Raw genomic sequence first — 57,671 nt, 5'->3', positions numbered from 1 at the left:
GTCCTTATCCGCGAACAGACCGAGGGCCTGTTCTACGCCCGAGGCCGCGGTGAGATCCGGGACGACCAGGAAGCTTACGACACGATGCAGATCACCCGCGCGGGTACCGAGCGGGTCACCGAATTCGCCTTCCAGCTCGCCGCGCAGCGCAAGCGCCGTGGGAGGCCCGGTGTCGTTACCTGCGTGGACAAGGCCAACGTCTTCAGCTCGATGGCCTTCTTCAGGAAGATTTTCGACGAAGTGGCAGAGAAGCATCCGGACGTCCAGAGGGACTACGCCTACGTCGATGCGCTTGCGCTCAACATGGTGAAGAAGCCCTGGGCCCTCGACGTCCTTGTGACTGAGAATATGTTCGGTGACATTCTGTCCGACCTCGCAGCCGGACTGATCGGCGGCATGGGAATGGCCGCCTCCGCCGACATCGGCGAGCACTACGGACTGTTCCAGCCCGCTCACGGAACGGCGCCGGACATCGCCGGGAAAGGCGTCGCCAACCCCAGCGCCATGATCCTGTCGGGAGCAATGATGCTCGACTGGTTGGCGGTGAAGCATTGCGAGCCGAAACTTGCTGATGCCGCGCGTCTTATCGAGGCTGCGGTCGAGCACACCCTCTCCACGAAGACCGCGGTTCCGATGGAATACGGCGGCGGAGCCAACTGCGCGGACATGACCCGCAGCGTCATCGGCGCGCTCGGCGCTGTCCGGAAGGAAGTCGCATGAGCGCGGCCGCTTGCCCCGGATACGTCGTCGTCGTTGAATTCATCGTCCGGAGCGAGTTCGCAGAGCGCTTCTACGCGGCGATAATCGAGAACGCCGCCAAATCGCTCCGTGACGAACAGAATTGCGAAGTGTTCGACGTCTGCCGCGATCCAAAGCGACCGGAGCGCATCTACCTCTATGAAGTTTACGGCTCACAGGCTGATTTCGACTTCCACCTGAAGACGCCGCACTTTCTCAGCTTCGATGAGACCGTTCGCGACTGGCTCGCCGAAAAGCACGTCGAGACGTTCGAACGGGTGTCGTCAGGAAAGAAGGAATAATTGTGATGTCCGTTATCAAGGCGATTGTCTTTGACACTTTCGGCACGGTCGTCGACTGGCGCGGTTCAATCATTCGCGATCTTACGGCATGGGGAAACGCCCAGGATATGAGCGTCGATTGGGCCGATCTCGTCGACCGCTGGCGTGACCGCTACAATCCGCAGAAGGCGCGCGTGCGAAGCGGCGAGCTGCCGTGGACAAACCTCGACGAACTGCATTTCGATGCACTTAATGCGGTTTTCGACGAGATGGCACTCCCCGAGTTTGATCAAGACCGGATGATGCATATCAACAGGGTCTGGCATCGTCTGGAAGGCTGGCCGGACGCCTCGCGCGGCCTGCACAGGCTGAAGACGAAGTTCATTATTGGCCCCCTGTCGAACGCCAATGTCGCCATCCTGGTCAACATGGCGAAGCACGCAGACCTCCCTTGGGACAACGTGTTCTCCTGCGAGTTATTCCAACACTACAAGCCCGATCCCGAGACCTATCTCGGTGTCTGCAAGCTCCTCTATCTGGAGCCGGACGCTGTCATGATGTGCGCCGCGCACAACTACGACCTGGCCGCCGCGCGCAGCCTGGGTCTCCGAACCGCATTCATCGCAAGACCCACCGAATACGGCGAGGGTCAGACAACCGACCTGACGGCCGAGCAGGACTGGGACTACGTCGCCGACGATCTCGAAGACCTTGCTCGACAGCTCGGATGCTAGAAGAGAGAAAGACAATGCAGACATACAAGATGTTCATCGACGGCCGCTGGGAGGACGCTGCCAGCGGCGAGACCTTCGAGACGAAGAACCCCTTCAACGGCAAGGTCTGGGCAGCGATCCCGAAGGGCGGCAAGGAAGACGCCGAACGCGCGATCGAGGCTGCGTACCGGGCCTTCACCAGCGGCCCATGGCCGAAGCTCACCGCCAGCGCACGCGGTCATCTTCTTCGACGCCTTGGTGACCTCATTGCAGAGAACGCCGAGCATCTCGCTCGGATCGAGGTCACTGATAACGGCAAGCTCATCAACGAGATGCTGTTCCAACTCAAGTACATTCCTCAGTGGTACTACTATTTCGGGGGTCTCGCCGACAAGATCGAAGGCGCGGTCATCCCAATCGACAAGCCGGAGACTTTCAATTTCACCCGGAATGAACCGCTCGGCGTGTGCGTGGGCATCACGCCGTGGAACTCCCCCCTTCTGCTGCTTGCTTACAAGCTGGCGCCCGCGCTCGCTGCCGGGAATACTTTTGTCGCAAAGCCGTCCGAGTTCACCTCCGCCTCCACATTGGAATTCGCCAAGCTTGTGGAACAGGCAGGCTTTCCAGCGGGCGTCTTCAACGTCCTCACTGGCTTCGGTGCGGATGTCGGCGAGACGCTGACCACGCACAAACACGTCGCCAAGATCGCCTTCACGGGCAGCGAAGGCACCGGACGCAAGATCGGCGAACTCGCAGCTCGCAACTTCAAGAAGGTCACGCTCGAGCTCGGCGGCAAGAGTCCCCACATCGTCTTTGATGACGCTGAGATCGACAACGCGGTGAACGGCGTCATCTCAGGCATCTTTGCAGCGACTGGCCAGACCTGCATCGCGGGTTCGCGCCTTCTCGTCCAGCGCAGCATCCACGACCAGTTCCTGGAGAAGATCGTCAATCTCGCCAAGACGGCGCGCATGGGCGACCCGCTGTTGACGAACACGCAGGTCGGCCCTGTGACGACACCGCCGCAGCTCGAAAAGATCCTCGGATACATCGATATCGCTAAGAACGAAGGCGCGGAATGCGTTCTCGGTGGCGGCAGACCAAGCAATCCCGAACTTTCCAACGGATGGTTCGTCGAGCCAACCATCTTCTCGGGCGTCCGCAACGACATGCGGATCGCTCAAGAAGAAGTCTTCGGTCCCGTGCTTTCGGTAATCCCTTTCGACACCGATGAGGAAGCGGTGCATATCGCCAACGACACGAACTACGGCCTTGCCGCCGGGTTCTGGACGCAGGACATGCGCCGCATCCTCAAGGTCTCGGCAGCCATCCAGGCGGGCACCGTCTGGGTGAACACCTACCGCGTCATCAGCTACATGTCGCCGCTCGGCGGTTACAAGCACTCCGGCATCGGACGCGAGAACGGCATGGCCTCGATCCAGCAGTACATGCAGACGAAGAGCGTGATGATCTCGACGGCCGAGGACGTTGCCAACCCCTTCATCATGAGGTGATCCATGGCAATCTCCGGAAAGGTGCTCGTCGGCTGCGTCGCAGACGACTTCACGGGAGCGACGGACGTCGCCAATATCTTCGCACGTGGCGGGCTGAAAGCCACAGTCGTCATCGGCATTCCCGCTGACGACCGAGAGATCGACGCCGACGCCATCGTCGTCGCGCTGAAGACGAGGACGATCGCCAAAAAAGCGGCGGTCGAGGAGTCGTTGAGCGCTCTCCGTTGGCTTCGCGAACGGGGTGCGGAGAAATTCTTCTTCAAGTACTGCTCGACCTTCGACTCTACCGCCGAAGGTAATATCGGTCCGGTAACGGACGCCTTGCTGGCAGAGCTGGGCGAGAACTTCACGATCGCATGCCCCGCGTTTCCAGCAAACGCACGCACGATCTACAAGGGCAACCTGTTCGTCGGCGACGTTCCGCTGAACGAGTCCGGGATGCGGAACCATCCGCTCACGCCGATGACCGATGCGAACCTCCTGCGGGTGCTTGCGCCGCAGACGAATGCAGAGGTTTCGGGCTGCTACTACGATACCGTGAAGCTTGGCGCAGCAGCCATCGGAAAATGGCGTGAGGGAGCAAACAAGGGCGCGCCTCAGATAGCGGTGGTTGATGCGATAAGCGACGGCGACCTCGTCGCGATCGCATCCGGGTTTGGGGGGCTGAAGCTCTTCACCGGAGCATCCGGTCTCGCCTACGGGCTGACACATTTCCTCGGTCAGGGCCAGGATCGCCGCGAGGAGCCGCTTGCCCTCGGCAGGGAAGGGCATCGCGCGGTCATCTCCGGGAGCTGCTCCGTCGCAACCAACGGCCAGGTCGCCGTGATGCTCGTCGACCACGAGGGCTTCCGCGTCGATGTCTCAAGCCTTGCAGAAGGCCACGACGTCGTCGGCGAGGCTCTCGACTGGTCGTTCAAGCGGCTCGGCCGGAAACCGCTCCTGTTCTACGCCACCGCTAAGCCAGACGAGGTGAAGGCGAACCAGAGCAGGATGGGTGTCTCGGAGTCCGGCGACCTCGTCGAGAAAGCCCTGTCGGAAATCGCACGCAAGCTTGTCGAGAACGGAGTGAACGAGCTGATCGTCGCCGGCGGCGAAACCTCGGGCGCAGTCGTGAAGTCGCTTGGCGTCGACCAACTTGCTATTGGAAACGAGATCGCTCCCGGCGTTCCTTGGGTCGGCGCGACCAGCAATGGACGGCAACTTTCCCTAGCACTCAAGTCCGGCAACTTCGGTGGCCCGCGTTTCTTCATCGATGCATGGGATCGTCTCTGATGACCGCGACGATATCCGAGGAAACGAAGGTTCGAGACGAGATCGCCGACGTTGGCAAATCTCTCTTTGACCGTGGTCTGACAGCTGGGTCGACCGGCAACATCAGCGTCCGACTCTCAGATGGTCGCATGCTCATGACACCAACCAACGCGTCGCTTGGCGGCCTCGACCCCGCAAGACTCTCCCTGTTCTCCGCGGACGGCATTCACGAGAGCGGGGACAGGCCGACGAAGGAGGCGTTCCTTCACCAGTGCATGTACTGCGGCAAGGACGGGCGACGCGCTGTCGTGCACTTGCATTCAACCTATTCGGTGGCCGCCAGCGTTCTCAAAAGGGTCGATCACCAAGACGTCCTGCCCCCATTGACCGCGTACTACGTGATGCGCGTCGGCGCCCTGCCGCTCGTGCCGTACTTTCCTCCCGGAGACCAAGCCCTGGCGGCGGCGGTGGGAGCCGCCGCCGCGGATCATCATGCAGTGCTGATGGCAAACCATGGCCCGGTCGTCGCAGGGAAGACACTCACCGAGGCCCAATACGCAACGGAGGAGCTTGAGGAAACCGCCAAGCTCTTCTTGCTGCTGCACAACCACGAAATCCGACCGCTTACGGAGGAGCAGAGGAGTGCCCTAATCGATCCGTCGAAGTGACCGGCTGGAGGGGCGGCACTAAAACCGAAACACCAAGAGGAGGACGCATGATGGAACGGGCAGACAACCCGCCGATATCCGGCATTGTAAAAGTAGGCGAGGACGCCGAGGATAGCTTGTATAAGAAGGTGACGCTGAGGCTGCTGCCAATTCTGCTCGCCTGCTACACGATCTCATATCTCGACCGCATCAACATCAGTTTCGCGAAGATCCCGATGAATGCCGAGCTGAATTTCAGCGAAGCGGTCTACGGCTTGGGCGCCGGACTGTTCTTTATTGGCTACGCTCTTGCGGAAGTCCCAAGCAACCTCATGCTTCATCGCTTCGGAGCAAGACGGTGGCTCGCGCGAATCCTGTTCACCTGGGGCTGCATCTCGATGGCGATGCTCTTCGCGTACTCGGAAGCGTCTTTCTACGTTCTACGAATCCTGCTCGGCGTCGGCGAAGCTGGCCTCTTTCCGGGCGTGATTTTCTATCTACTAAATTGGTATCCCGCCCATCGCCGGGCGCGCATCACGTCGCTTCTGTATCTCGCCGCTCCATTCGCAGGCGTCCTGGGTGCTCCAGTTTCCGCCTTCATCATCGCGGGAACGCATGGAGCTTGGGGCATGTCGGGATGGCAGTGGATGTTCCTTTTGGAAGGCCTTCCTGCGGTGCTGATGGCAATCGTGGTCTTTAAATGGCTGACCAACAGCATCGAAGAGGCTTCCTGGCTCTCGACGTCCGAAAAGAAGACGCTACGCGGCAATCTCGACGCCGAAAACACGCGCAAGCACGATATCAACTTTAAGGCAATCTTCTCCGACAAGGGCGTGCTGCTCTTGGCTGGGATATTGTTTGGCATCGTTCTGTCGCAGACGGGCGTCTTCTTCTACATGCCCTCTCTCATCCGTAACGCTGGCGTGACCGATACCATCCAGCTCGGCATCCTATCGGCAGTACCTTATGGCGCCGCGGTGGTTGTGATGTTGATCGTCAACCGCCATTCGGACCACGTTGGTGAACGGCGCTGGCACCTGTTCGGTAGCTGCGTGCTCGGCATCGCTGGCTTCATCGTCAGCACGATCTTCAAGGCGAATATCGTCATGGTCGTCCTTGGCATGAGCATGGCGATCAGCGGTGTGATGGCATCCCTGCCCGTCTTCTGGACGCTTCCGACCGCGATCCTCAAGGGCAAGGCCGCCGCGACAGGTATCGCGTTCGTGAACAGCATCGGCCTTACCGCTGGGTTCGTCGCGCCCTTCATCATCGGCTACCTGACAACCCTGACCGGAAGTCCGGATGCAGGCATCTACCTCGTAGCCGCCGTCTGGGCGGCCACCGCGCTGATCGCGCTGATGTTCGTGAAACCCAAGACTGTCTGAAATGAATGGCCGGACGGAAGCGTCCGGCCACACACAAGGAGATTTTGAGATGCCAGATTTCAAGGACGTAAAGCTTCTCGGTTTCGACGTGTTCGGCACCGTCGTCGACTGGCGAGGCAGTGTGGCCCGTCACGTCGACAAGGTCTTTTCCTCCCAAGGTATCGCACTCGATCCGTACAAGTTCGCGAGCGATTGGCGCTCTCTGTACCAGCCGGCGATGGAACGAGTGCGCACGGGTGAGCGCTCCTGGGTGCCCCTTGACGTCTTGAATCTGGAGAATCTGAAGGTGACTCTGGCCTACAGCGGCGTCGATGCGACACGGTTTACGGCGCAGTGCCTCAATGATCTCAACAAGGTCTGGGAAAGACTCGACCCCTGGCCGGACTCGGTCGCGGCGATCGACCGCCTCAAGCGGAAATTCGCCGTCGGTACAATCTCGAACGGACACGTAGCGGGTATGCTGTGGCTCTCTAAATTTGCCGAACTGCATTGGGATGTCATTCTGGGCGCGGAGACGGCGAAGAACTACAAGCCACGGCCGGAGGTCTATTTCAGGTCGGCGGAGAGTGCCGGCCTATCAATCGAGGAGACCGCCATGGTCGCCGCGCATAACGACGACCTTGAAGCTGCGCGAGGGTGCGGAATGAAGACCGTTTTTGTCCGCAGGCCCACCGAACATGGGCCGGATCAGACGACTGATCTAGTGGCCGACGACGAGTGCGACATAGCTGTCAAGGATCTGGCGGAGCTCGCCGATGTCCTCGAATGCTGACATGACAGGGCTTGATTCGCGACGCTTCGCCTTGGCGTCCTACCGTTGAGCCAGACACGATAGGAGATTGTCTCATGAAAATTCTCGTAACTGGAAGCAGTGGAAGAGTCGGACGGGCAGCGATTGAGCGCCTCCTTGAAGAGGGGCATCAGGTTATCGGGATTGATGAGGTACCATCGCCGGACACCAGATGGCCATTCGCTCGCGTTGAAATGCGGGATTACGGCCAGGTTTTGGACGCGGTCGTTGATCTCGAACCGAAGATTGATGCGATTGTTCATCTTGCTGCGATTGTGGGCGCGAGCGTCGCTCCGAGCACACACATATTTCACACAAATACCGCCATCAGTTACAATGTTTTCCAAGCGGCAAAGATCGCAGGCGTCAAAAACATTGTTTTTGCAAGCAGCGAGACCCTGCTTGGCATCCCTTTTGCCGAGCCACCACCCTACTTCCCGGTCGACGATAGCGTCACTTCAAAGCCGGAAAGTAGTTACGCTCTGTCCAAACTTGTGGACGAAGCCGTCGCAGCCGAGTTCTGCCGTTGGGATCCTTCTCTCAAGATGATTGGTCTGCGGTTCTCCTGGGTGAAAGAACCCCACCAATACAATGAGTTCAAGGCTACCGAACAGGATCCAGAACTTCAGAAATGGAACTTGTGGTCTTACGTTGACAGCCGAGACTGTGCCCAGGCTATTTCGCTTGCATTGAACTCAGACCTCAGCGGGTTCCATCATTTCGTGATCGCAGCAGATGATACCGTAATGGCTCGGCCAACACGTGCCCTTGTCGCCACTTACTATCCCGATGTTCCGATCCAAGGACAAATTGGCGAGCATGGCAGCCTTGTTTCAAGCCAGTTGGCCCAAGACGTTCTTGGATATCGTCCTAGATACAGCTGGCGCGACGGTCGAACGGAAGTTCCTTAGAGGCTGGACGTTCAGCGGCTCTTCGAGCACGCCGGGGTGGTGGACTCTTTGCACCAGCGGGGTTTTCAAGTTGATTCCGTCCGGTTCATATAGGTTCGCCGTTTCGTGTATTGATGGGGATGGGGAAACAGACGTGACTTTAAATTGCGCAGAAGAAGCAGTTTCGGCGGCGACGTCCGCTTCCACACAAGATGTTTGCAGCTCAGCTACTTTTAAACCGGAGACAGCCAACTTCAACTCCGAGCTTCACGCTCGGCCATCGATATATTTCATCGGTCCGGCGATCGTCGAGCACGTTGCATTCATGCCTTTGAATGGGGCGATCGAGGAGTTCCACGATACCCTTGAAGTCGATGGTGAGATTTCAGTCAGGGTCGAACGGCATACTGAATTCGTAACGGTCACACGCCTACGGAAGTTGGACTCAGACCCCGAGCGTTGGCCCGAATCCGATCTCACGGAAAGTGATCTTGCGCGGCTCGCAGGATTGAACTCTCCTCGGCTTGTTTGCCACGTAAGTATCCTTGCCCTCGGGAACTCTCCTGACGAGCTGGGACCGGTTTTGAAAACCTTCGGTTTCGGCGATACGGCTGCGTCCTCGATCGGAGGTGGATCGGCACAAGTCTGCTCCGATTTTCGCGTTAGACCGGACAATTCAAGCAGGATCATCCTGTTCAACAAGGACCTGAACGCACATCGCCTGGGGCGCATGGTGCGTCGTATCTTTGAGATCGAAACCTACAGATCAATGGCACTGCTCGGACTGCCGGAGGCGCGACGGCTTGCCCCGCTTCTCGGTGCATATGATGCGGAGCTCGTTCAGCTGACCAATCGCAACTTGAGCACGCCTGCACAGCAGCACAAGCGGCTGCTTGACGAGATCACGGTTCTTTCGTCGCATATCATTTCAGCCACTGCTGAAACCAGAAACAGGTTCGGAGCAACCGCTGCCTACGCCAAAATCGTGGAAGAACGGATTGCCCTCCTACGGGAAACCCATGTCCCCGGCTTCCAACGTTTCGGTACCTTCGTCGAGCGGCGCTTCAAGCCCGCGGTTCGTACATGCGAAGCGACCGCGTTGAGGCTCGAGCATCTATCAAGGGCTACGATGCACCTGCTCGACCTGCTGCAAACCCGAATTCAGGTCGAGATTGAATTCCAGAATGCTACACAGATCCAGGCAATGGCTGAGCGAGCTGCGACGCAGGTCAAGATCCAACGTGCGGTCGAAGGCTTTTCGATCATCGCCATCAGCTACTATTTGCTGAGCTTGCTGAAGTTTTTATATGAGACAGCTGACCACGCAGGGTTCCACATCGATCCGGTGATCATGCTTGTCGCTGTTCCAGTGGTTGTGGGAGCTGTTGCAATCACCATCCTCCGCGTCAAACATGCTTTGAAAGCAGAGAACTAGAGCTGGAGGCGGTGCTCTGAGAGCTCCAAACTAGAGCAGTACGACCCGTCATGCCGGCAGTGCCGTCCGCCAGAACGCGCGTGACCAAACGCCCCCCGTCGAAGTGACACGCTATGTCCAGCCGCTCGTATGTGAACAGCACCAACAACAGCGCCTCAGTAGCTATCGACGCAGTAGTGTATCAAACACTCATTTTTGTGAGTGGGTCCTTCCACAATCGAAGCGCTCCGCGAAAGCTGTGATGGCTAATCAGTGCTGACAAGGGCGCCCATTCCACGGGACTCCACGAGTATGCGTGAATAGCGGCTCTGCGTTGAGCTTAAAAAATCAGAGTTGACAGTCCGCATGGGGCGTCGCTTCCGCCATCGCGACCACATCACATTGCCTCTCTGAGTGATTGACTAATCACAACGCTAGGCAATAAGGTATAACGTCATATCATGCAATGAGGGGGAGTTCATGACTTCGGTTGCGCTGTTCGGTGCTGGTGGAAAAATGGGATGCCGCCTGACGAAAAATCTCAAGGGCTCTCGGTTCGACGTTCGCCACGTCGAAGTGAGCGCCAGCGGCAAGGCTCGCCTTGAGAAAGAACTTGGCATCGGCACGGTTGATGTCGATCAGGCGCTTGACGGCGTCGACGTGATCATATTGGCCGTCCCGGACACTGCAATAGGCAAAGTGGCCTCGAGCATTGAGGCGAAGCTCCGACCGGGCACGATGGTGATTGCGCTCGACGCCGCGGCTCCGGCGGCCGGACACCTGCCGGATCGTCCGGACCTCACGTACTTCGTGACCCATCCATGCCATCCTCCGATCTTCAACGACGAGACGGACCCGCACGCGAAGCGCGATTTCTTCGGAGGAATGGCGGCCAAACAGCACATAGTCTCCGCGCTGATGCAAGGCCCTGAAGAACACTATGCTCTTGGGGAAGAGGTGGCCAAAGTGATCTGGGCACCTGTCATGCGATCGCACCGGGTCACGGTTGAACAAATCGCCTTGCTCGAACCCGGCCTGTCGGAAACGGTCTGCGCTTCGCTCCTTGTCGTCATGCGCCAGGCCATGGACGAATGCGTCGCGCGCGGAGTCCCGAAGGAAGCGGCTCGGGATTTCCTGCTCGGCCACCTGAACGTCCTAGGCGCGGTGATTTTCGAGGAAACGCCTGGTGTCTTCTCAGACGCGTGCAACAAGGCGATCGAATTTGGCATTCCCGCTCTGATGAGGGACGACTGGAAGAAAGTATTCGAGCCCAAGGAGATCGCGGACAGCATCCGGCGCATCACATGACGACTCCTGTTTTGCTCGAAGTCGGCGCCGCAGGATCTATGAGCGGACCATGGACCGCAAGTGACCACCCAAGATGCCAGTCGCCGCGGATGAAATCGTCTCGGACGCAAACGCGCCTGACCTTGCCTCGAAAACACAGCGCCGGAAAACAGCCTGCAGCAGCGGACTTGTGCTTAATTTCAACAGCCTTCTTCACCAGGAATGTGGCTGCTCGATCAACGGTCGAACGAATTGGAGATGGCAGCTCGCACCAAGCCTCGAGATGGGGCTGCGGACAGCCCCTGTGACGACAACTCATTGAGCCGATCCACGACCTTGGATAAGCCTACGGCCTGTCCATAGTGCATGAGGCCACCTCTCCAACGCGGGAAGCCGTATCCATAGATTTCCACGATGTCGATATCGGCGGCGCGAAGAGCTACCTTCTCCTCCAAGATGGACGCTCCCTCGCTGATCATGGGGAAGATGATCGCTTCAGCGATGGTTTTATCGTTCCATTTATCTGCCGGACGGTCACCAGACACCTCGGCTATTATGCCTGCAACCACGTCCGAGGGAACTGGCTTGCGCTCACCAGAAGCATAATCATACCAACCGCCAGAAGTTTTCTGACCGTATCGTCCCATCTCGCACAGCCTGTCGGCGATAGGAGCGAACACCTCATCACCGCGATCCCGGGCCGCCTTTCTCTGAAACGCAGAGATATCAAGTCCGCCAAGGTCCTGAGCTTCAAACGGTCCCATCGGCATCCCGAACTGCCTCATGGCAGCGTCGGCAGCAGACGGCGTTGCACCTGATAGGAGAAGTCGTTCGGCCTGCGCCCTGGTAACCTTCAATATCCGATTGCCGATGAAGCCATCGCAGACACCTGCGCGCACTGGAATTTTCCCGAGCAAGCGTGCCAAGGCGAAACCGGTCGCTACCGCTTCCGGACTTGTCGCAGAGGCGGGTACAATTTCCAGGAGCTTCATGACGTTGGCTGGGCTGAAGAAGTGCAGGCCTAAGAAACGCGTCGGGTTATGCATGTCCGCGCCAATCTGGTTGGGATCGAGGTAAGAGGTATTGGTCGCTAGTACGGCGTCCGCCCTGCAAGCTTCAGAGAGCTTCGCAAAGACGGCTTGTTTGATGGCCAAGTCCTCAAATACCGCTTCAATCACCAGATCGACATCCTTGAGCGTGCCGTAGTCCGTGCTCGTCTGTACACCCGCAAGGCGATCTGCGGCGAGTTCAGCCGTTAACCGGCTACGCTTCACCAAGCCGTCGAAAATGGCGCGAACATTGGACAGACCCCGTTCTGCAGCCTCTTCATCCCTCTCGATCAGGATAACAGGAAGCCCGGCGTTTCTCAGAGCAGCAACGATGCCCGCCCCCATCGTGCCGCCACCGACGACTGCAGCCGAACGAATTTCCAGCGCAGGTACGCCATTCAGTTCTGGAGGACGCGGGGCAGCGCGTTCCGCAAAAAACACATGTTGCAACGCCGCAGCCTGTTCGGACGCCCGAAGGTCCAGGAATGTGCTTCTCTCGAAAGACATTGCGGCCTGGAAATCGACCTTGGTCGCGTTACGGACGGACGCCAATGCTTTAAGGGGCGCTATCTCACCCTTTGACTTGGATCTGACAGTAGACTCGGCTTGGCCCCAGAAGTCGCCATCCTTTTGTGGCGCACTACGCAGGGAGAGTGGTGGCGGCTTCGGCAGACCGATAATCGATTGCGCATAGGCGACTGCGCCCTCGCGAAGATCAGCTTCCACGACGGCGTCTATCAGACCGACAACCCTCGCCGTATCGGTACCGATCACCGCTCCGGACGTCGCGAGGTCAATAGCAGCCTCGACACCGATCAGTCGCGGCAGACGGACTGTACCGCCTGCGCCAGGAATAATCCCAAGTTTCACTTCCGGGAGGCCGAAGTTCGTCTTGGGCGCGGCGATTCGATAACTGCAGCCCAGAGCTATCTCCAAACCACCACCGAGCGCGTTGCCGTGTATCGCAGCCACCCAAGGTTTCTTGGCATGCTCTATAGATGCGACAACATCCGGCAGATGCGGTGCCTCAGGTGGCTTACCGAATTCATTCACATCAGCACCGGCGATAAACGTGCGACCCTCGCATGCCAGCACAACCGCCTCGACAGCAGGCTCGGCATCTAGGCGGATAACAGCACCTAACAGGTCCTGCCGCAGCTGTTTGGACAAGGCGTTAACGGGCGGATTATCGATTGAAACAACAGCAATCTGGCCCTGGTATGAAGTGGTCACGGTCATATGGACATCTCATATGGTCGATGAGCGAAAGAAAGAAGATTCGGTTGCACGGGCGACCTATTCAGCAGCTTCCTGGAAGGGTTTTCTCCACATCGCTACACGGAACCGGTTCGCCACGAATGCAGCGTCGGTTAGAGTTGCATTGCCCGCCGGATTAGCCCCAGTGACATGAAAATCACTGAACGCGGCGCTCTGATTGACGAAAATGCCGCCGGTAAGATTGACCGAGAGATTAACCCCGGCTCGGGCGAATTGGTCCGCCGCGAAATCAATGACGTCGTTGTCCGTACTGTACAGCGCTGCGGTTATCGCGCCCTTCTTCGACGCCAGCGCCGCGGCGCTATTGATGCCTTCTCGCACATCGTCGACCGGTATAATGAACGAAATTGGGCCGAACCGTTCTTCGCCATAAGTGTCGCCGGCGTCGGATTCGACTGCGACGATCAGTGGTGTGGCTGTTCTGGCGTCGCCCTGCCCCTCCACTGTGGAGGAATCCCGGACCAGACGACCGAGCGTTCTACTAGTGGCTACGCGGTCGAGTGTGGCAGGGTTCGCAATCGCTCCGCAGACGCCTGCGGCTCTCGCTGGGTCAGCGAGGAGCCCGTTAACGGCGGACGCGATTCCATTGGCCACTTCGTCGAACGTCTTTGATCCTTCGTTCGTCTTGATCCCTGTCCTCTGAATAAAGATGTTCTGCGGTGATGTGCACATCTGCCCACTGTATAGGCACAGCGAGAACGCCAGATTATCGCACATTCCGAAGAAGTCGTCGGTTGACCCAATAACGATTGAGTTAATCCCGGCTTCTTCTGTGTAAACATCGGCTTGAGCGTTGTTTCTAACCCATTCGCCGAACGAGTTTGAACCGGTGTAGTCGATGATAGCGACGGCGGGGTGCTTCAGAAGGTCCTGTGTGATTTCGGAACCAGCCACATCCGGAGCAAGAAGAATCGCATCCTCTGACAGACCCTGCTCAGCAAGAACCTGGCGGATGGTATGGACGGTGATCGCCAAGGGAAGGATTGCGGAGGGGTGAGGCTTTACAATTACGGTGTTGCCGCATGCAAGGCTCGCAAAAAGCCCGGGATAGCTATTCCACGTTGGGAAAGTGTTGCATCCGATAACGACGGAGACGCCCTTCGGAACGATGCGCCAATGCTTTTCGAGAACGATGGGCTCACCTTTGCCCTGGGGCTTCGACCACACGGCTGTGGAAGGCACCTTTTTCATTTCCGAGTAGGCATAGGCCACGGCCTCAAGCCCGCGCTCCTGAGCGTGCGGTCCGCCAGCCTGGAAAGCCATAGCGAACGCCTGCCCAGTAGTATGCATCACCGCATTTGCGATTTCGAAGCTCAGATTGTTCAGGCGAACTAAGGCCTCTAGGCAAACCCCGACACGAACCTCCGTCTCGGCTGCCGCCCAAGCGCCCGCAGCTGCCTGTGAGGCGTTGATCAACGTGTTGATAGAAGCGGCCGGATAGGTGATCCCAAGGCGACGTCCATAAGGTGAAACCTCGTTTCCGACCGGCGCTTCCGCTGGATGATTGGCCAGGTTGAACGGCTTTCCAAGCCTTGTCTCGAACGCGGCTGCTCCGTCGGCCTTTGCAGTCTCTCCGTAAATTTTGCCGCTGGGAACTTCCGAAAATGCGGACCAATAGGTACGCTCCTGGATCGCCTGCACGGCACGCTCCAACAGACTCCGATGCATTCCAAACAACTCGCTCAAAGAACCCTCCCTCATTCGTTCAAAATACAATTGACCGACCGGTCGGTTTATGCAAGTCTTTTTTTATCGCCGTGTTGCGGCCGAGGAGGAAACATGCCTGAGATCGATACCGTCCTTGAAGACTTCAGCCATGGCGTATTGCGCCTGACGCTCAACCGACCCGAAAAGCTGAACTCGTTCAATGAGGATATGCATCTCGCTCTTCGAGGGGGCTTTGAACGTGCGCGCGATGACGCAGAGGTTCGCGCGGTCCTTCTGACGGGCTCGGGTCGGGGTTTCTGCGCTGGCCAAGACCTGGGAGACCGCGATCCCCGCAAAGGTACGCCTGATCTCGGGCACACTATCGAGACCTATTACAATCCCCTGCTCCGCCTTATCAGGACGCTCGAAAAGCCGGTCGTCTGCGCCGTCAATGGGGTCGCCGCTGGTGCAGGCGCAAACATCGCTTTTGCCTGCGACATCACGTTGGCTGCCCGCTCATCTCGCTTCATTCAAGCGTTCGCAAAGATAGGTCTCGTCCCGGACTCTGGCGGAACCTGGAGCCTGCCCCGGCTTATCGGGGAAGCACGTGCAAAAGCCCTGGCGCTGACCGCCGAGCCTTTGAGTGCGGAGAAGGCAGCTGACTGGGGCTTGATCTGGAGGGTTGTTGACGACGAACAACTCCTGAACGAAGCCACGAAGCTGGCACAGCGGCTTGGAAGCGGTCCGACGAAGGGCCTGGGACTTACAAAGCGAGCAATCCAGGCTGCGGCAACCAATTCTCTCGATGAACAGCTTGACCTCGAACGGGACCTTCAGCGTGAGGCAGGCCACAGCGCGGATTATGCCGAGGGCGTCTCTGCCTTCCTCGAAAAGCGGAAGCCGGAGTTCAAGGGACAATGAGCGTTGCTAAACAGCTCTCACCGCAAGGGCTTGCTGAGGCATGCGCCAACGCCATGTGGGCAAATGACCACGCGTCCCAGTTCTTGAACATGAAGCTGATCGAGGTGGCGCCTGGCAAAGCTTCGATCCAGATGACAGTCACGCGATGCATGCTGAATGGTCATCAATCCTGTCACGGTGGGTATATTTTCACGGTGGCGGATTCGGCCCTCGCCTTCGCGTGCAACGGCTACAACCAGTGGACGGTCGCCCAACATTGTTCTGTGACGTTCATCGCTCCGGCTTTCGAAGGCGATGTCCTGACAGCCCGCGCAAAGGAAGTCTTCCGACGGGGTCGCGGAGGTATCTATGACGTGACCGTCGTCAACCAACAGGGTGAACAGATCGCCGAATTCCGGGGTCATTCCCGGACGGTTAAGGGCACGCACCTTCCTGAAGACCGGTAACCGGCCGACACATTATTCCTTGGAGGAGGACAATATGGAAAATCTTGAACCGCGCCCTGACGACCTTGAGGCGATTGAGACTGCATCTCGCGACGAGATCGGCGGCCTTCAGCTGGAGCGAATGAAGTGGTCCATGACCCACGCCTATGAAAACTCACCTTTCTACCGTCAACGGTTCGACGAATCAGGTGTGCACCCGTCCGATCTGAATACTCTTTCGGACCTAGCCAAATTTCCGTTTACAACGAAGAAGGACCTTCGCGACACTTACCCTTTCGGCATGTTCGCAGTGCCGCGTGAAAAGCTTGCCCGTATCCATGCTTCGTCAGGAACGACCGGTAAGCCCACCGTTGTTGGCTACACGCAGAAGGATATCGACACGTGGGCGACCGTCGTTGCCCGCTCGATCCGGGCCTCGGGTGGTAGAGCGGGGGACATTGTCCATGTCGCCTACGGATACGGTCTCTTCACGGGCGGGCTTGGGGCACATTATGGCGCAGAAAAGCTTGGCTGTACCGTGGTCCCGATCTCCGGCGGAATGACAGAGCGCCAGGTCACGCTGATGCAGGACTTCAAGCCGCGCATCATTATGGTGACGCCGTCCTATATGCTTTCTATTCTCGACGAGTTCCGTCGTCAGGGCGTTGATCCCAGAGAAAGCTCCCTTGCTGTCGGAATTTTTGGTGCCGAACCATGGACGAACGCCATGCGCGAAGAAATCGAACAGGCTTTCGACATGCACGCCGTTGACATCTATGGCCTGTCCGAGGTGATGGGACCTGGGGTTGCCAACGAGTGCGTTGAGACAAAGGACGGTCTCCACATCTGGGAGGATCACTTCTACCCGGAGATCATTGATCCCGAGACGGGAGCAGTTCTGCCCGACGGTAAACTCGGCGAGCTGGTATTCACGACGTTGACGAAGGAAGGCCTGCCGATCATTCGCTACAGGACCCGCGATCTGACACGTCTCCTTCCGGGCACAGCCCGTACCATGCGCCGTATGGAGAAGGTTACCGGGCGTTCCGACGATATGATGATCCTACGTGGCGTGAATGTTTTCCCGACACAGATCGAGGAGCAGATTCTGAAATGCCGTGGCCTGGCCCCGCATTTCCAGATCGAGCTGACACGTGCTGGTCGTATGGACAACATGATCGTCCATGTCGAATGCACCGATGATGCAGCCGACGACGGTGCTCGGGCCGGTTCAGCCAGGGAATTGGCGCATCACATCAAGAGCATCGTAGGCATCTCAACAAAGATCGAGGTCCACACACCTGGTGGTGTTGCCCGCTCTGAAGGTAAGGCAAAACGGGTTGTGGATAAACGAAAGGAATGACCGGGCGGTCGGGATAGCCCGACTCCCAAAACTCAGTTTATAGAAGGATTGGCTTTTTAGGACTGCGCGAACGAGAGAAGCAGGGTTGCATGGCACGAACACGAGCGGTTGACTTTGAAGAAAAGCGTCGAGGAATCCTCGCGAACGCTGCGGCTGTATTTGCCAAGGAAGGCATGGAGAAAGCGTCCATGTCTATGATTGCGTCTCAAGGAGGCGTGTCAAAGGCCCTGCTCTATCATTACTATCAGAGCAAGGACGCGCTGATCTTCGACATCGTGCGCATTCACCTGACGGAACTCGATGCAGCAATCGAGGCCGCGGACAAGCCGGACGTGGCTCCGCATGTTCGGCTTCGGTTGTTGGTGAAAGCGGTCTTGAGAAACTATGAAGGTCGCGACAACGAGCACCAGGTTCAGCTGATGGGTACCACCGCTCTCTCGGAAAGTCAGTTGGCCGAGCTGCAACAGATCGAACGGCAGATTGTGAAGCGGTTCTCGTCAGTCATTCGAGAAATCAATCCTAATTTAAACAAGGACCGACCGCTGCTGATGCCAGTTACGATGTCACTCTTCGGAATGATGAACTGGGTTTACATGTGGTTCCGCCCTAATGGCCCGATCAGCAGAGACGAGTACGCTGATATCGCGACAACGTTGATCTTAGAAGGCCTTAAGGCTGTTCGTTGAACTTAAGTCTCTCCAGAATTAAAGGATCATACTCCGGTGCGCTTATACGCCGCCTATCGGGCTCAACCTCTGTCAACGCTGTCGTGGTTACCAGTTTATCCCTAGCTTCGAGGGCCAACCGCTGATAGACGCCGGTGCCTTGTCGCTTCCATTCGATTTCCTCGTCACTTAACTCACGCATTACTTTAGCGGGCGAACCGACGACGAGGCTGTTCGACGGAATGGCAAACCCGGCTTTCACGAAACTCATTGCTCCGACAATCGAGTTCTCGCCGACGACAGCTTCGTCCATCACGACCGCATTCATCCCGACCATGGCGTTCCGACCTATCTTGCATCCATGTAGTACGGCTCCGTGACCGATGTGACCGGACTCTCCGACAATGACGTCCAAGTTGGGGAAACTGTGAACGACGCAAGTCTCCTGGACGTTGGAGCCCGTCTCCAGCAAAATCCGCCCGAAATCGCCTCGCAGGACCGCGCCTGGCCCGACGTAACAACCAGGCCCGACGATAACATCGCCGATTAGAACGGCGGCTGGATGAACGAACGCAGCCGGGTCGATGACTGGGATGATGCCGTCGTACGCGTAGATTTGAGACACGGTTCACTCCAACGGTGTCGGCGGCCGGGAAGAACAGCCCCCCTACAGGATACAGGAACTCACGCAGACGGCCAGCTTTTGGCGACCATGGTTAGGACGTCATACTGAGCAACGGGCTCCGCATTCTGGTTCGTGACCAGGCAGTCCCAGCGCACCTCACCATGCTCGGCACTTGCGCGCGGATTGACCTCCTTGCACGTAAGTTGAACCTGGAGGGTGTCGCCCGGATTGACCGGCTTCATGAAGCGAAGGTGGTCGACGCCGTAGTTCGCAAGAACTGGACCCGGCGCTGGATCGACAAACAAGCCCGCAGCAAACGACACGATCAGATACCCGTGTGCGACGCGACCGTCGAAGAACGGATTCGCTTTTGCTGCTTCTTCGTCCATGTGGGCGTAGAAGGTGTCACCGGTGAAGTTTGCGAAGTGCTCGATGTCATCCAGCGTGACGGTCCGGCTTGCAGTGATGAGCTGGTCGCCGACCTTCAATTCCGCAAGCGATTTCCGAAACGGGTGGGGTCCGTCACTGTTTGCCGCTGCTCCGGGCAACCATTTCCCGGTAACTGCGGCTAGCATCGAGGGAGCGCCTTGAATTGCTGTGCGCTGCATGTAGTGTTTGACGCCCCGCATGCCGCCCAGCTCTTCCCCACCACCGGCCCTACCTGGCCCCCCGTGCACCAATCCCGGCAACGGCGAGCCATGGCCCGTGGACGACTTCGCGCTGACGCGGTTACCGATCATGACACGGCCGTGATAGGGCGCGAGGCCCAGAACCACCTCTTGTACGAAATCGGCGTCGTTGGTGAAGACGGACGAGACAAGGCTCCCCTTGCCTCGACGCGCGAGATAGACGGCCTCTTCGGCTGTTTCGTAAGGCATGACTGTGCTGACCGGGCCGAACGCTTCCACGCCGTGAACGGCCCCGGCAGTTGCAGGCTTGTCGCAATACAAAAGAACGGGATTGAGGAATGCTCCAACAGCGGCATCGCCACTCTCAATCGCCGGGTTGTCCGGATCGCCAGAAACGATTTCGGCATCTACCATCAGATCACGAATACGGGCACGGACTTCGTCTCGCTGATCCAAGCTCGCCAACGGGCCCATGCGAACTCCTTCATCGACCGGATTGCCGACCGACGTCTTCATCAGCCGGCCCCGAAGGCTGGCGACCAGAGCTTCGGTATAGGAGCTAGGAGCAATGACGCGGCGGATGGCTGTGCACTTTTGGCCAGCTTTGACGGTCATCTCTCGCGCCACTTCCTTGACGAAGAGTTCGAATTCTTCGGTACCAGGCGCTGCATCAAGGCCAAGCACCGCAGCATTAAGACTGTCAGCCTCCATGGTAAAGCGAACAGAATTGGCCACTATCGCTTTGCCTGTCTTCAGGTGCTGGCCGGTTGTGGCCGATCCCGTGAAGGTTACGATGTCCTGACTATCAACATGATCGAGCAGATCGCCTGTTGAACCGCAGATCAGCTGGAGGGAACCTTGAGGAAGAATGCTTGTCTCGATGATCCTGCGGACCATGAGTTCGGTCAGATAGGCTGTCTGGCTTGCGGGCTTAATAATGGCCGGAACGCCGGCGAGGATCGTCGGGGCCAGTTTCTCCAGCATTCCCCAGCAAGGGAAATTATACGCGTTAATGTGAACCGCCACCCCAAGCAGCGGGGTTAGGATGTGCTGCGCCGAGAATGAATCGTCCTTTGACAACCCTTCGACGTCTCCATCGAGTAGGACGCGGGTATTTGGAAGCTCGCGTCGACCTTTCGACGCATAGGACAGCAACGTGCCGATACCGCCCTCAATATCGATCCAGCTATCGGCCTTGGTCGCCCCGGTTGCGATAGAGAGAGCGTAAAACTCGTCCTTTCTCTCCAGCAGCGCCATGCCAAGTGCTTTGAGCATCAAGGCGCGCTCATGGAAAGACAACCGTCGGAGGGCGGCCCCACCCTTTTCTCTACCGTAAGCCAGCACGTCTGTGAAATCGATACCGGTAGAATCTATGAAGGCAACCGGCGTCCCGGTCGAAGCGTCGAGAAGAGCATTCCCCTCCTTCGAACCTGCTACCCAACCGCCACAGACATAACTTTCAAGGCGGCGCGGCTGCCTGACACTGATGTTCATTCTTGTTTCCCTTTCAATTCAGGCCAAGCGAGCCAAGCTGCTGCTCCGTCACAGCAACCCATTCGGCTAGCAATGCTTCGTTCGGCTTGTGACGCAGACCAAAGCGCGATTGCGTCTCGAACCTTTTGGAATCTGAGTGCCCAAAGCTCGCAGCTATGCGAGGACGCCAGTATTCGACTGAGCTTTTCGCTAGATCGCGCTGCTCGTTGGAAGCAACGATGCGCTTGAGGCCTTGCATCCCCAATTCTTGATGGCGCAGTTCGCGCATTCGGATCGCCCGGAAAGTCTCCGCTAACGGCTGGTATGAAACGTGGGAAAGTTCGTCGAGCTGGATGACCGTCGCCAAACCCATCAGGACATTCATGACGACAGCGTCCGTCCAACCTTTCAGGGGATAATGGAAAACCGACAGGCGCATGTCATCGCCCTGACGAGAAGCTCCGATCTCCGCGTCTCTTTCCATTCGTTTCGACCACGGATGATGTACTGCATAGCGAGCCCCATTTGCGCCAAAGGTCTCCATGACCTTCAGCACCTGTCCGGCATGGTCGGTCTTTTCTAATACGATGCGGGCAGCTGATATCCGTTCCTGGATACCAGGGGCATCATTGATAGCGTCTGCGAAACCTGCTGAACCCGCCAGCTCGCTGTCGACGAAGCTGGCCATCAGCCGTAACAGCTCACCGCGATATCGTGGCGTGACGTTGTCTGGCGACGATAGAACGCCACCTTGGGCGACATATTCCTCGATGGGCATCGTATCGGACATCACTGACCTCCCAATTCGCTTGAGCCTGGCCTACTGGTCGTAGCTAACGACCAGATTGTCGGTGAGCGGGAAGCACTGGCACGTGAGAACGTAACCTTGACGGACCTCGTAATCCTCCAGGGCATGATTGACTTCCATCTCGACCTCACCTTCGAGGACCTTTGCTCGGCAAGTCGAACAGACCCCGGCTTTGCAGGCGTAGGGGGCGTCCAATTTGTTTTCGAGCGCAGCGTCAAGCAGATTCTGACCATGCTTCGGGAAGTTGAATGTTCGCGTTGCACCGTCCAGGGTGATCGTGGCCCGACACGTCGCTGCATGGTCGGCACCGGTTGCAGAGACGGCCTTTTGCCGCGCCCGGCCGGGCTGCGAGGATGCGAAAAGCTCGAACTTGATCTGATCGTCACGAAGGCCGCGCTCTTTCAGTGATCCCGCGATGGCCAACATCATGGGCTCCGGGCCACAGATGAAAGCCGTCGTGACCGATGTAATGTCAATCCATCCCTTGAACAGCGCTGCACACTTCTGCGCATCCACACGACCAGTGAACAGGTCGATGTCTTGCGCTTCGCTTTCCAGGACGTGCAGAACTGAAAGTCTGCCAAGGTAGATGTTTTTCAGGTCTTCCAGCTCTTCACGGAACATGATCGAGCTGATTTGTCGGTTCGCGTAGACCAGAGTGAACCGGGCCTTCGGCTCCCGAGACAGAACGGTTTTGATGATCGAGAGAACCGGAGTGATGCCGCTTCCTCCCGCAAAGCCGAGGTAATGGCGCGGTTCATCGGGGTCGAGAGCAGTGAAAAACGTTCCCATCGGAGGCATGGCTTCAAGGATGTCGCCAGCCTTCAAATTCTCATTCACCCAGGTGGAGAAGGCGCCGCCATCAACGCGCTTGATGCCTACCTTAAGGACACCCTCGTCCTTGCCAGCACAAATCGAATAAGACCGGCGAAGTTCTTCTTCCTCGAACTTTCGGCGAAATGTCAGATATTGCCCCTGGGTGAAGTCGAAGATGGAGCGATCTTCGTCGGAGGGCTTGAGTGTCACGACGACGGCATCTCGCGTCTCGCGGCGGACGTCGGTTACAGTAAGCGAATGAAATCTTGCCATATGCCAGGCCTCGGGTCAGATGCACTTGAAGTAGTCAAAGGGTTCGAGACAATCGCTACAGCGGTAGCTCGCCTTGCAAGGCGTGGAACCGAATTGGCTGACCTTCTCGGTGTTGGTCGATCCGCAACGCGGACAAGCAATTGTCAGGTTCGAGCGGCCTGAAATCCGATCAATCCGTTTCATCAGCACGCCATCGGCAGCCGTGCCATCAATTGGCGGCGCGATCCCATACGTCCGGAGTTTTTCGCGGCCTTCGGTCGTGATCCAGTCCGTGGTCCACGCAGGAGAAAGCCTGCGCTCAAGTCGAACCTTATCAAGCCCCTTCTCAGTCAGAGCACGCTCGATGTCGACGTTGATGATCGACATTGCGGGACACCCCGAGTAGGTTGGAGTTACCGTGACGACCAGTTCATCTTCCCGCCATTCGACATCGCGAACGATGCCGAGTTCGGTCAGCGAAATGATTGGAATCTCCGGGTCAGGCACGCCCGAAAGCCAGCGCCAAACCTCTTCAACTGAAGGACGAACTGCCGTGGCCAAGAGCGCCTCCTACCAGACCGCGCCCGGATAGGCCCGCTGAAGAAACTGCATTTCCGTGAGAATGAAGCCGAGATGCTCGGTATGGACGCCACGGCGGCCGCCCTTGTGCATATACCCATCGTCCGGCTTCTTGAGTCTCGCCTCGGAAAGCGTCTCAGAGACGATCTCATCCCACCCCAACTTCAAGCTTTGCGGATGTGGGATGACACCAGCGGCCGACAGGCTCTGCTCGACGTCATCGCTTGCAAACATCTCGCCTGTGTAGGGCCAGAGGTCGTTGAGAGCCTCCTGCATTCGTCGATGGCTCTCGTCGGTCCCGTCACCTAAACGAATGACTACGTCTCGGCTGCGTTCAAGGTGATACGCAACTTCCTTGAATGTCTTCTCCGCGATTTCCGCGATCCTTCGTTCGCTGGAATTCTGAAGGGCTTTCATGAGCAGGCAGTGCGCGGAATCGAAGAGGAACTGACGCATCAGCGTCTTCCCAAAGTCGCCATTTGGTCGTTCGACAAGCAGGATGTTCCGGAACTCGTAGCCGTCACGCAGGTACGCCAAGTCATCAGCGGACCTGCCCTTCCCTTCGATTTGACCCGCCAGACCAAGCCAAAGCTGTGTCTGCCCAATGAGGTCGAGGGCCGTGTTCGACAGCGCGATGTCCTCCTCCAATGCCGGAGAATGCCCGCACCACTCCGATACCCGATGACCGAGAATCAAAGCGTTGTCGCCTAGACGGACAAGGAACTCGAAAAGAGCGGCCTGGTCGACCGCTGGTTTGAGGTCGCATTCCATCACATGTGCCCCACTTCGTCCGGAATTTCGAAGAACGTCGGGTGACGGTAGACCTTAGAGTTCGACGGATCGAACAATGGACCCTTTTCGGAAGGTGCACTGGCCGTGATGTCGCTGGACTTTACGACCCAGATACTGATGCCCTCATTGCGACGCGTATAAACATCGCGGGCGTTGTGTACGGCCATTTCCGCATCGGGAGCGTGCAAGCTTCCGACATGGCGGTGATTTAGACCGTGTTGACCACGGATGAAGACTTCCCAAAGAGGCCATTCGTTGGACATGTTCCTATCTCCCATTTGTGCCCACAGGCCTCACTCAGCTGCGATCTTTGAAGCGGTTCGATGGTCTGCCATCTTGTTGGCATGAGCGGTCAATCCATCTCGGAACCATGCTCCGTCATCCCACGCCTTCTTCCTCGCGTTGAGGCGCTCTGCATTGCAGGGACCGTTGCCCGCGATGACGTTGAAGAATTCTTCCCAGTCGGGTTCGCCGAAATCGTAGCCGCCCTTTTCCTCGTTCCACTTGAGGTCCGGATCAGGAACAGTGAGACCGAGGTATTTGGCTTGCGGCACTGTCTGATCGACGAATTTCTGGCGAAGCTCATCGTTCGAGTTCTGCTTGATCTTCCATGCCATGGACTGAGCCGAATGGACGGAGGCGTCATCGGAGGGGCCGAACATCATAAGCGACGGCCACCACCAGCGATTCAATGCATCCTGAACCATCGCCTTTTGCGCCGGCGTGCCCTTCACCATGCGCATGAGCGCGTCATAACCCTGCCGCTGGTGAAAGCTCTCCTCTTTGCAGATGCGGATCATGGCCCGCGAATACGGACCATAGGAACAGCGCTGCAAGGGAACCTGGTTCATGATGGCCGCGCCATCGACCAGCCACCCGATGGTTCCAATGTCAGCCCACGTCAGCGTCGGATAGTTGAAGATCGACGAGTATTTTGCCTTCCCCGAATGGAGCTGCTCGTACATCTCGTCGCGGGAAACCCCGAGAGTTTCAGCCGCACAGTAGAGGTATAGACCATGGCCAGCCTCGTCCTGAACTTTCGCCAGAAGAATGGCTTTACGTTCGAGGGTCGGAGCACGAGTGATCCAGTTTCCCTCAGGCAGCTGCCCGACAATTTCAGAATGAGCATGCTGGCTGATTTGACGAACCAATGTCTTACGGTATCCCTCCGGCATCCATTCCTTCGGTTCGATCTTCTGGCCTGCGTCGACGCGCTCCTGGAAGCCACGCTCAACAGGATCCATCTCGTCGAGAGACCTGACCCGAGCCACGTCGGTCTTTACCATCTGTGCATACATGGTCTTTCCTCCTGGTTCGCGCGTCAGACGCGCTCGATGATCATCGCAATGCCCTGACCGACGCCAATGCACATCATGCAGAGAGCGTAACGACCGCCTTGACGGTGGAGCTGGTACGCTGCCGTGGTCACAAGGCGTGCACCGCTCATTCCCAATGGGTGCCCCATAGCAATCGCACCTCCATTCGGATTGACGTGCGAGGCGTCATCCGGAAGGCGAAGGTCGCGGAGAACAGCAAGCGCTTGGGAAGCAAAGGCTTCATTCAGCTCAATGACATCCATTTGATCGAGGGTGAGCCCAGCTTTTTCGAGAACGCGACGAGCTGCCGGGGCCGGGCCAACACCCATGATACGGGGTTCGACGCCTGCTGCGGCCATCGCTACTACGCGGGCTTGAGGCGTCAAACCCTGAGCCTTTGCCATCGCTTCACTCGCAATCAGCAGAGCGCCCGCGCCATCGTTGACGCCAGAAGCGTTTCCTGCTGTCACCGTAAGATCATGACCATTGACGCCCCTCAACTTGGCCAGCTGGTCAGGTGTTGTGCCCGGCCTCGGATGTTCATCGCGGTCAACGATGATCGGGTCGCCCTTCCTCTGCGCGACAGATACAGGGATGATCTCGTCAGCGAATATTCCTGCCTCTTGGGCGGCCGACCAGCGCGCCTGGCTCCTGGCCGCGAAGGCGTCCTGATCTTCCCGGCTCACATGAAAATCGGCAGCGACGTTGTCGGCCGTCTCAGGCATTGAATCGACGCCGAAAGCCTTCTTCATCTTGGGGTTCACGAAGCGCCATCCGATTGTCGTATCGTAAACAGCGTTGGAACGAGAAAACGCCGATTCCGCTTTCGGCATGACGAACGGCGCACGGCTCATGCTTTCTACGCCACCAGCAATGACAAACTCACAGTCGCCGGACCTGATCGCACGCGCCGCCATGCCCACAGCATCCATTCCCGAGCCGCAAAGGCGGTTAATCGTCGTTCCGGGAACGGTAACCGGCATGCCAGAGAGAAGCACGGCCATACGCCCGACATTGCGGTTGTCTTCGCCCGCCTGATTGGCGCACCCGAAGATGAGATCGTCGACCTTAGCCCAATCGACCTGAGGGTTGCGGGCCATCAAAGCGGCCAAGGGGATCGCGGCCAAATCATCGGCACGTACCGACGACAGTAGACCGGCATAACGAGCAATCGGCGTTCGTATGGCGTCACAAATGTATGCTTGGCTCACGCCTTCCTCCTCGATGCGACAATGTCGGCAAATTTAACCGACCGTTCGGTCGCCTTATTAGCACCCGATATGTCACATTACAAATCAATTTTTTGGATTTCGTGTGACATTTGAAAGTCACAGCAGCGTAAACCTCAGCCGTAGATAGAAGACCGCCATGATGGAGGTAACTGGCTCTGAGAAAAGCCCGTGGATGGCGCCGCCGTCGAACACCGGGGGATCCAATAGACGAGCGGCCGTCACGCCGTTCCGGGAAAGGCGGGCAACCTCGGGCATCAGTCGTATTTCGATATGACTGCAACGCCGACAAGACGGTTTCGGTGCTTTTGAAGCAATTGTAAAAGCGCGCGGTCATCGGTGCCATAAACGCTAACCTGGACCAGGACGCCAAAATCGGCTCCTGCAACATCCAAAGCGTTGAGAAACTCGTTGTCGGTCATCGCCACGGGGGTGTAGGCCCGATCCTCGATGAAGGGGAAGACGTTCGGATCGCCGACGACATGCGCATGACAATCCCAAGTCGCCTTCGGCACGATATTGACTTTACGAGCAGATGGCGGGTGCGGTTTAAGCGCTATTTCATCTTGACCAACGTTGAGCATTGAAGACTGTCGCATTTTCGAACGCGAGAGTAATTGCAGATGGCGACCCGTCAATCATGCGGAAAATAATTTCACCACAGGAAACATGATGGCGAGATAGTCTAGGTCGAGTATGCCTGGAGTTGGTTTTCACGTGTCGTAGTGGCGTGCGTTTGCTGGAGCAACCGCCCGCCTTCGTTTACGAACATTAGACCAATTTGTCGATCAGCAGCTGCCGACCAATCCAGGTACCGCTTGGAAAACAGCCTCCGAGCCTGGATGCCGGGCCAATCGTCGGGCAACGCGGCAACGGGCAGGTTCGGATCGCGCAGCACGATAGATCGAAAATCATGTACCAGCAGGAGGCGCAGCGACAGCGCGTCTGGACCTGTCACTTGTCCGGTAGCCAACTTCGAGTATCGATCAATAAAGGTGCGGTAGGACTCTGCCAGCGGTGCTAAGGCAAAACGGTCCCCCGCGAACCTGCAAAGAAAAGCCTCGCCTTCGCTTATACTTGCATCGAATACGATCGCATTCGCATTCATCGTGGGTGGAAGGGGTCTCAGACCGACCAGCATGTCCCCGGTGAGGCGAGCATATCCATGCCGTTCAAGATCGCGAACTTCATCTTCGATGGCCACGCCGGTGAGGCAAATGAATCGCCACCGGTCATGATCGCCAGGAGAAAAGAGCTGTTGGGCGGCAAGCGAAAACTCAACCCGAGCCGAGGGGGTCAATCTGTAAAAGCTGCGTTTGCCCGACCGTTCGCCAACAAGCTGGCCGCCGCGAACGAGCCTCGAAACGGCTGTCCGAACCAAGGTCTCACTAATGCCCACTGCGCCGCAAACCTCGATCAAATTCCCGATCCAGACGACGCCGCCGCGAGGTTCCACAGCGTCGCCATAGACCGTCACGATAAAGCTGGCAGCTTTGATAGGCTTATCGTCTAAGAGGGCAGATACAGCCCTTTCCGCTGACGAATGTCTCTTGCTATTCTCTTCGGCCAATCGGCGGCGCTCCACGCGAGGATAAGCCATCCTCATAACGCCACGGCCATAGGAAATTCAAGATAAAGCGTCTTTCGCTAATACCGGCGAGGATATGATCCTCGCACATCGACCTGTGGATTGTCCTGCAAGAACAAGCGTAAGGGAGCGTCGTCCTGATGCCCCTGCGCCTCAACGAGATAGAAATGGCGGTCCAATGTGGATTTGGCCGGACGTTCGTAAACGGTCAGGACGTTGATATTTGCCCGAAACATGGAGGTCATGAATGGCGTAAAATCGCTGTCGTCCAACTCGACAACCATCGACGTTTTGTCGTTTCCCGTAGGTGCAGGCCCTATGCGGCCAAGCACCCACCATCGGGTGACATTATGCGGGCCTTCTTCGATATCATCGACGAGCGTAGCCAGTTTATAAATGTCTGCCCCAGTTCTGGGCCCGAATGATCCCTTATCGGCTATAGTGCTCTCCGCGACCAAGCTCGCCGCCCGCCCGCCCGTTGATACTTCGATGCGCCTTACATTCGGTAGCTCACGGTCAAGCCAAGGACGCACTTCTTCGAACGCGACCGGATGAGCATATACCTCTGCAAGGTCTTCGAGTTTCGTCCCAGGCTTCACTATAAGGCTGTAGCCGAGCATCTTTGGATACTCTGCAACGACGCGCATACCTTTCATCGAAAGCGCCAGGTCCATATAGGGCGTAATACCGACTATGGATGTGGTTACGGGAAGGCAGATGAGGTCTACCCTGCCCTCGTCGCATGCGCTTACCATCTCATCACGAGATAACGGCACCTTCTCGGCAAGGGGGAAAAGGTCGATACAAGCCTGATGCGTCCACGATCCAGCGGGTCCGAGGTAAGCGACCTTGCCGTGGAAGACCTTGAAATCTGCTGACATTGTGAGCCCGACACATCGATTGCGGAGATTGCGGTCCATAAAAGGTGGCGTCTCCGCCCCTCTTGTCTGGCCACCTACCGTAGGATTTGTGCCAGAAAGTCCTGCGCACGGGGCGTTCTTGGATTGCCAAAGAACTCTTCCGGCGAGGCTTCTTCGACAATCGATCCGCGGTCCATGAAGATGACGCGGTCGGCAACCTCACGAGCAAAGCCCATTTCATGAGTGACGCACACCATGGTCATACCGCCCTGCGCAAGACCGACCATCGTATCGAGAACTTCCTTGACCATCTCCGGGTCGAGCGCCGATGTCGGCTCGTCAAGAAGGAGGATTTTCGGCTTCATGCACATCGCGCGTGCAATCGCAACGCGCTGCTGCTGGCCGCCCGAAAGCTGTGAAGGGTACTTCAATGCCTGTTCTGCGATTCGCACCCTGCTAAGGAAATGCATCGCAACTTCCTTGGCATCCTGGCGGCTCATACCCTTTACTGACATCGGAGCGAGTAGACAGTTTTCCAACACGCTCATGTGCGGGAAGAGATTAAAGCTTTGGAACACCATTCCAACTTCACGCCGAATTTGGTCTCTGTTCGCTTTCACCTTGTCGAGGGGAATGCCGTTGACCACGATAGTACCAGCATCGTGGCTTTCGATCCCGTTCATGCAGCGGATTAGCGTGGACTTTCCAGAACCGGACGGCCCGCAGATTACGAGTTTTTCCCCCGAAGCGATCTCAAGATTAACATCACTCAAGGCCTGGAAGGGCCCGAAACGTTTGCCAACCCCTACGACCTTAATTTGGCCGGATTGTCCATTTTCGCCCGCCGTTTGTTCCTTAGCCAATGCACTGTTGGTCATATTCGGTTCCTTTCTCGTACCACCAAGCTCAAGCGTGAACAGCTTCAGTTTGCTGCAGGGGCGTGGGGTTGAGGGTTTTCATGTTTTCGAGCGAAAGGCGCTGCTCCAGCCGTCTCAACAACCATGAAAGGGTGGTCGTTATGCAGAAGTAGATTGCACCAGCTGTCAGGAAGATTTCGTACGGTGCATACGTGTTGGAGACTTCGAGGCGAGCAACCCCGGTGAGGTCCATGAGCGTGACAGTGCTGGCAAGCGACGTAGCCTTGACCGTCAAAATGATCTCGTTCTCGTAGGCTGGAAGGGCCGCGCGAATGGCGAGCGGGATCGTCACTTTCCTCTGCGTCTGGCACCAGGAAAGGCCTAGGGCGTAAGCTGCCTCCACGGGTCCCTTTGCGATCAGTCGGAGTGCACCCGAGATAATTTCGGCTGTATAAGCCGCCGAGTTCAAGCCCAGAGCGATGATCACACACCAAAATGGATCACGAAGAATCGGCCAAAGAGCAGAATTCCGAACGAAGCCGAGCTGTCCCATGCCGTAATAGACCAGGAACACCTGCAAGAGTGACGGGATGCCCCGGATAAGCAGGATGTACGTGTTGGCCGCTCCGTGGAGCCATACGCTCTGAGCGTTGCGAGCGTATGCAATCGGGATCGCCAGGATCATGCCCAGCAAAAGGATAAGGATGGCAAGTTTGCCGGTCAGCCCAACGCCTTCGATGAGCTTTGGGAAGGCATCAGACATCAATTGAAAGTCAAGCATCTCTGGCCTCCTTATGCAAAGCCGCGATCAGCTCGCTTACGAGCGTATCGGAGGCCCAAAGTCGCCACACCCGTCAAAATCAAGTAGATGACGGCAGCCGCGGAGTAGACGTAGAATGGCAGGCGTGTCGCTCCCGATACGACGGAGGAAGCACGCAGAAGCTCTTCCAAGCCAATAACCGAGATCAGCGATGTCTGTTTAAGAAGAATGATGGACAGATTGCCGAAGCCCGGGAGCGCAAGCCGCCAGGCCTGGGGCATCACAATCTTGATGAAACAGACCTTGCTGCTCAACCCGAGAGCCATTGCCGCTTCGGTTTGTCCACGTGGGACCTGGCGGATGGCACCGCGAATGATGTCACTCGCATAGGCGCCAAAAATGAAGGCCAACGCGCAGACACCCGCTGTGAACCCGTTCACGTCGACGTAGTCGCCGGTCAGTTTCGTGAGGGCAACCGTGCTTCCGAAATAGATCAGGTAGATGATGATCAGGTCGGGAACGCCCCGAACAATCGCCGTGTAAGCCTCCACGGCATATCGAAAGGGACGGCTCGCATAGGTTTTAACCGCGCCAAGGAACACCCCCAGCACCGTGCCCACAATCAGCGCCGCTATGGTCACGGCGACACTGACCATCGCTCCGTTGAGAAGCTGAATGCCGTATCCTGAAAAAACAGTCATACCGCCTCCCTTTCCGCGCTAAAGCGAGCGCCTTTTTCAGTGAGGAGACGGCGGATCGGCGCGTTCTTAAACGCCTGCAAGTTCCCATCCGACGTGCGCTCGCGGGCGTATACGATCCAGACGTCGTCCGGTGAGCCAATGATCTCGTCGACCCGCACGCGGTCGGGAAATTGCTCAGCATATTCCAGATAAACGAGCGCCGAGTCATACGCGCCGTTCAATAGGTTGTCGAAGATGATCGGGAGCGAGACGCCAGGGATAAGGGTCTCCCACTTGTCGTGATCTATGTAGCTCTCGGTCGCAGGAGACAACAGTCCGATGGTCTTGGGATTTTCAATGTCTTTGCGGGTCAGAACAGCAAGTTCTTTGCTGCGAGAGATGAAGGAATCGACAGCAAACATCTTATTGAAATGGGCTCCCATGGTCTCCGGAGTTTCCGGATGGACGGCGCATTGCACCACAAAATCAAAATCACCATTCAGAAGACCTTTGGTTGCCACGTCAAAGTTCGGAACCAGTTCGATCCGTGCGTTTTCAATCCCATGAAAACGAATATATTCGTTGGTCACGCGTTCGTGGTTCGTCCCTTTCGGGCCGAAGGTAGCGAAAGTGATCATTTGGGCACCTATCAAAAAAACAGATGAAGCGGCGATCTGATCGCCGCTTCGCTGGACGTCGTTTGCCTTACATCAGCTTGAACTTGAAATACTTGGAGGTGATCTGGTCGTATTTGCCGTTGGCGAAGATCGCATCGAGCGCCGCGTTCACCTGTTTCAGAAGCTCGGTGTCATCCTTGCGCAACGCAATGGCATTGCCCTCACCCAGAACGCCGCCAGAGTATTCCTGGCCTACGAGACCAAAATTCGCAGCTTCAGGAGTTGCAAGGAAGCCGACCATCGACGTAACGCGGTTTGCCATCATCAGGTCGACGCGACCAGCGATGAGGTCCATCTCAGGATCGGTCGTCTTGTCGTAGCGTACGATTTCCGAGTCCTTGTAGTTGTCGGTCAGGAAAGTGTCCTGGCTGCTGCCGCGCTGAACACCAATACGCTTGCCCGCCAGAGCGGCGGGGGAGGTGTCGGGATAGGTGCCCTTGGCGGCAACAAACTGGCTGGTCGTGTTTTTGTACTTCTTCGAGAACGCAACCTGCTGCTTGCGCTTCTCGGTTACCGTCATGCTCGCGACGATCATGTCGTACTTCTTCGCATTCAGGCCTGGGATGATACCGTCCCATTCCTGAGCGACGATTTCACACTTGACCTTCATTTCTTCGCAAAGCGCGTTGGCGATATCGACGTCCCAGCCAGTCAATTTTCCCTGTTCGTCGACGAAGCTCCAAGGCGCGTAGGTGCCCTCGGTGGCGATGCGGAGATCACGGGCCATGACGGTGGTCGAGAGAGCGCCAAGCGCTACGACCGACATTGCCAAGACGGACTTGAGTTTTCGGAATTCCATCATTTTCGTTCCCTCTTTTTTTGGCTCGTCATTGAGCTGTCATGAATTGTTTGCCGTTCACCCCGTCCGGTCAATCTGACCACAAATATTTTCATCACAGGAAATCGAACGACAGCTATTGGAGGGTTAGAGGGCGGTGTTAATTATGCTGCTCCTAAGGCTTATATGGCTAATTTAAAGTAGAATATCATCAAGAGTTCACGACGTGAAAATCCAGCTTCGCTGCTTAGAACCGTCGTTCGTCATAGCAAGGCAGAGCGAAAAAAGTGATGAAGTCCGGTAGTTAGACCGGCAGAGCTGTGGTGTATTTTACCGCTTTCAGCGCGAAGTGGGAGGATGAGGTTAGGACAGCATCGTGGGTCAGGATGCCCTTCATGAGTAGTGTTTCATACTCACGGACATCGCCGACGACTGCCCGTATCAGATAGTCCCACTCACCCGACATCGAGTAACATTCCAGCACTTCCCGATGGCTGTCTATGAACCGTTCGAAGTCACGTCGTGCGCCAGGATCATGTGATTTCATCCGCACCTGGCAAAACACGTTGAGGCCTTTGTCGATAGCATCAGCATCCACCAGTCGCACTGTCTTGGTCAGCACCCCCGCCTCTTCGAGCTTTGTAATCCGTCTCCAGCAAGACGCGGCGGAGGCCCCTACTTTTTGTGCGAGCTGTGCCTGACTGATATCGCCCTGCTCCTGCACAGCTCTGAGGATTGCTCTATCGACCGAGTCTAGCGTGATCTTTTCCATTCACGTTTCCCCGCATCTGTGAACGATCTATTTCATTTCCTACACCAAACCGGCCAACATTGAAAGGAATCCCGCGCCCGATTTTAATATCCTGTTCCGAACGAATTTCGGAAGGACGACATGGATCACGTCGCTATCAAATCGCACGAGCGAAACTCACCAGATGAGCAAATCGACTGGCGCAAAGCCGCATACTACCTTCAGCTCTCTCGGGCTCTCGATGAAATGGAAGAGACGCGCCTCGTCCCGGAGAAGAAGGTCCTTTATCAATTTTCCGCTCGCGGACATGACATGGCTCAAATTCTTTTGGGCATGCAGCTGACCGGATCGCACGATGCTACTTGCGGATATTACCGCTCCCGGCCCCTTCTCCTGTCTCTTGGCGTCGATCCTGTTGATGCGCTTGGCTCCGCGATGGGCCGCGCGGGCGGATACTCAGACGGCCGCGACATCGGTGTAGTATTCAATTATCCCAACCTCTCGGGTGCATCCGCGCTCCCGATGTGCGGTGGCGTTGGAGCGCAATACACGCCCACTGCAGGCTGGGCCCAGGCGATGAACTACTATGCCAAGACGCTTGGAAAAGCCGAATATGCGAAGGACATCGGGGTGGTGCTCGGTGGCGACGGGTCGGTTGCCTCGAACGGCTTTTGGGCGGCGATCACCGCCGCCACAACTCAATCGCTCCCGATGTTGTTCTACATCGAGGACAACGGCTTCGGCATCTCCGTTCCTTCAACCGTCCAGACGCCGGGCGGGAATATCGCTGCCAACCTGGCGAGCTGGAAAAATCTTAAAATCTTCGACGGTGATGGCTGCGACCCGGCAGCCGCCGCTCGCCTTACTCAAGAAGCTGTTGCGTTTGTGCGCGATCAGCGCAAGCCAGCCATGCTGCGACTGACCGTTCCACGCCTGCAAGGACATAGTTTCCAGGATACTCAGACCTACAAGAGCGAAGACACGGTAAAACAGGAGTGGGATCGTGATCCCTTCCCCCGTTTGAAAGAATATCTTGTCCCGGCTGTCATGACAGCTGACGAGTGGGACGAAACAGAAAGCAGTGCACGACAGGCTGCCGAAATGGCTCGGGAAGCCGCTGAAGCCCGACCTGTAGCCGACCCTTCGACCCTTACGAATAATGTTTTCTTTAGTGGCGAAATGCAGGTCATGGGTGGTCAGCACCGTGACGGTTATGTCGCGCCGCAGAGCACCGAGACGCCTGAGCCATCCGGCGCGCGGATGAACATGGTCACCGCGATCCGAAAGACACTTGATCATGAGATGTCAATCAACGAACGCGTCGTGATCTTCGGTGAGGATATCGGCCCCAAGGGCGGCGTTCATGCCGTTACGCTTGGTCTTCAGGAGAAATTCGGCATCGAGCGCGTGTTCGACACCTCCCTGTCAGAAGAAGGCATCATCGGTCGCGCCGTCGGCATGGCTCTTGCTGGCCTTGTACCCGTGCCCGAAATTCAGTTCCGCAAGTACGCTGAACCGGCGACGGAACAGTTGAATGACTGTGGTACCATCCGCTGGCGCACAAATAACCGCTTCGCCGCACCCATCGTCGTGCGCATGCCTGGTGGTTTCTTCAAGTGCGGCGACCCTTGGCACAGTCAGACGAACGAGGTCGCTTTTGTGCACCAGCCCGGCTGGAAAGTCGCGGTCCCCTCGAACGCAGAGGATGCGGTAGGGCTGCTTCGCACATCGCTGCGGGGCAATGATCCCGTTATCTTCTTCGAACATCGCGCCATGCTTGACCACGCTTGGGCTCGACGCCCCTACCCTGGCGACAACTTCACACTGCCGTTCGGGAAAGCGAAATTCACCCGCACCGGCAACGACATCACCATCGTAACATGGGGTGCTATGGTCCAACGTTGTGAGGAGGCGGCAGAAGGTATCTCAGCTGATGTGATCGACCTTCGCACGCTGATGCCTTGGGATCAGGACGCTGTCCTGACCTCGGTGAGGAAGACGCGGCGTTGCCTCATTGTTCACGAGGATCTGGGATCGGCTGGTTTCGGCGCTGAAATCTCTGCCGTTGTCGCCGACAGAGCTTTCATGGACTTAGATGCCCCCGTTTCCCGCCTCACCATGCCGGATATCCCCAGCCCGCATAACCCTATCCTTCTAGACTGGGCGGTTCCTTCGGTCGAACGAATCTCCAAACGTATCAACGAGCTTCTGGAGTTCTAAGTATGGCCGACGTAATTGATATCCTTGCTCCTATTGAGCAGGAAGGGACCAAGGCCGTTGTTCGGAACTGGCTGAAGCAGATTGGTGACAACGTCGTTGAAGGCGATGCGCTGGTTGAGCTGGAAACCGACAAGGTAACGCAAGAGGTACCTGCCCCTTGCGACGGCATTCTGACCGAGATCACTATGACCAATGGCGTTGACGCGACGCCAGGCTCGATCCTTGGCCGCCTCACATGCGGTAGCGCTTCGGTGATGCCGACGGCAGCAGCAACCAGCCCAGTGGTTGTAGTCGCGGAAGTAACACCGAACGAGCACTACTCACCAGCAGTGAGACGGGCTGCATCGGAATATGGCATTGATCCGTCAACGGTTAGCGGCACCGGCAAGGGCGGACGCGTGACCAGAGCCGATATGGACCTAGCCAACGAAGGGAAGCCCAAAAAGGCTGTGGCACCGGTCGCAGCACCTCTTGCTACGGTCGCTCCTGTGCAAGCAGGCGCCACTTCACCAACTCCCGCCCAGGTCATGGGCTTGGAGACCGGCTCCTCTCGTAAGGTGCCGCACTCATCAATGCGCCTGGCCATCGCCAAGCATATGTCGCACTCCCTTTCGACAGCGCCTCAGGTCACTGCGGTGTTCGAAGCGGACTTCACAGCGATTGCGCGCCATCGCGACGCAAACAAGTCTCATATGAAGGCTGAGGGCGTCAATCTATCGTACACTGCGTACATCGTGGCTGCGTGCGTCGCCGCCGTGAAGGTAGTGCCCGAGATCAACAGCCAGTGGCACGACGAAAGTCTTGAGGTTTTCGGAGACGTCAACATTGGCGTCGGCACCGCGCTGGGAGACAAGGGCTTGGTAGTCCCTGTGATCCGGCAGGCCCAGCACCTGTCCCTGCAGGGTATAGCAGCTCGTCTGCAGGACATGACAAATAAGGCGCGGTCCAACACGTTGAAAGGCGATGACCTCAAGGGTGGGACGTTCACCATCTCCAACCACGGCGTTTCAGGTTCCCTGCTGGCAGCTCCAATTATCATCAATCAGCCCCAATCGGCGATTCTCGGAGTGGGCAAGCTGGAAAAACGGGTCGTCGTCCGCGAAGTCGATGGTGTCGATACCATCCAGATTCGCCCGATGGCTTATGTATCTCTGACGATTGACCATCGCTCCCTTGACGGTCACCAGACCAATACGTGGCTAACGGAATTCGTGCGGACGCTGGAGACATGGTCCTGATGAGCGCCAAGTATGATTTCGACGTCATCGTTATCGGTGGCGGACCAGGCGGCTACGCCTGCGCGATCCGGGCCGCTCAGTTTGGTTTGAAGACCGCATGCGTAGAGGGCCGAGAGACATTGGGTGGCACCTGCCTGAACGTGGGTTGCATACCGTCGAAGGCATTGCTCAACGCTTCGCACTTTTATCACGCGGCAGCCCATGGCACCTGGTCCAGCTTCGGAATAAAAGCCGAAAGCGTCTCACTCGATCTGCCGACGATGATGTTGCAGAAGGACGAGACGGTCCGCAGCCTTACCAACGGTATCGAGTTCCTGTTCAAGAAGAATAAAGTGGAGCTGCTACATGGCTGGGCGCGGTTCGAAGACGCTCATGCAATTTCAGTCTCAGGAAAACGTCACACTGCGAAATCCATAATTATCGCGACAGGGTCAGACCCCTCACCCTTCCGTTCGGTTGAGATCAACAACGACGGCGGCGTCGTGGTCGACTCTACGGGAGCGCTTACTCTAAAATCCGTTCCAAAACGTCTCATAGTTGTAGGTGGCGGAGTGATTGGTCTCGAACTCGGCTCCGTTTGGAGCAGGCTTGGTGCGGAGGTGACAGTCCTGGAATACCTGGACGAGATTTTACCTGGAATGGACAGCGACGTTCGCAAGACGATGAGGCAACTGCTGCAGAAGCAAGGCTTCAAGATCAGAACATCGGTTGAAGTCCAGACCATCGACCGGGCTGACTTCTCTGCGAAAGTCTCTTTTAAAGAAAAAGGGAAGCTCGAAGAGATCGAGGCCGATACCGTTCTTATCGCCACCGGACGGCGTCCCAACACTTCTGAGCTCGGGCTTGAGATCGTCGGCATAACGATCGACGAGCGCGGCTTTATCCCCGTTGACCACGTGGCGAGAACCGCAATCGAGGGCGTTTACGCCATCGGCGATGTCACCTCTGGCCCGATGCTGGCGCACCGTGCCGAGGACGACGGCATCGCGCTGGCTGAACGTCTGGCGGGCATACCACGCGACGTTAATCACGACGTCATTCCTGCTGTGGTTTATACAGACCCAGAGGTCGCCAGTGTTGGTCTAACGGAGGACGCTCTCAAGTTGTCGGGTCGATCCTACAAAGTTTCAAAATTTCCGATGGTCGCCAACAGCCGAGCAAAGGCGAATCGGGAGACCGATGGTTTTGTCAAACTGATCGCGGACGAAATGACTGATGTCGTTTTGGGGGCGCACATCATCTCTTCGGTCGCTGGGACGATGATTGGCCAGATAGCCCAAGCCATGGAGTTTGGCGCAACAGCCGAGGACGTGGCATACACTTGTCATGCCCATCCGACGCACAGCGAAGCGATTAAGGAAGCCGCGCTCGGCATCGGCGGAAGTCCTATCCATGCTTGACGCGTTCGACGCCCCGCCAGCTCTTACTATGGACGCTAAAACACTCTACAGTGCATGGAAAATGGAGTAGGAAAGCCGTGCATGATGGAAAGAAGAAAGTCGTAGAGGGCAAACGCGTAAAGCGCGGTGCTCTTTCCATGATGATCCGTCCGAACACGCAGGATGAGGTCGACAAAAAGGCGACTCCATCCGCAAGCTCCTCCTCGTCCGTCAAAGCTCCCTCCGGTGAGGCTCTGGCCGTTGCTGTTGGCAAGGAGATCAAAAGTCTCCGGCTGAGCTTGGGCATGGCAGCCAATCAGTTGGCTGAAGCGGCAGGACTTTCCAACGGCATGCTATCGAAGATCGAACGCGGAACGACAACACCCTCCTTTGGAACATTGGTCGCCATTTCGGCTGCTCTTAAGGTCCCGGTCGCCCGCCTTTTTGCGAGCCACGAGCAACGTGCTGACTACTCCCTGGTTAGGGCCGGAAAAGGCATTTCGGTCCAGCGGCGGGGCTCGAAGGTCGGGCTAGACTATGAACTTCTCGGGCACCTGCTGTCAGGGGAGAAGTATGTTGAGCCATACCTTGTCACTCTGAGCAGCGACTCCAGTGTTAGCCCAGGGTTTCAGCACACCGGGATCGAGTTCATGTACGTCCTCGAAGGTTCGATGGTCTACCGGTATGCGGATGCCTTGGTTGAGTTGCGTCCCGGCGATACGATGGTGTTCGACGCAAATTCAATCCATGGCCATGAAAAGCTTATCAACGCGCCAGTAAAGTACCTGTCAGTGGTCTTTAATCTCCGCGCCTAGAACGACAGGCAGCTCATGTGGGAAAGCCGGAACGAACGCTCGCTCCGCTGCCTCTTTCATTTCGCCGAGGTGGTACAACAGCCTTCCAGTGAGTGCCACCGCGACCACAACAACGCCAATCAATAGGCCAATGTAAACGCCCGTTCCACCGTATCCTGCAGGACCTGATAGTATAAGGGACACCGGAAAGCCGAAAACCCAGTATCCGGTCAGGACCAGAAGCAGGGGTACAAAGGTATCGGACATGCCGCGTAGGACATTCGAAACGATACCTTGGACTGCGTCCACGAGCTGCATGGTCGCCACTATATACAAAAATAGCGTGGCTATCCTCACAACAGCATCGTTTTCGGCAACGGTGACGTCGATAAAGATGGAGATAAAAAGGCTCGGAAACATGGCGTACATGAGCCCAACACACAATCCCGTCCCGACGCCCAAACCTATTGCTACAAAGCACGCCCTTTGCATCGCGATCCAACTTCGCGCGCCGTAGGCCCAGCCAACGCGCACCATCGCCGCAACGCCGATCCCTGTCGGGATCGCAAATGCGAGACCGTTGAGCTGTCCCGACATAGCATAGGCAGCCAGCACAGCGTCGCCTTGATAACCCATCAGGAGAGAACTTGCGCTGAAGAATGCCACTTCGAGAAGGGTGGCTGCCCCAATAGGTGTCCCGACGATGGAGACTGCCTTGAGCGAAAGAAGGTCCATCCGGTGAAGACCGCGGTAGGGAGCAACAACGTTGGTGCGTGGATTCGATGAAATGTAGAACAGAAGCGCCACCGCGATGGCAAGATTGGCCAATGCCGTAGACAGGCCGATCCCAAACAGGCCGTATTGCCCTAAGCCCCAGACGTTCTCAACGATCAGGTAGCAGATGGCAAAGTTCAATGCGGCGCCGGCCACCAGGATCACCAAAGCCACAACAGTCTGGCCGTGTGCGGCAAGAAAATTTCTTGCCACAAGCATCACCATATAAGGTGGAAGCATGAAGCAAAGTGCTTTCGCAAACTCTCCTGCCTGCAGTGACAGCTCAGGAGACTGCCCCAGGAATTCAAGCGCCGTTCCCGTATTATAGAGCAGCGGAACCGCGAGACACGACAGGATTACGCTGAGCCACATACCCTGTTGGAAGAAGGCGCGACCGCCCGATTTATCCCCTGCCCCAATTGCCTGGGCCGTGAGCGGAGCCACAGCTGCCAAGATGCCGCCTGTGCACAGCAGTATCGGGTTAAGCATGGCCATTGCCAGCGTACCAGAGGCCAGTTCCTTCGCACCTAGATGGCCCATCATGACAACGTTGATGATGAGCATCAGACGCTGAGCGATTTGACCAAGGATGAGTGGCCAAGACAGCTTCGTCGTAGACCGGATTTCTTCAGGCCAAGTTTGTAGGCGGGCTACGGATCGAGCAGTCATGTCATGCATCACAAAAAAGCGAGACGCCTGCTGGCAGGGACGTCTCGCAAGGTGCGGGAGGAGATTTAGTTGCTGGCTACCCAGCTATTCCATTTGGACGTGAGATCTTCCTGACGATCCTGCCAGAAAAGCGTCGCCGTCTTTGTGAGTTCCCTTGTTCAGTTCCCATTGTTTTTTTCGATGCAGCCTTTTGGCCGATTTTTAGAGAGGTTACGGGAACCCGCCACGAGGTCAATTGTCTGGAAAATATTTTCCCGTCATGAAACTCACGGGCGGACCTCTGAGCATTTCATCACAGGAAAATATTTTCCTAACGATTGCCAGCGTCCGCTCTGATGCGTTTAACGTAGCGTGGACCAGGCGCTTCAGGAGGCAGCCTGAGCGTCCTTGCCGGCGTTGAGCGAAGGTGACCGGTTTCTTTATAGAATAGGAGGAAAAGCGTGACTAAGCAGTACCTTTTGGCAGGATTGCCTGACCGGAAACCAGACCCCCTGCTTGCCCTTATCAAGAAATTCGCGAGCAATGAGCGTCTCGATAAGATCGATCTCGGCGTAGGTGTATACCGGGACGGAACCGGTAGGACTCCTGTCATGGCAGCGGTCAAGTCCGCAGAGCATCATCTGTGGGAAACTCAGGACACAAAGTCCTACATCGGTCCCGAGGGTGATCCGTCATTCGTATCGCTTTTGACACACGAGGTGTTCGGCGAAGGAACGGTGACCGAAAAACTGGCTGGGGTGCAGACGCCGGGTGGAACTGCTGCCTTGCGTCTTAGCGCTGAAATCCTCGCCCATGACAAGGACCGGACCATTTGGATTGGAACACCGACCTGGGCAAACCATAATGCGATCTTCGGGACGGTTGGCTTGGGCATTAAGACATATCGCTTCTTCGATCCCCGGAGCCAGGCCGTCCATGTCGATGAGATGCTTTCTGCCTTTGAGAGCGCACAATCAGGCGACGCAATCCTACTGCATGCAAGCTGCCACAATCCGACCGGAGCAGCTATTTCGAAAGAGGCTTGGTCGGCGATTGCTGAGGTAGTCGCGCGGAAAGGCCTCATCCCGGTATTCGATAACGCCTATCAAGGTTTGGGACGCGGCTTTGTACAGGATGCCGAAGGCATGCTGACCGTGTTGAATGCAGCGGATGAGGCCATCGTGGCCATATCATGCTCCAAGTCCTTCTCGCTTTATCGTGAGCGAACCGGCGCGGCATTCGTGTTGGGCAACTCGGCAACAGACCTGAACAAAGGCGTCGCTAATTTCGCGTACCATGCGCGCGCCAGCTATTCGATGCCACCTGCTCACGGTGCGGCCATTGTGGCGGCTGTGCTTGGCGATCCGGGCCGTCGAAAGCTGTGGATCGACGAACTTGCCTCGATGCGAAGCCGGGTCTCTGAAATCAGAACAGCGCTGGCAGACCGGCTTTCCATCTACGCCCCTCGACTTTCCGCTGTCGCAGGCCAGGAAGGAATGTTTTCACTTCTCCCGGTCACGCCCGAGAACGTCACGCACCTCCGAGAGGTTCATGGCATCTACATGCCTGACTCTGGTCGCGTAAATCTCGCAGGCCTGCGTATCGAACAGGTTGATCTGGCGTCCCAGGCAATCGGTGAACTGCTGTGATGCCAACCGCCACGAGCCAGTTGCTTCACGCGTGGGCTCGTGGCGCAGGGCTCACGCACGAGTTGGCGTAAGCCTATTGATAAGCGACTGCACTCGTCACCGTTCGGCTCCTGTGACGTCGCGAAACACCGGCACAGCGAGGGTCGCACCCGCGTGTGCCAGCGTCGAGAACGGTGAAGTAGCCCACACGAAACGTTCGGAAATTCGCGTCAACACATAGGGTGGGGATGCTTCCTTCACAAACTCCCTCGCAGCATTCGCTTCTTTCGCATAATATTGCTTTGTCTAATCGACAATTCTGCTGATCCCGAGGTGAACCGCCCTACTGACCAGAATGTCGTCGATAGAAACTGTGTGGAGCCATGCCTCCTCACCGTGACAGATGAAGTCCCCGGATATCAGCACATTGGAATACAGGCGACTTACATACTGGAAGATCAAATGTCGTTCCGCTATGCCGATGAGGTCGTCGAACTGAAGCCATCCGATACCTTGGTTATTCGACGGCAGCGGCATCCATGGACGTGAAAGCCTGCGTCAGGCACCAGCCGAGTATTCGTCGTAGCCTGCGAAACTGACCTAATTTTCATGACATTAAAATATTTTCAAACGAATTGAACCGCCCGAGATGCCCCGTTATCCATTTAGCGAACGATGGAAGCACCCGCAGTATGAGCTGCGCAACCGGGACAGGGAATGAACAAGCTAATTCGGCAGCCGCCGATCATTGATGCATCCGATATCAAAAAAGTCGGCTTCATTGGACCCGAGGGGACCTGGACACATCAAGCGACACTTGAGCTCTTCAGCAACGGCCCTGGACTGGTACCCTTTAAGGATGGCCTCTTCGAGGCGTACGCATCGGGAATGGTTGACGCTATCTGTGCACCGGTTACGACCTCTCTAGTCGGGACCACTCCATATCTCGATCAAATTCTTGCTCTCCCCTCGGTTACGGTTATTGCGGAATATCCCCGTATGTTAAGCTACAGCCTGATCGCGAGCAAAGACGCCACTTTCTCGTCGATAACAAAGGTGCTCGGTCATCCCGTGGCTCTGGAAGAGGTCAGGGCTTGGATCGACGAGAACATGCCGGGAGTGGAGCGTGAGAGCCGCCTGGGCACTGTCGCTTATGTCGCCGAGGAGAATTCACCAAAGCTTGCAGCTTTCGGGCCGGGCCTGGGCGCAAAACTTTACGACCTCCAGGAACTCCGCACCGGTATCGAAGAGGGTCTCCACAACGTTACGCGTTGGTGGGTTCTTGGCAAAGATATCGCCCGGCCGACCGGCTTCGACAGAACGACGATTGTGCTTCGTAGCGACGAAGCGTCGATCAGCTCGCAGCTTGCGACCTTTTTGAATTCCGGGCTGTCCATCCTCAATATCTACGAGCGCCCTACGCGCGAACGGTTGGACATCCATCAATACGTGATTGATTTCGCCGGACACGTTGAGGCTGAACCACAGCTTGCGCAGTTAGTATCGAGGGATGATATCCGCATGTTGGGGTCCTATCCCCGAAAATACTAGCTGCCCTCCGGTAGCTACTACAAAATGCGTTGGTGGCGGCATGAAATGTCGAAGAATATTGAAAATGAGAAATTTGTGTTCATGAACGATCAATCGCGTGGACCATGGAAGAGCTTTGAAACGGTGGAATTCGCCACCATGGAATGGCCGACTGGTTCAACCACCGACGACTTCTGAAGTCCATCGCGAATACACCGCCAGCCGAAGCTGAAGAGCGGTACTACGTTGGACGAAGCAGCCGTGGCCGCATAGCTTAGGCAAAATGGCCTCCGCCAAACACGCTGCGGTTCAGTACGCAGATCAGGCCGCGCATGATTCATCATGAATGCGATCGCTTCTGAAGTGACCAGTTCCGATGCGATGACGAGGTCGCCCTCGTTCTCTCTGTGGCGTGGCCGGCGACGAGGATGATCTCACCACGACCGATAGCGGCGATTGCATCTTCAATTAGGGAAAATGCCATTTCTCTGCCTTTAAAGGGTTGGCCCCAAACCGCGCCGTACATGGATCATGACGAGCCACCACTTAGCCTTGGGCGAACAAGCATTCGAACGCTGTAGCTGCGCAGCGCCTTTGTGCGTGCTCTCTTCCATCCGGATTATACCATCGTCTCCGGCATTTTATCGGATCTGCTAACCTCCCCGGCTGCTGCCGGAAGCGCTCGCGGGTTCCGGATCTTCCCGATACCGCCGGCGGGGAATCGCTTCCCGCCCTGAGAACGATATCAGCAAAGGAGACAAATGGCGGAGTTCTCAAGCGCCCGTTCTCCCAATTGCGAATGAAGCGAGACAGACTGTCAACAGCAGCGGCCGCTGCGTGAGGAAATGTGGACTAGGAAACGCAGAAGGCATCCGCGATTGCCAGGAAGCTGGCCGCCTTCAAGCTCGCACCTCCGACAAGAGCACCACTTACATTCTCGCAGGTAATGATTTCGCGGGCGTTCTCCGCCTTGACGGATCCGCCGTAAAGCAGCCGCGTCTTCGGGCCGTGGTCGGCAAACCGTGCATCCAACCAATTCCGTATAAATTGGTGCACGCCGGCAATTTCGTCGACTGTCGGAGTCTTGCCACTCCCTATTGCCCACACTGGCTCATACGCCACGACGAAGTCGCCCTGCCCCGCCTCCGAAGGCAGAGAAGCTGTCAACTGTTCCGAGAGAACTTGGAGCGTACGCCCCTCGCGCATTTCACTTTCGGTCTCTCCGATACAAACGATCGGAGTGACCCCCGCTGACAGTGCCTGGCGGACCTTCCGGCACACAACGGCGCTGGTTTCTGATCTCAGTGTCCGTCGCTCGGAGTGACCAATGATAACCCACTTTGCCCCGCAATTGGCGAGCATGGCCGCGGAGACGTCTCCCGTGAATGCGCCTGTCTGTTCGTCGCTGCAGTCCTGTGCGCCGATTTCGAGCAGCGACGTGGCGACGCCCTCTACAGCGGAGCGAACCAAGGTCAGAGGCGGGCAGATGACCATGTCGACGAAAAGAGACAAATCCACACTTCTCGATGCCGTCTGAGCGAGTTCGTCCAGCGACGAGATCATTCCGTTCATCTTCCAATTGCCGACGAGCAGCGGCCGGACACGGTGTTCCATCTAACTAACCTCATCAATATTGTCGGAAGAGGACACGCGGAAGCACTCGGCGGTAGCCAGGTTATCTTCGAGGGTGCCCGTTTCGAGAATGAAGAATGTTGGCTGGCGAACAAGCCTCGCCAGTCCATTGGGCCGAATCCTTGAATCAGTCCTTCAAGCGTCCCACGAAGTCGCGGACAACCTTCCACGAGCGTGCCACCGACGGATGGCTCACGCGCTCCTTCGTCGAGTGCAGGTGCTGCAGTTCGGTTCCAATGCCCACAGTATCCAGTCCAGGGATGCGGTTGACGAAAAAGCCGAGCTCGAGGCTGCAGGAGGATACAAGAACTTCTGGTTCGCGACCGTGGACAGTCTTGAAAGCCGCTACGGCTGCCGGAACAGATTTCGAGTTCGGGGTCGGCGGAAACTCCGGGGCGTCCAGTCCGAACTGCTTGAACTCCGTTCTGCCGCCGGCCATCTCGGCCAGCTCACGCATGCGTTCAAAGATGTCGTGCTTTCGCGAGGACACACCCGCCGTAATCGTGCAGGTGAAAGTCAATCCGTCGTCGGTCGCACGCACGGTCCCGAGGTTGCTTGAACTCTCCACGAGTCCGTCGATGGACCTGCTCATGCTGATGACGCCATTGGGCAGAAGAGCCGCAATGCGGCCGACACGGCGGGTTGCTATCTGGGAATAGACCCGGGATGAAAGTTCTGCGTCAGTTACGCTTACCTTCAGACCCGGGTCGGCGACCAAGAACTCGCTCTTGAGCGTCGCCTCAAGCTCCTTGATAGCATCCAGAATTGCGGCTTTATCGGCTTTCTGAACGATGAGCACAAGTTCGCCATGTGCTGGGATGACGTTGTTCTGGGCCCCACCCTCAAAGCGGGCAATCCGGACGTCGTACGTCTTCGCCAGTGAGTTGAGGATGCGCGCCAGAACCACAATGCCGTTGGCTCGCTCGAGGTGGATGTCAAATTCGCAATGTCCTCCGAGCAGCCCGCCGATGCTGAGCGAGAGTGCCTGCGCGTTCGGGGGAGTGGTCACCCATTCAGCATTGACATCGATGGTGCAGGAAATGTCGCCCGCGCAACCCGCAAGGATCTGCTCGTCGGTCACCCAATTGAAGTCGACCATCCGAGTGCCCTCGAGCTGCGAGACGTCGAACTCGGATGCGCCGACCTTGCCCATCTCCTCCATGACGGTCATTACGGCTTCCAATGGAGGATGGGGAATATCCTTGGAGTCCAGTAACGCTAGGATGAAGGAGCAACCAATGCCGTTGTCAGCGCCGAGCGACGTCCGGTCCGCACGGATATAGTCGCCGTCGACAATCAGCTTGATGCCGTCCTTCGTGAAGTCGTGCTCCACGCCCGGGTCCTTCTCGCACACCATGTCCATGTGGCCGTGAAGAATGAGTGCAGGCGCGTTATCATAGCCGGGAGTGCCAGGTTTCTTGACAAGTACGTTGTACATCTTGTCCTGATACGCTTCGAGAGACCGCTCTTTAGCGAAATTCATGATGTAGTCGCTGACCTGCTTCTCGTTTTGCGAACCGCGCGGGATCGCAGAAAGAGCGGCGAAATGATTGAACACTTCCTTGGGTTCGAGCTCTTCGAAAGTAGTCATGGAAACCTCCCGTCTAGGCTTGCTATTTCACGAATTTGAGTTTGGTGCGGTCGATCGTCAGAATCACTGCAAGGATGACGACCAGGCCGTATACGATCTGCTGGTAACGCGGATCGATGCCGACCACAGAGCTGCCTACCGGGATGAGAGCGATGATCATTGATCCCACGATGACGTTGAGCGCGCTGCCGACGCCACCAGTCAGGGCCACGCCGCCACAGATCGTCGCCGCAATGGACGGCAGGAGCAGACCTACACCGAGCCCGGACGCGGAAGCGGTTCCCTGCTGCGCAGTCAGGACGATGCCAGCGAGGGCCGCGAACGCGCCGGAGATCGTGAACACCGCCACTGTCACGGCGGCGGTCGGAACTCCGGACATGATCGAGGCCCGCTCATTGAGGCCCATTGCCTTCACAAAGGTGCCGAAACGGGTCCAGCGCATCACAGCCCATGCCACGACGGCAAGCGAGAGGCCGATGAAGACGGCAGCGGAGTATCCGCCAATCTGGAAGCTGTCGAGCCAGTCGATGAATTCGCCATTTGCGGAGACGTACACAGTAGTCTCTTTTGCGATCACAAGCGAAAGCGATTGCCAGACACCGATAGCACCAAGCGTGACGGCGAACGATGGTACCTGGAAGTAGCTGATGACCACCCCATTCGCAAACCCGGCTGCCGCGCCGATGAGGATAGTGACGACGGGGGCGAATGCGCCGAGCGGCCCAAGAAGCTGGGCGACCGATACGGATGCGAGTACCGCGACCGTCGCGCTGGATAGATCGATCCGACCCAGCTGGATCACGCCGAACTGACCAAGGCCGAGCAGCAGGATCGGGATCGCCTGATAGGCCAGGATTTCGAGGCCGACCCCTCCGACGAAACTTGGCTGGAAGATCGAGATTATACTAAGCAGGATCAGCAACACGGCGAGTGGAGCGAACGCATGGAAATTTGCCGAGCCTAGCCTGGGGGTCGGCGTGTCCGTGGCTGTCTTCACGTGAGTAGCCTCCATAGTCATATCATTTTCCCCACAAGTTCGGCATGGGTCGGGATCGAACCTGAGTTGAGGTCGAACGTCGCGGTAATCTCGCCATCGCGCATCACGGTGATCGTGTCAGCCAGGGAAATCGCTTCTTCAAGGGTGTCTGCTATCAGGAGAACTGCCGCACCTTTCTCGCAAGCGGCGAAGACCTGCGTACTGACGTCCTCACGGGCACCCGGATCGATGCCTCGGGTCGGATGGTCGAGAATGAGGAGACAAAGTTGCGGATCCTCGAGCCACTTCGCAAGCACCACCTTCTGCTGGTTGCCACCGCTAAGTGATGCGATGTCGGCATCGGGAACGGGGGGACGGATATTGAGCTTCGATATCCATTCCATCGCTTTGTCCCGCCGCGCTGCCGGGTTCACGAACATGGCGGATGCGCGTTCGCCACGGTGCGTGAGTTGAAGGTTCTCGGCCACGGTCATGCCCGCAACCATGCTTTCAAGCTTCCGCTCCGAAGGAAGATATGCGATGCCGGTATTGGCGCTTCCTCGCAGGCTTGGTCGCGAAACGAACTTTCCTTTGTAACGGACGGTACCCGCGTCGAACTCTTCGGCACCGAAGACGGCGCGACAGACTTCCTCGCGGCCGGAATGGTTGGTGCCAACGAGCGCATGAATTTCACCGCTTCGCACCTTCAGCGAGATGTCAGAGAATTTACCCTTTGCGCCAAGGCCCTCGAGGTCAAGGATTACGGCGCTGTCGCCGAAGGACTTCCTGCGCTCTCGCGAGGTTGTCTCGGCGTGCCGTCCGGTCATGATGCGGAAGAGCTCGTCTTCATCCACCTCGCTGGTCAGACGCTCGCCGACGACTTCGCCGTTGCGCATGACGCAGATCCGGTCGCAGAACTTCATCACCTCGTCGAGGCGGTGCGACACAAATATGACGGACCCGATTTCCTTCAGCCTCCGAACCTCGTGCTCGAGCTGCTGGATGTCATTGTCTTCCAGAACCGAAGTCGGCTCGTCTAACACGATGATCGGCTGTACGCCGGGCTGCCTGGTAATCTGCAGGGCCTTGGCGATTTCGACCATCTGACGATCGGCGAAGGAAAGATCCTCCACTTTCGATCTCGGATCGATGTTGGAACCGATGCGCCTGAGGATGTCCGTCGCATCATCATTAATCTTGCGCCAGTTGTAGATCCCGAAACGGACCTGGCCGCCCTTGTTGCCGGACTTGGTCGCTCGCGTCGACATCAGGATGTTCTCGGCCACCGACAGGTTGACGACCAGGGATTGCTCTTGGTGGACGACCCCAATCCCAGCGGCTGCAGCTGCAGTCGGATTGCTGAAGGTCCGTTTTTGACCGGCGACGAGGATGTCTCCGGTATCGGGCTGATAGCTTCCCGAGAGGACCTTGAGAAGGCTGGATTTGCCCGCGCCGTTTTCGCCGATAAGTCCAAGCACCTCATGCGCGCGAACAATGAGGCTGACGTTGTTGAGCGCCCTCACCGGGCCGAAGCTCTTCGACACGTTGCGAAGAGAGAATGGAACTGTCCCCTGCATGGCCGATCTCCTACTTGACGATCCGCAGACGCGAACGCTGGTTGAACGCGGTGGCGACCACGGCGACCACGATGACGAGGCCCGAAACCGCACGCTGGAAGACAGGGCTCACGCCCATGAGGATGAGGCCATTGTTGATCACCACAACGAGCAGCACCCCGCAGATAGAGTTGATGACACCACCCCTGCCTCCGGAAAGCAAAGTCCCGCCGATGACGACAGCTGCGATCGTCTGGAAGAGCTGGCCACTGCCGAGGTCGACAACGCCAACGCCCAATCGGCTGCATCCGATGACGCCTGCCAGCGCACTGCAGAAGCCTGCCAGAGCAAAGACGTAGACCTTGTAGCGGTTTACCGAGACGGCGTTGAGCGACGCAATGTTCTCGTCGGCGCCGATTGCGTACGCGAACCTGCCCATCGACGTGTTGTCACTGATGAACTTCGCGACGATCATGAACACGACGGCGACGACGAAGGCGTTCGAAACGCCGAGCGGCGAGGCACTGGCCCAGGAGCGCGTCAGGTCGCCGGAAAGCTGCGGGACGGAATCCCCGAACAGAACGGTTGCGATACCAAGCCCGATGAACCAGGTGCCCAGCGACACCATGAAGGATGGAACTCGGAAGACAGTGTGGATGACCCCAGTCAACAGTCCCATCAAAGTGCCCGCTAGCAGCGCGATCAGTGGCGCCCCTATTCCAAGGTTCACATTGTTCACGCTGTTGGCTGAGAGAAGAACGAAGACCAGTGCAGCGGTCGCCATCACTCCCTCGATCGAGAGGTCGATGCATCCCATCAGAATGACGAATGACGCTCCCATCGCGAGAATGAGCGGGATCGAAGCCTGATCGGTAATGGCCCGGAAGTTCTCCCAGGTAAGGAAGGTGGATGGCCTTAGAACCGATAGGATGACGATTACAACAGCGAGAGCGACGAGAGGGCCAAGCCATTCCTTCCTCGCTTTCCTCAAGCTGTGCTTGGATCCGGCGAACACCAGAGCACCGTGGCCATTGGATATGAGATTATCGGAGTGTGACATGACTCTCTCGCCCTTCTTCAATCCGCGTTGAGGATTACTTCAGCTCAGGTCCGACGAAGCGGGCGAATAGGCCCTTGTTGATCTCTGCCATGATCTCCTCTGCAGTCGGTGCCTTGAGCTGCTGCTTGACATTCGTCTTGTCGACTCCGAACTGCGAGTAGTTGCCCGCACGTTGGTCATTGGTCAGCTTGGACACATCCAGCTTGCCGATCGCAGCTTCGTAGGCCATCGCAAGGCCCAGAGCGCCGTTGTAGTAGCCGTCGGAGGAATAGGTATCGACAAAGTTCGGGCCGCTGTCGATCAGCTTTAGAGCTTCCTCAGTGTTGTCATTGCCCGAGAACTTCACATCCCCGAGTCGGCCTGCGTCCTGGAAAGCAGCGTAGGCGCCGAGAGTCATGGAGTCGCTGGCGGCCCAGACGCCCTTGATCTCATCACCGTACTTGGTCAGCAAGGTTTTGGTGATGTCATAGGCCTTCTGGCGATCCCAACCAGCCGCCTGCGTGTCGAGGATCTTGACGTCCGGGAAATCCTTAAGCGCTTCATTCATGCCGTCGTAACGCTGCTTGGAAGGCGGGCTGTCAAGGACACCCTTGAAGGCGATGATGCCACCCTTGCCGCCCATCGCCGTGAAGAGTGCCTTGCCGGTCCACTTGCCAGCCGAGTAGCCGTCATAGGTGAGATGGGCGACGTAGTTCGGCGAAACATCCCACGGATTATAGCCTTCCGGCTTGTTCCACTGGGTCGTTATGAAGCCGCCAGAACGCGTGACCGCCTTGACGATTGCCGGGACGTCCGCACTATTGATGGGGTTGATGGTCACGACGACCTTTTTGCCCGCGGCGATCGTCGCTTGGATCTGCGCCAACTGCTGCTGGGAATCGCCGTTCGACACGATCGTCTTTAGCGGAAGGCCGACCGAGTCAGCGAACGCTTGCGAGCCCGCGGCCCACTGGAGCATATAAGGGTTAGTATTCGTCTGGATGACGGTCACAAGCTGGATCTCGCTCTTGTCGAGACCACCCGCCATCACGTCAGAATGCATCGTCATGGCCAGCGCCGCAGAACCCGCGAGAGCCAGCATCTTACGACGCGAGAGCGCACCAGCGCTGATAATAGACGTAGAACGGGACTTACCGAATTTTTTCATTTGAACTCCTCCACCTGCCCTCTGCAGTGGGACGATGTAAGACAGGCAGAATATTTTCTGCAATAAGAATAATTATTCACTGTCGTCATATCGAGAGTAGATTGGCGAGCAAAGGTACTTGACATATTCCCCCGTCGTGCAATTATTTTAATGATTGAATATTTATTCACACGAGGTTTGCATGCACCCGAACGATCTCGATCGCATCGCTGGAGAGATACGCCTCCGCGATTTGAAAGCGGTATTTGAAGCCGGAGCCGGCCATATTGGTGGGGAGATGTCTGCTATCGACATCCTGACCGCACTGTATTTTCGCGTGCTACGCGTCTTCCCACAGGAGCCGAAGCACCCTGACCGCGATCGGTTTGTGCTTTCCAAAGGCCACGTCGCCCTCGCATTATATGTCACGCTAGCGAAGCGCGGCTTTATCCCCGAGGATGAGATTTCGACTTTCTTGAAGCCGCACTCCCGCCTTAACGGCCACCCGAACTGCAACAAAGTTCCGGGCGTCGAAACGAACACTGGCCCTCTGGGCCATGGTCTTCCGGTGGCCGTCGGAATGGCCAAAGCAGCGAAGTTGACTGGAGCGAAGTACTACACATACGTCATGACCGGAGACGGCGAGATGCAGGAAGGTTCCAACTGGGAAGCAATCGCCTCCGCTGCACAATTCGGGCTCGACAATCTCACCCTGGTCATCGACCACAATCGATTCCAGCAGGGAGCATCGTTAAGTGAAACAAACAATCTCGCGCCCTTCCCCTCCAAGCTTGAGGCGTTTGGATGGGAAGTGACCGAGATCAACGGCAACGACATGGATGAGATTGTCCCTGCGCTTGAGAAGCGCGGCAATCGTCCCCACTGCATAGTCGCCCACACCAACAAGGGTCAGGGCATTTCTTTTATGCGGGACACAGTCGATTGGCACCACAAGGTGCCCAATGCCGACCAGTACAAGATCGCAGTAGCTGACCTTTCGGGGGCCATCTGATGAACGCAGTGATACCGCCCTCCAGGCTTCATGACTGCCGCGACGCCTTCGTAGGAGTTCTGGAGCGTCTGGGCGCCGAAAATCCAAAGATCGTCGCCGTCTGCAACGACTCCGTCGGCTCGTCCAAACTCGGCGGCTTCAAGTCAAAGTGGCCGGATCGTCTCGTCAACGTCGGCATCGCCGAACAGAACATGGTCGGAGTGGGCGCAGGCCTTGCCAATGGCGGCCTCCTACCGTTCGTCTGCGGCGCCGCCTGCTTCCTCACTGGCAGATCGCTTGAACAGATCAAGGCTGACATCGCTTACTCCAATGCGAACGTCAAGCTCATTGGAATCTCGTCAGGGATGGCATACGGCGAACTCGGACCAACCCATCATTCGGTTGAAGATTTCGCGTGGACAAGAGTCCTACCGAACCTGCCCGTCGTTGCACCTTGCGACTCGATCGAGACGGCTGCTGCAGTCGAGTGGGCCGCCAGCTACGAGGGGCCAGTGTTCCTGCGTCTCTCGCGTGTCGGCGTTCCGGATCTGCTTCCCGCAGACCACAAGTTCGCACTTGGGAAAGCCAACTTGCTTCGCGACGGGGATGCAATCACCCTTATCGCAAATGGCACTCTCACCCACCGCATGATGGAGGCGGCCACCATTCTTGCCGAACAGGGTATTCAGGCGCGTGTCCTCAATATGGCAACCGTCCGCCCGATCGACGTCGAGGCGGTTGTGGCGGCATCTCTGAACACTGGTGCCATCCTGACGGCGGAAGAGCATTCAACCTTTGGGGGGCTTGGCTCGGCCATTGCCGAAGTAGTGGTCGCGGAGTCGCCTGTGCCGATGAAGATGCTTGGTGTTCCCGGAATCTTTGCGCCAACAGGCTCCGCGGAATTCCTGCTGGATGAGTTCGGCATGTCTCCCAATGCCATAGCCCAAGCCGCGATAGCCTTGATTGCACGAAAGACTACTCGCGTATGATCGTGCGCGTTCAGATTTCGTGCCGGGCGCGGCAAGACCTCCCGTTTGCCGCGCCCCCTAATTTCTACGCCCGGAGCTTTCATGAATACTGCCATCCTTGCCATAGATCAGGGCACAACGAATTCTAAAGCTGTATTGGTCTCGACCGATGGGAAGATCTTGTCGCGCGGCGCTTGTGCGGTTGGTATTGAGCACCCGCAGCCGGGATGGGTTGAGCAACGTCCCGCACGCCTTTGGGAATCGGTGCTTGAAGCGATCGCAGCCTGTCTCCAGGCAATTCCCAATGTAGACGTCATCGGCGTTGCCATCTCCAATCAGCGTGAATCGGTCACCATATGGGATGCAGCGACCGGCGAAGCGCTTGGCCCCGTCGTGAGTTGGCAATGCCGCCGCACCGCCTCTGCATGCACCGAGTTGGCCTCATTGGGATATGAGGCAGGTGTACAAGCCCTCACGGGATTGCCAATCGATCCTATGTTTCCCGGACCGAAGATGAAGTGGCTGCTCGACCGAGCACCCGCGGGCCGCGACGTTCGCCTTGGCACGATCGACGCTTGGTTAATACACTGCTTTACTGACGGGTCGGTCCACGCCTGCGATTCAGCGAATGCCGCCCGAAGCCAGCTCTTCGATCTCAAGCGTCAGGCATGGAGTGACGAGCTCTGCGATCTGTTCGGCGTGACAAAGTCGGCGCTGCCTGAGGTCCAAGATAGTTCGTCGCTGTTTGGTGTCACGAAAGACGTTCCGGGCTTAAGGAATGGCATCCCAATCGCGTCCGCGATAGGCGACAGCCACGCCGCGCTTTTTGGTCACGGCGCATTTAACCCCGGTGACGGCAAGGTGACTTTCGGTACAGGATCCTCGGTCATGACGACCCTGCCTCGGTTCATTGCGCCACAGCAAGGCATTACAACCACCATCGCCTGGTCGATTGCTGGGCAGGCAACCTATGCCTTCGAAGGCAACATACTGGTTTCTGCGGCCGCTCTGCCGTGGATGGCCAACATCCTAGGAGTGGCCGATGTGCAGTCGCTGATCGAACTCGCTGAGACTGCAGAACCCGGCGGTCCGGGCTTCGTTCCCGCTTTCGTTGGCCTAGGGGCTCCTTACTGGCATTCCGACGCCCGCGCAGCGTTTACGGGCATCACTTTCAATACCAGTCGGGCGCAGATGGCACGCGCAGCAACGGACTCGATAGCGTTTCAAGTCCATGACGTCTTCAAGGCGATGTCGTCACAGTCACCCACACGTTTGGGACGGCTCTATGCGGACGGTGGTCCGAGCAAGAGCACCTTCCTCATGCAATGTGTATCCGACACGCTGAACCATGAAATCGTCCAATGCGACGCTCCGGAGGCTTCTGCGCTTGGTGCGGCCTACCTTGCCGGCATCTCTCTTGGTGTCTGGCCGGACCTCGCCGCGATCGCGGCCTTACCGCGCTCCGCCATAATTTTGTCACCGAGTCCGTCGGACACTGCCAATCGTTTGGCTATCTGGCAGGATGCAATCTATCGCTCGACCGTTCAGCCGCCTTCAATTATGAGTGAATAAAAATTCATGATTGGAGATTCACATGAGCCGCGTAAACGAGCTGCGACTGATCGCACGCATCGCGCAGATGTACTACGTCGAGGGCAAGCGTCAGCTAGAGATCGCGGAAACAATGCGGATGTCGCAAGCTACGGTCTCGCGCATGCTGAAGCGCGCGGAGCAGGAAGATATCGTCAGGACGACAGTCATTCCTCCTGCAGGCACGTTTGCGGAACTCGAGACCGCACTCCGCGAGCGATACGGCTTGACAGAAGCGATCGTGATCGACTGTTCGGAGGATCGCGATGGGGCGATCATGGCCCGGATTGGGGAGGCTGCCGCGCACTTCCTGGAGATCACACTCCAACAGGACGAGATCGTCGGAGTGTCCAGCTGGAGTCAGACCATTTTGCGTATGGTGGACAACATCCATCCGCTCAAGAATGGCAGAGCCAAATACGTCGCGCAAATTCTCGGTGGTATGGGCGACGCTTCTGTTCAAACACACGCCACGCAATTGACGGCGCGCCTTGCGCGCCTGACGGGCGGAGAGCCGCGTCTACTTCTCGTGCAAGGCATAACGTCCTCACGCGAAGCGAAGCTCGTCTTGCTCGCAGACCCGGTGGTTCGAGAGACGATGGATCTGTTCGGTCGGCTCACCCTAGCGATCGTTGGCATCGGTGCTGTAGAGCCGTCGGAACTCCTTGCCCGGTCCGGAAACACATTCTCACGCCAGGAAATGGCGATGTTGCAGGAGGCTGGTGCGGTAGGCGAAATCTCGTACCGCTTCTACGACAAGGATGGAAAGCCTGTCGAGACACCGCTGAACGACCGCGTAATCGGGATAACGCTGGAAGAACTTCGCAGGACCGATCGCGTAATGGCGCTTGCTGGCGGGGAATCGAAAACACAAGCAATCGCTGGCGCCTTGAAGCTTGGTATCATCGATCTTCTCGTAACCGACAAATTCACAGCAGCACGGCTCACGGCTTGATCCTAACCGTCGGCCTGCTGCGCATTCTGGAGGAAAGACCATGAATCGTTTCGCAGGCCAGACCGTCTTCGTGACCGGAGGCAACAAGGGCATCGGCCGAGGCATCGCAAAGCGCTTTGCCGAAGAAGGCGCCAAAGTCGCTATCGCAGCCATCGAGAAGGACACTCGCGAAGCAGCGGCAGCACTTGCCAAGGAGACGGGAGCTGAGATCATTGGTCTGGCGCTCGACGTAACCGATTCGAAGGCAGTCCGGGAAGCCTACGCCGAAGCCGAAGCCAAGCTTGGCGCGATCTCGGTGTCGGTGCAGAATGCTGGCGTAATCACTATCGCGAAGGTCGAAAACCTGAGCGAGCGTGAATGGGACCTCAACCTGGATGTTAACACGAAAGGCGTCTTCCTTTGCTGCCAAGAGGCAATCCGACGCTTCCGTGCAAGCGGGACGAAGGGACGGCTGATTAATACCGCGTCCGGACAGGCACGCCAGGGATTCATTTACACTCCGCACTACGCCGCGTCGAAGTTCGGTGTCGTCGGACTCTCGCAAAGTCTGGCAAAGGAACTCGCCCGGGAGGGCATCACGGTAAACGCCATATGCCCCGGCATCATCCACACCGAGATGTGGGACTACAATGACCGCGTCTGGGGTCAGATGCTCGGCGAATACGGTCCCGGCGAACTCATGGCCGAATGGGTTGAAGGGATCCCGATGGGGCGGGCTGGCACTCCGGCCGAGGTGGCCGCGTTGGTCTCGTTCCTTGCTTCTGCGGACGCGGCCTACATTACGGGACAGACAATCAACGTCGACGGCGGCCTGATCATGTCGTAGTCAACGCGCCCTGCCATGAAGTCACCTGGCGGGACCGCTCAATGCAACACAACGCTCGCCGCACTCCCGCTCTTTTCCGAGGCGTCCCACTGGGATCTCCTTGAGAAGATTTTCGCGGTAACAGGGCTGATCCAGCATCTCGTCCGTAAGTAGAACTCGCTCTCGTGGAACGATGGTGCGATTCCGTTTAGAGGGTGATGAAACGGAGGAAGTGCCGATTTTGGCAGAGCAAAGAACATGAGGAGGAACAATGGTCGACATTTTTGACCATTCGGGCAAGGCAGTTAAGCATGGTCGAGCTCGCGTTAATGGCATTCGAATGCATTACGTGACTTGCGGTCAGGGGGAGCCGCTGTTGCTTCTTCATGGAACGCCGAAGACTTCATATTACTGGGCGAAGCTGATGCCGCTGCTGACCGAGCATTTTACCGTTGTCGCTCCTGATCTTCGGGGATTTGGAT

Annotated in this window: 54 protein-coding genes, 1 pseudogene and 1 riboswitch (2 of these 56 cut by a window edge); of the genes and pseudogenes, 28 read left to right on the top strand and 27 right to left on the bottom strand. The window is 57.2% G+C overall.

The genetic code is table 11. The features are described 5' to 3' along the window. The 11 genes from AAE029_RS21570 to AAE029_RS21520 all read left to right on the top strand — a co-directional run. A protein-coding gene (locus AAE029_RS21570) for an isocitrate/isopropylmalate dehydrogenase family protein (protein WP_371074946.1) crosses the window boundary here: on the top strand, positions 1-720 show its 3' portion. 396 nt of this gene lie to the left of the window's left edge; only the last 720 of its 1,116 coding nucleotides appear in the window; its start codon lies beyond the left edge, outside the window; the stop codon is at positions 718-720. Then, positions 717-1,040 carry a putative quinol monooxygenase gene (locus tag AAE029_RS21565; protein WP_371074945.1) on the top strand — a complete coding sequence of 108 codons (324 nt, stop codon included), beginning with the start codon at positions 717-719 and terminating at the stop codon, positions 1,038-1,040. The genes AAE029_RS21570 and AAE029_RS21565 overlap by 4 nt, the downstream gene beginning before the upstream one ends. 2 nt (positions 1,041-1,042) lie before the next feature. After that, entirely contained in the window at positions 1,043-1,753 is a 711-nt protein-coding gene (locus tag AAE029_RS21560; protein ID WP_371074944.1) for a haloacid dehalogenase type II, read from the top strand. A 14-nt stretch (positions 1,754-1,767) separates the two neighbouring features. Next, positions 1,768-3,246: an aldehyde dehydrogenase gene (locus AAE029_RS21555; RefSeq protein ID WP_371074943.1), complete on the top strand. Its 1,479-nt coding sequence runs from the start codon at positions 1,768-1,770 to the stop codon at positions 3,244-3,246. Positions 3,247-3,249: 3 nt separating this feature from the next. Continuing rightward, entirely contained in the window at positions 3,250-4,518 is a 1,269-nt protein-coding gene (gene otnK / locus AAE029_RS21550) for a 3-oxo-tetronate kinase (protein ID WP_371074942.1), read from the top strand. Continuing rightward, positions 4,518-5,165 carry a 3-oxo-tetronate 4-phosphate decarboxylase gene (otnC, locus tag AAE029_RS21545; RefSeq protein WP_371074941.1) on the top strand — a complete coding sequence of 216 codons (648 nt, stop codon included), beginning with the start codon at positions 4,518-4,520 and terminating at the stop codon, positions 5,163-5,165. The genes otnK and otnC overlap by 1 nt, the downstream gene beginning before the upstream one ends. Before the next feature lie 47 nt (positions 5,166-5,212). Next, positions 5,213-6,529, top strand: a complete 1,317-nt coding sequence (locus AAE029_RS21540; RefSeq protein ID WP_371074940.1) for an MFS transporter — start codon at positions 5,213-5,215, stop codon at positions 6,527-6,529. A gap of 49 nt (positions 6,530-6,578) precedes the next feature. Beyond that, positions 6,579-7,301 (top strand): haloacid dehalogenase type II, encoded by a 723-nt coding sequence (locus tag AAE029_RS21535; protein ID WP_371074939.1) that lies wholly within the window; start codon positions 6,579-6,581, stop codon positions 7,299-7,301. A 74-nt stretch (positions 7,302-7,375) separates the two neighbouring features. Continuing rightward, positions 7,376-8,230, top strand: coding sequence for an NAD-dependent epimerase/dehydratase family protein (locus AAE029_RS21530; protein WP_371074938.1), 855 nt, complete (start codon positions 7,376-7,378; stop codon positions 8,228-8,230). Beyond that, positions 8,139-9,644 carry a DUF3422 domain-containing protein gene (locus AAE029_RS21525; RefSeq protein ID WP_371074937.1) on the top strand — a complete coding sequence of 502 codons (1,506 nt, stop codon included), beginning with the start codon at positions 8,139-8,141 and terminating at the stop codon, positions 9,642-9,644. Before AAE029_RS21530 ends, AAE029_RS21525 begins: the two co-directional genes overlap by 92 nt. 459 nt (positions 9,645-10,103) lie before the next feature. Next, positions 10,104-10,931, top strand: coding sequence for a phosphogluconate dehydrogenase C-terminal domain-containing protein (locus AAE029_RS21520; RefSeq protein WP_371074936.1), 828 nt, complete (start codon positions 10,104-10,106; stop codon positions 10,929-10,931). Between the two features lie 215 nt (positions 10,932-11,146). Here AAE029_RS21520 and AAE029_RS21515 read toward each other — a convergent pair whose 3' ends face one another. Continuing rightward, a complete protein-coding gene (locus AAE029_RS21515) occupies positions 11,147-13,198 on the bottom strand; it encodes a 3-hydroxyacyl-CoA dehydrogenase NAD-binding domain-containing protein (RefSeq protein WP_371074935.1) in 2,052 nt (683 codons plus the stop codon). Between the two features lie 57 nt (positions 13,199-13,255). Then, on the bottom strand, positions 13,256-14,923 hold the full coding sequence (gene paaN, locus AAE029_RS21510; protein ID WP_371074934.1) for a phenylacetic acid degradation protein PaaN: 1,668 nt from the start codon (positions 14,921-14,923) through the stop codon (positions 13,256-13,258). Between the two features lie 93 nt (positions 14,924-15,016). On the opposite strand from paaN, the gene paaG reads away from it, so the two are divergent. From paaG to AAE029_RS21490, 4 genes are all read left to right on the top strand, one after another. Continuing rightward, positions 15,017-15,805 carry a 2-(1,2-epoxy-1,2-dihydrophenyl)acetyl-CoA isomerase PaaG gene (gene paaG, locus AAE029_RS21505; RefSeq protein ID WP_371074933.1) on the top strand — a complete coding sequence of 263 codons (789 nt, stop codon included), beginning with the start codon at positions 15,017-15,019 and terminating at the stop codon, positions 15,803-15,805. Continuing rightward, entirely contained in the window at positions 15,802-16,251 is a 450-nt protein-coding gene (paaI, locus tag AAE029_RS21500) for a hydroxyphenylacetyl-CoA thioesterase PaaI (protein ID WP_371074932.1), read from the top strand. Before paaG ends, paaI begins: the two co-directional genes overlap by 4 nt. A 34-nt stretch (positions 16,252-16,285) precedes the next feature. Then, the gene (paaK, locus tag AAE029_RS21495) at positions 16,286-17,593 is read left to right on the top strand and encodes a phenylacetate--CoA ligase PaaK (RefSeq protein WP_371074931.1); all 1,308 of its coding nucleotides are present in this window, start codon (positions 16,286-16,288) and stop codon (positions 17,591-17,593) included. 89 nt (positions 17,594-17,682) lie between these two features. Continuing rightward, entirely contained in the window at positions 17,683-18,279 is a 597-nt protein-coding gene (locus tag AAE029_RS21490; protein WP_371074930.1) for a TetR family transcriptional regulator, read from the top strand. Here the strand turns inward: AAE029_RS21490 and AAE029_RS21485 are convergent. From AAE029_RS21485 to AAE029_RS21400, 18 genes are all read right to left on the bottom strand, one after another. Beyond that, on the bottom strand, positions 18,263-18,883 hold the full coding sequence (locus AAE029_RS21485) for a transferase hexapeptide repeat family protein (protein ID WP_371074929.1): 621 nt from the start codon (positions 18,881-18,883) through the stop codon (positions 18,263-18,265). The two genes, AAE029_RS21490 and AAE029_RS21485, sit on opposite strands and share 17 nt — an antisense overlap. 59 nt (positions 18,884-18,942) lie before the next feature. After that, positions 18,943-21,006 carry a phenylacetic acid degradation bifunctional protein PaaZ gene (paaZ, locus tag AAE029_RS21480; protein ID WP_371074928.1) on the bottom strand — a complete coding sequence of 688 codons (2,064 nt, stop codon included), beginning with the start codon at positions 21,004-21,006 and terminating at the stop codon, positions 18,943-18,945. A gap of 13 nt (positions 21,007-21,019) precedes the next feature. After that, positions 21,020-21,775, bottom strand: coding sequence for a Phenylacetic acid catabolic protein (locus AAE029_RS21475; protein ID WP_371074927.1), 756 nt, complete (start codon positions 21,773-21,775; stop codon positions 21,020-21,022). 30 nt (positions 21,776-21,805) lie between these two features. Then, complete coding sequence (locus AAE029_RS21470; protein WP_371074926.1) at positions 21,806-22,882, bottom strand: 2Fe-2S iron-sulfur cluster-binding protein; 1,077 nt, start codon at positions 22,880-22,882, stop codon at positions 21,806-21,808. Positions 22,883-22,897: 15 nt separating this feature from the next. Next, positions 22,898-23,422 carry a 1,2-phenylacetyl-CoA epoxidase subunit PaaD gene (paaD, locus tag AAE029_RS21465; RefSeq protein WP_371074925.1) on the bottom strand — a complete coding sequence of 175 codons (525 nt, stop codon included), beginning with the start codon at positions 23,420-23,422 and terminating at the stop codon, positions 22,898-22,900. A 9-nt stretch (positions 23,423-23,431) separates the two neighbouring features. Further along, positions 23,432-24,211 (bottom strand): 1,2-phenylacetyl-CoA epoxidase subunit PaaC, encoded by a 780-nt coding sequence (paaC, locus tag AAE029_RS21460; RefSeq protein WP_371074924.1) that lies wholly within the window; start codon positions 24,209-24,211, stop codon positions 23,432-23,434. Next, positions 24,211-24,495, bottom strand: coding sequence for a 1,2-phenylacetyl-CoA epoxidase subunit PaaB (gene paaB, locus AAE029_RS21455; protein ID WP_371074923.1), 285 nt, complete (start codon positions 24,493-24,495; stop codon positions 24,211-24,213). The genes paaC and paaB overlap by 1 nt, the downstream gene beginning before the upstream one ends. 30 nt (positions 24,496-24,525) lie before the next feature. Beyond that, positions 24,526-25,530 carry a 1,2-phenylacetyl-CoA epoxidase subunit PaaA gene (gene paaA / locus AAE029_RS21450; protein WP_371074922.1) on the bottom strand — a complete coding sequence of 335 codons (1,005 nt, stop codon included), beginning with the start codon at positions 25,528-25,530 and terminating at the stop codon, positions 24,526-24,528. A 23-nt stretch (positions 25,531-25,553) separates the two neighbouring features. Next, positions 25,554-26,759: a 3-oxoadipyl-CoA thiolase gene (pcaF, locus tag AAE029_RS21445; RefSeq protein ID WP_371074921.1), complete on the bottom strand. Its 1,206-nt coding sequence runs from the start codon at positions 26,757-26,759 to the stop codon at positions 25,554-25,556. 275 nt (positions 26,760-27,034) lie between these two features. Further along, entirely contained in the window at positions 27,035-27,361 is a 327-nt protein-coding gene (locus AAE029_RS21440; protein ID WP_371074920.1) for a hypothetical protein, read from the bottom strand. 101 nt (positions 27,362-27,462) lie between these two features. After that, the gene (locus AAE029_RS21435; protein ID WP_371074919.1) at positions 27,463-28,347 is read right to left on the bottom strand and encodes a PaaX family transcriptional regulator C-terminal domain-containing protein; all 885 of its coding nucleotides are present in this window, start codon (positions 28,345-28,347) and stop codon (positions 27,463-27,465) included. 77 nt (positions 28,348-28,424) lie between these two features. Continuing rightward, entirely contained in the window at positions 28,425-29,285 is an 861-nt protein-coding gene (locus tag AAE029_RS21430) for a prephenate dehydratase (RefSeq protein WP_371074918.1), read from the bottom strand. 35 nt (positions 29,286-29,320) lie between these two features. Next, complete coding sequence (locus tag AAE029_RS21425) at positions 29,321-30,103, bottom strand: amino acid ABC transporter ATP-binding protein (protein ID WP_371074917.1); 783 nt, start codon at positions 30,101-30,103, stop codon at positions 29,321-29,323. Between the two features lie 28 nt (positions 30,104-30,131). After that, on the bottom strand, positions 30,132-30,863 hold the full coding sequence (locus tag AAE029_RS21420; protein WP_371074916.1) for an ABC transporter permease: 732 nt from the start codon (positions 30,861-30,863) through the stop codon (positions 30,132-30,134). An 11-nt stretch (positions 30,864-30,874) separates the two neighbouring features. Then, complete coding sequence (locus AAE029_RS21415; protein WP_371074915.1) at positions 30,875-31,543, bottom strand: ABC transporter permease; 669 nt, start codon at positions 31,541-31,543, stop codon at positions 30,875-30,877. Next, positions 31,540-32,160, bottom strand: coding sequence for a hypothetical protein (locus AAE029_RS21410; RefSeq protein WP_371074914.1), 621 nt, complete (start codon positions 32,158-32,160; stop codon positions 31,540-31,542). The genes AAE029_RS21415 and AAE029_RS21410 overlap by 4 nt, the downstream gene beginning before the upstream one ends. A 67-nt stretch (positions 32,161-32,227) precedes the next feature. Next, positions 32,228-33,001, bottom strand: coding sequence for a transporter substrate-binding domain-containing protein (locus tag AAE029_RS21405; RefSeq protein WP_371074913.1), 774 nt, complete (start codon positions 32,999-33,001; stop codon positions 32,228-32,230). A 280-nt stretch (positions 33,002-33,281) separates the two neighbouring features. After that, positions 33,282-33,749, bottom strand: coding sequence for an Lrp/AsnC family transcriptional regulator (locus AAE029_RS21400; RefSeq protein WP_371074912.1), 468 nt, complete (start codon positions 33,747-33,749; stop codon positions 33,282-33,284). A gap of 120 nt (positions 33,750-33,869) precedes the next feature. On the opposite strand from AAE029_RS21400, the gene AAE029_RS21395 reads away from it, so the two are divergent. The 4 genes from AAE029_RS21395 to AAE029_RS21380 all read left to right on the top strand — a co-directional run bounded on the left by AAE029_RS21395 (position 33,870) and on the right by AAE029_RS21380 (position 39,380). Next, complete coding sequence (locus tag AAE029_RS21395; protein ID WP_371074911.1) at positions 33,870-35,948, top strand: transketolase C-terminal domain-containing protein; 2,079 nt, start codon at positions 33,870-33,872, stop codon at positions 35,946-35,948. A 2-nt stretch (positions 35,949-35,950) separates the two neighbouring features. Continuing rightward, entirely contained in the window at positions 35,951-37,186 is a 1,236-nt protein-coding gene (locus tag AAE029_RS21390; RefSeq protein ID WP_371074910.1) for a dihydrolipoamide acetyltransferase family protein, read from the top strand. Next, positions 37,186-38,586: a dihydrolipoyl dehydrogenase gene (lpdA, locus tag AAE029_RS21385; RefSeq protein ID WP_371074909.1), complete on the top strand. Its 1,401-nt coding sequence runs from the start codon at positions 37,186-37,188 to the stop codon at positions 38,584-38,586. Before AAE029_RS21390 ends, lpdA begins: the two co-directional genes overlap by 1 nt. Before the next feature lie 77 nt (positions 38,587-38,663). Further along, positions 38,664-39,380, top strand: coding sequence for a helix-turn-helix domain-containing protein (locus tag AAE029_RS21380; RefSeq protein ID WP_371074908.1), 717 nt, complete (start codon positions 38,664-38,666; stop codon positions 39,378-39,380). On the opposite strand, the gene AAE029_RS21375 is transcribed toward AAE029_RS21380, so the two are convergent. Continuing rightward, on the bottom strand, positions 39,354-40,802 hold the full coding sequence (locus AAE029_RS21375; RefSeq protein ID WP_371074907.1) for an MATE family efflux transporter: 1,449 nt from the start codon (positions 40,800-40,802) through the stop codon (positions 39,354-39,356). The genes AAE029_RS21380 and AAE029_RS21375 overlap by 27 nt on opposite strands. Before the next feature lie 440 nt (positions 40,803-41,242). Between AAE029_RS21375 and AAE029_RS21370 the strand changes: the two genes are divergently transcribed. From AAE029_RS21370 to AAE029_RS21360, 3 genes and pseudogenes are all read left to right on the top strand, one after another. Continuing rightward, on the top strand, positions 41,243-42,430 hold the full coding sequence (locus tag AAE029_RS21370; RefSeq protein WP_371074906.1) for an aromatic amino acid transaminase: 1,188 nt from the start codon (positions 41,243-41,245) through the stop codon (positions 42,428-42,430). 696 nt (positions 42,431-43,126) lie between these two features. Further along, positions 43,127-43,960 (top strand): prephenate dehydratase, encoded by an 834-nt coding sequence (locus tag AAE029_RS21365; RefSeq protein WP_371074905.1) that lies wholly within the window; start codon positions 43,127-43,129, stop codon positions 43,958-43,960. 96 nt (positions 43,961-44,056) lie between these two features. Continuing rightward, positions 44,057-44,212 (top strand): annotated as a pseudogene (locus tag AAE029_RS21360) (IS3 family transposase); the annotation flags it as partial. 325 nt (positions 44,213-44,537) lie between these two features. Then, a riboswitch (FMN riboswitch) is annotated at positions 44,538-44,684 on the bottom strand. Positions 44,685-44,791: 107 nt separating this feature from the next. Here AAE029_RS21360 and tpiA read toward each other — a convergent pair. The 6 genes from tpiA to AAE029_RS21330 form a co-directional block, all read right to left on the bottom strand. Next, on the bottom strand, positions 44,792-45,553 hold the full coding sequence (gene tpiA / locus AAE029_RS21355) for a triose-phosphate isomerase (protein ID WP_371074904.1): 762 nt from the start codon (positions 45,551-45,553) through the stop codon (positions 44,792-44,794). A 145-nt stretch (positions 45,554-45,698) separates the two neighbouring features. Further along, complete coding sequence (gene pepD, locus AAE029_RS21350) at positions 45,699-47,162, bottom strand: beta-Ala-His dipeptidase (RefSeq protein ID WP_371074903.1); 1,464 nt, start codon at positions 47,160-47,162, stop codon at positions 45,699-45,701. 22 nt (positions 47,163-47,184) lie between these two features. Beyond that, positions 47,185-48,159 carry an ABC transporter permease gene (locus tag AAE029_RS21345; protein WP_371074902.1) on the bottom strand — a complete coding sequence of 325 codons (975 nt, stop codon included), beginning with the start codon at positions 48,157-48,159 and terminating at the stop codon, positions 47,185-47,187. Between the two features lie 17 nt (positions 48,160-48,176). Then, complete coding sequence (locus AAE029_RS21340; RefSeq protein WP_371074901.1) at positions 48,177-49,715, bottom strand: sugar ABC transporter ATP-binding protein; 1,539 nt, start codon at positions 49,713-49,715, stop codon at positions 48,177-48,179. A gap of 10 nt (positions 49,716-49,725) precedes the next feature. Further along, positions 49,726-50,754 carry an ABC transporter permease gene (locus AAE029_RS21335; RefSeq protein WP_371074900.1) on the bottom strand — a complete coding sequence of 343 codons (1,029 nt, stop codon included), beginning with the start codon at positions 50,752-50,754 and terminating at the stop codon, positions 49,726-49,728. A 34-nt stretch (positions 50,755-50,788) separates the two neighbouring features. Next, a complete protein-coding gene (locus tag AAE029_RS21330; protein ID WP_371074899.1) occupies positions 50,789-51,901 on the bottom strand; it encodes a sugar ABC transporter substrate-binding protein in 1,113 nt (370 codons plus the stop codon). A gap of 181 nt (positions 51,902-52,082) precedes the next feature. Here AAE029_RS21330 and AAE029_RS21325 point away from each other — a divergent pair, with 181 nt between their 5' ends. From AAE029_RS21325 to AAE029_RS21300, 6 genes are all read left to right on the top strand, one after another. Then, positions 52,083-52,892, top strand: coding sequence for a transketolase (locus AAE029_RS21325; RefSeq protein WP_371074898.1), 810 nt, complete (start codon positions 52,083-52,085; stop codon positions 52,890-52,892). Then, a complete protein-coding gene (locus tag AAE029_RS21320; protein ID WP_371074897.1) occupies positions 52,892-53,860 on the top strand; it encodes a transketolase family protein in 969 nt (322 codons plus the stop codon). Before AAE029_RS21325 ends, AAE029_RS21320 begins: the two co-directional genes overlap by 1 nt. An 81-nt stretch (positions 53,861-53,941) precedes the next feature. Then, positions 53,942-55,411: an FGGY family carbohydrate kinase gene (locus tag AAE029_RS21315; RefSeq protein ID WP_371074896.1), complete on the top strand. Its 1,470-nt coding sequence runs from the start codon at positions 53,942-53,944 to the stop codon at positions 55,409-55,411. Between the two features lie 22 nt (positions 55,412-55,433). After that, positions 55,434-56,384 carry a sugar-binding transcriptional regulator gene (locus tag AAE029_RS21310; RefSeq protein WP_371074895.1) on the top strand — a complete coding sequence of 317 codons (951 nt, stop codon included), beginning with the start codon at positions 55,434-55,436 and terminating at the stop codon, positions 56,382-56,384. Between the two features lie 40 nt (positions 56,385-56,424). Then, a complete protein-coding gene (locus AAE029_RS21305; protein WP_371074894.1) occupies positions 56,425-57,210 on the top strand; it encodes an SDR family oxidoreductase in 786 nt (261 codons plus the stop codon). Positions 57,211-57,460: 250 nt separating this feature from the next. Next, positions 57,461-57,671, top strand: partial view of an alpha/beta hydrolase gene (locus tag AAE029_RS21300; RefSeq protein WP_371074893.1) — the 5' portion only. The gene runs 704 nt beyond the window's last position; the window shows 211 of its 915 coding nt (coding positions 1-211); its start codon is at positions 57,461-57,463; its stop codon lies beyond the right edge, outside the window.

This window comes from Sinorhizobium sp. CB7 (genome assembly GCF_041357635.1).
Lineage (GTDB): Bacteria > Pseudomonadota > Alphaproteobacteria > Rhizobiales > Rhizobiaceae > Rhizobium.
Note: the sequence above shows the minus strand (reverse complement) of the source record. Positions and strands in the feature narration are given on the sequence as shown.

Coding starts and splice junctions, on each gene's coding strand:
- AAE029_RS21310 (WP_371074895.1), top strand. CDS start 55,434: ATGAGCCGCGTAAACGAGCTGCGACTGATCGCACGCATCGCGCAGATG.
- AAE029_RS21525 (WP_371074937.1), top strand. CDS start 8,139: ATGGCAGCCTTGTTTCAAGCCAGTTGGCCCAAGACGTTCTTGGATATC.
- AAE029_RS21330 (WP_371074899.1), bottom strand. CDS start 51,901: ATGAAAAAATTCGGTAAGTCCCGTTCTACGTCTATTATCAGCGCTGGT.
- paaI (WP_371074932.1), top strand. CDS start 15,802: ATGAGCGTTGCTAAACAGCTCTCACCGCAAGGGCTTGCTGAGGCATGC.
- pepD (WP_371074903.1), bottom strand. CDS start 47,162: ATGACTACTTTCGAAGAGCTCGAACCCAAGGAAGTGTTCAATCATTTC.
- AAE029_RS21365 (WP_371074905.1), top strand. CDS start 43,127: ATGAACAAGCTAATTCGGCAGCCGCCGATCATTGATGCATCCGATATC.
- AAE029_RS21440 (WP_371074920.1), bottom strand. CDS start 27,361: ATGCTCAACGTTGGTCAAGATGAAATAGCGCTTAAACCGCACCCGCCA.
- paaK (WP_371074931.1), top strand. CDS start 16,286: ATGGAAAATCTTGAACCGCGCCCTGACGACCTTGAGGCGATTGAGACT.
- AAE029_RS21395 (WP_371074911.1), top strand. CDS start 33,870: ATGGATCACGTCGCTATCAAATCGCACGAGCGAAACTCACCAGATGAG.
- AAE029_RS21565 (WP_371074945.1), top strand. CDS start 717: ATGAGCGCGGCCGCTTGCCCCGGATACGTCGTCGTCGTTGAATTCATC.
- otnC (WP_371074941.1), top strand. CDS start 4,518: ATGACCGCGACGATATCCGAGGAAACGAAGGTTCGAGACGAGATCGCC.
- AAE029_RS21390 (WP_371074910.1), top strand. CDS start 35,951: ATGGCCGACGTAATTGATATCCTTGCTCCTATTGAGCAGGAAGGGACC.
- paaZ (WP_371074928.1), bottom strand. CDS start 21,006: ATGAACATCAGTGTCAGGCAGCCGCGCCGCCTTGAAAGTTATGTCTGT.
- AAE029_RS21410 (WP_371074914.1), bottom strand. CDS start 32,160: ATGATCACTTTCGCTACCTTCGGCCCGAAAGGGACGAACCACGAACGC.
- AAE029_RS21335 (WP_371074900.1), bottom strand. CDS start 50,754: ATGTCACACTCCGATAATCTCATATCCAATGGCCACGGTGCTCTGGTG.
- AAE029_RS21305 (WP_371074894.1), top strand. CDS start 56,425: ATGAATCGTTTCGCAGGCCAGACCGTCTTCGTGACCGGAGGCAACAAG.
- tpiA (WP_371074904.1), bottom strand. CDS start 45,553: ATGGAACACCGTGTCCGGCCGCTGCTCGTCGGCAATTGGAAGATGAAC.
- AAE029_RS21405 (WP_371074913.1), bottom strand. CDS start 33,001: ATGATGGAATTCCGAAAACTCAAGTCCGTCTTGGCAATGTCGGTCGTA.
- paaA (WP_371074922.1), bottom strand. CDS start 25,530: ATGTATGCACAGATGGTAAAGACCGACGTGGCTCGGGTCAGGTCTCTC.
- AAE029_RS21325 (WP_371074898.1), top strand. CDS start 52,083: ATGCACCCGAACGATCTCGATCGCATCGCTGGAGAGATACGCCTCCGC.
- AAE029_RS21415 (WP_371074915.1), bottom strand. CDS start 31,543: ATGACTGTTTTTTCAGGATACGGCATTCAGCTTCTCAACGGAGCGATG.
- AAE029_RS21530 (WP_371074938.1), top strand. CDS start 7,376: ATGAAAATTCTCGTAACTGGAAGCAGTGGAAGAGTCGGACGGGCAGCG.
- AAE029_RS21520 (WP_371074936.1), top strand. CDS start 10,104: ATGACTTCGGTTGCGCTGTTCGGTGCTGGTGGAAAAATGGGATGCCGC.
- AAE029_RS21490 (WP_371074930.1), top strand. CDS start 17,683: ATGGCACGAACACGAGCGGTTGACTTTGAAGAAAAGCGTCGAGGAATC.
- paaB (WP_371074923.1), bottom strand. CDS start 24,495: ATGTCCAACGAATGGCCTCTTTGGGAAGTCTTCATCCGTGGTCAACAC.
- paaC (WP_371074924.1), bottom strand. CDS start 24,211: ATGGAATGCGACCTCAAACCAGCGGTCGACCAGGCCGCTCTTTTCGAG.
- AAE029_RS21400 (WP_371074912.1), bottom strand. CDS start 33,749: ATGGAAAAGATCACGCTAGACTCGGTCGATAGAGCAATCCTCAGAGCT.
- AAE029_RS21375 (WP_371074907.1), bottom strand. CDS start 40,802: ATGACTGCTCGATCCGTAGCCCGCCTACAAACTTGGCCTGAAGAAATC.
- AAE029_RS21540 (WP_371074940.1), top strand. CDS start 5,213: ATGATGGAACGGGCAGACAACCCGCCGATATCCGGCATTGTAAAAGTA.
- otnK (WP_371074942.1), top strand. CDS start 3,250: ATGGCAATCTCCGGAAAGGTGCTCGTCGGCTGCGTCGCAGACGACTTC.
- AAE029_RS21515 (WP_371074935.1), bottom strand. CDS start 13,198: ATGACCGTGACCACTTCATACCAGGGCCAGATTGCTGTTGTTTCAATC.
- AAE029_RS21425 (WP_371074917.1), bottom strand. CDS start 30,103: ATGACCAACAGTGCATTGGCTAAGGAACAAACGGCGGGCGAAAATGGA.
- AAE029_RS21470 (WP_371074926.1), bottom strand. CDS start 22,882: ATGGCAAGATTTCATTCGCTTACTGTAACCGACGTCCGCCGCGAGACG.
- AAE029_RS21420 (WP_371074916.1), bottom strand. CDS start 30,863: ATGCTTGACTTTCAATTGATGTCTGATGCCTTCCCAAAGCTCATCGAA.
- AAE029_RS21320 (WP_371074897.1), top strand. CDS start 52,892: ATGAACGCAGTGATACCGCCCTCCAGGCTTCATGACTGCCGCGACGCC.
- lpdA (WP_371074909.1), top strand. CDS start 37,186: ATGAGCGCCAAGTATGATTTCGACGTCATCGTTATCGGTGGCGGACCA.
- AAE029_RS21535 (WP_371074939.1), top strand. CDS start 6,579: ATGCCAGATTTCAAGGACGTAAAGCTTCTCGGTTTCGACGTGTTCGGC.
- AAE029_RS21430 (WP_371074918.1), bottom strand. CDS start 29,285: ATGGACCGCAATCTCCGCAATCGATGTGTCGGGCTCACAATGTCAGCA.
- paaG (WP_371074933.1), top strand. CDS start 15,017: ATGCCTGAGATCGATACCGTCCTTGAAGACTTCAGCCATGGCGTATTG.
- AAE029_RS21340 (WP_371074901.1), bottom strand. CDS start 49,715: ATGCAGGGGACAGTTCCATTCTCTCTTCGCAACGTGTCGAAGAGCTTC.
- AAE029_RS21315 (WP_371074896.1), top strand. CDS start 53,942: ATGAATACTGCCATCCTTGCCATAGATCAGGGCACAACGAATTCTAAA.
- AAE029_RS21555 (WP_371074943.1), top strand. CDS start 1,768: ATGCAGACATACAAGATGTTCATCGACGGCCGCTGGGAGGACGCTGCC.
- AAE029_RS21475 (WP_371074927.1), bottom strand. CDS start 21,775: ATGTCCGATACGATGCCCATCGAGGAATATGTCGCCCAAGGTGGCGTT.